The 53047-nt window shown below is 69.5% G+C and carries 66 protein-coding genes (1 of these 66 cut by a window edge); 36 read left to right on the plus strand and 30 right to left on the minus strand.

Features of this window, described 5'->3' with window-relative positions; genetic code table 11:
- The first annotated feature begins 306 nt into the window (after positions 1–306).
- Both thrS and AAHG09_RS23015 read left to right on the plus strand, forming a co-directional pair.
- Entirely contained in the window at positions 307–2334 is a 2028-nt protein-coding gene (gene thrS, locus AAHG09_RS23010; protein ID WP_342109837.1) for a threonine--tRNA ligase, read from the plus strand.
- Between the two features lie 340 nt (positions 2335–2674).
- Positions 2675–2854: a hypothetical protein gene (locus AAHG09_RS23015; RefSeq protein ID WP_342109838.1), complete on the plus strand. Its 180-nt coding sequence runs from the start codon at positions 2675–2677 to the stop codon at positions 2852–2854.
- Positions 2855–2867: 13 nt separating this feature from the next.
- Here the strand turns inward: AAHG09_RS23015 and AAHG09_RS23020 are convergent, their stop codons facing one another.
- The 5 genes from AAHG09_RS23020 to AAHG09_RS23040 form a co-directional block, all read right to left on the minus strand.
- Positions 2868–3287 carry a hypothetical protein gene (locus AAHG09_RS23020; RefSeq protein WP_342109839.1) on the minus strand — a complete coding sequence of 140 codons (420 nt, stop codon included), beginning with the start codon at positions 3285–3287 and terminating at the stop codon, positions 2868–2870.
- 19 nt (positions 3288–3306) lie between these two features.
- Positions 3307–3540 carry a DUF6894 family protein gene (locus AAHG09_RS23025; protein WP_342109966.1) on the minus strand — a complete coding sequence of 78 codons (234 nt, stop codon included), beginning with the start codon at positions 3538–3540 and terminating at the stop codon, positions 3307–3309.
- Between the two features lie 130 nt (positions 3541–3670).
- Positions 3671–3925 (minus strand): hypothetical protein, encoded by a 255-nt coding sequence (locus AAHG09_RS23030; protein WP_342109840.1) that lies wholly within the window; start codon positions 3923–3925, stop codon positions 3671–3673.
- A gap of 52 nt (positions 3926–3977) precedes the next feature.
- A complete protein-coding gene (locus tag AAHG09_RS23035) occupies positions 3978–4163 on the minus strand; it encodes a hypothetical protein (RefSeq protein ID WP_243927608.1) in 186 nt (61 codons plus the stop codon).
- 34 nt (positions 4164–4197) lie between these two features.
- Positions 4198–4404: a hypothetical protein gene (locus tag AAHG09_RS23040; protein ID WP_342109841.1), complete on the minus strand. Its 207-nt coding sequence runs from the start codon at positions 4402–4404 to the stop codon at positions 4198–4200.
- 338 nt (positions 4405–4742) lie between these two features.
- Here AAHG09_RS23040 and AAHG09_RS23045 point away from each other — a divergent pair, with 338 nt between their 5' ends.
- From AAHG09_RS23045 to AAHG09_RS23075, 7 genes are all read left to right on the plus strand, one after another.
- Positions 4743–5210 (plus strand): Ros/MucR family transcriptional regulator, encoded by a 468-nt coding sequence (locus AAHG09_RS23045; protein ID WP_342109842.1) that lies wholly within the window; start codon positions 4743–4745, stop codon positions 5208–5210.
- Positions 5211–5440: 230 nt separating this feature from the next.
- Positions 5441–5716 carry a hypothetical protein gene (locus AAHG09_RS23050; protein WP_160533554.1) on the plus strand — a complete coding sequence of 92 codons (276 nt, stop codon included), beginning with the start codon at positions 5441–5443 and terminating at the stop codon, positions 5714–5716.
- Positions 5717–5783: 67 nt separating this feature from the next.
- Positions 5784–6164, plus strand: coding sequence for a hypothetical protein (locus AAHG09_RS23055; protein ID WP_342109843.1), 381 nt, complete (start codon positions 5784–5786; stop codon positions 6162–6164).
- Between the two features lie 367 nt (positions 6165–6531).
- Positions 6532–6714: a hypothetical protein gene (locus tag AAHG09_RS23060; RefSeq protein WP_342109844.1), complete on the plus strand. Its 183-nt coding sequence runs from the start codon at positions 6532–6534 to the stop codon at positions 6712–6714.
- A gap of 270 nt (positions 6715–6984) precedes the next feature.
- A complete protein-coding gene (locus AAHG09_RS23065) occupies positions 6985–7284 on the plus strand; it encodes a PilZ domain-containing protein (protein ID WP_342109845.1) in 300 nt (99 codons plus the stop codon).
- Positions 7285–7389: 105 nt separating this feature from the next.
- Positions 7390–7566 carry a hypothetical protein gene (locus tag AAHG09_RS23070; protein ID WP_342109846.1) on the plus strand — a complete coding sequence of 59 codons (177 nt, stop codon included), beginning with the start codon at positions 7390–7392 and terminating at the stop codon, positions 7564–7566.
- 23 nt (positions 7567–7589) lie between these two features.
- The gene (locus tag AAHG09_RS23075) at positions 7590–7850 is read left to right on the plus strand and encodes a hypothetical protein (protein ID WP_342109847.1); all 261 of its coding nucleotides are present in this window, start codon (positions 7590–7592) and stop codon (positions 7848–7850) included.
- A gap of 41 nt (positions 7851–7891) precedes the next feature.
- Here the strand turns inward: AAHG09_RS23075 and AAHG09_RS23080 are convergent, their stop codons facing one another.
- Positions 7892–8083 (minus strand): hypothetical protein, encoded by a 192-nt coding sequence (locus AAHG09_RS23080; RefSeq protein ID WP_342109848.1) that lies wholly within the window; start codon positions 8081–8083, stop codon positions 7892–7894.
- 115 nt (positions 8084–8198) lie between these two features.
- Between AAHG09_RS23080 and AAHG09_RS23085 the strand changes: the two genes are divergently transcribed.
- The 3 genes from AAHG09_RS23085 (at position 8199) to AAHG09_RS23095 (ending at position 9261) form a co-directional block, all read left to right on the plus strand.
- A complete protein-coding gene (locus AAHG09_RS23085) occupies positions 8199–8393 on the plus strand; it encodes a hypothetical protein (protein WP_342109849.1) in 195 nt (64 codons plus the stop codon).
- A 218-nt stretch (positions 8394–8611) separates the two neighbouring features.
- The gene (locus AAHG09_RS31980; RefSeq protein WP_412760078.1) at positions 8612–8947 is read left to right on the plus strand and encodes a phasin family protein; all 336 of its coding nucleotides are present in this window, start codon (positions 8612–8614) and stop codon (positions 8945–8947) included.
- 71 nt (positions 8948–9018) lie between these two features.
- Positions 9019–9261, plus strand: coding sequence for a hypothetical protein (locus tag AAHG09_RS23095; protein WP_342109851.1), 243 nt, complete (start codon positions 9019–9021; stop codon positions 9259–9261).
- Positions 9262–9338: 77 nt separating this feature from the next.
- Here the strand turns inward: AAHG09_RS23095 and AAHG09_RS23100 are convergent, their stop codons facing one another.
- Positions 9339–9587 (minus strand): hypothetical protein, encoded by a 249-nt coding sequence (locus AAHG09_RS23100; RefSeq protein ID WP_342109852.1) that lies wholly within the window; start codon positions 9585–9587, stop codon positions 9339–9341.
- A gap of 416 nt (positions 9588–10003) precedes the next feature.
- On the opposite strand from AAHG09_RS23100, the gene AAHG09_RS23105 reads away from it, so the two are divergent.
- On the plus strand, positions 10004–10231 hold the full coding sequence (locus AAHG09_RS23105) for a hypothetical protein (RefSeq protein ID WP_342109854.1): 228 nt from the start codon (positions 10004–10006) through the stop codon (positions 10229–10231).
- 30 nt (positions 10232–10261) lie between these two features.
- Here AAHG09_RS23105 and AAHG09_RS23110 read toward each other — a convergent pair whose 3' ends face one another.
- The 3 genes from AAHG09_RS23110 to AAHG09_RS23120 form a co-directional block, all read right to left on the minus strand.
- A complete protein-coding gene (locus AAHG09_RS23110) occupies positions 10262–10501 on the minus strand; it encodes a hypothetical protein (protein WP_342109855.1) in 240 nt (79 codons plus the stop codon).
- A 137-nt stretch (positions 10502–10638) separates the two neighbouring features.
- Positions 10639–10887, minus strand: a complete 249-nt coding sequence (locus AAHG09_RS23115; protein WP_342109856.1) for a hypothetical protein — start codon at positions 10885–10887, stop codon at positions 10639–10641.
- Positions 10888–10964: 77 nt separating this feature from the next.
- A complete protein-coding gene (locus AAHG09_RS23120; protein WP_342109857.1) occupies positions 10965–11981 on the minus strand; it encodes a hypothetical protein in 1017 nt (338 codons plus the stop codon).
- Positions 11982–12124: 143 nt separating this feature from the next.
- Here AAHG09_RS23120 and AAHG09_RS23125 point away from each other — a divergent pair, with 143 nt between their 5' ends.
- From AAHG09_RS23125 to AAHG09_RS23145, 5 genes are all read left to right on the plus strand, one after another.
- Positions 12125–14155: a BON domain-containing protein gene (locus AAHG09_RS23125; RefSeq protein ID WP_342109858.1), complete on the plus strand. Its 2031-nt coding sequence runs from the start codon at positions 12125–12127 to the stop codon at positions 14153–14155.
- A gap of 70 nt (positions 14156–14225) precedes the next feature.
- Positions 14226–14492, plus strand: a complete 267-nt coding sequence (locus AAHG09_RS23130; RefSeq protein ID WP_412760079.1) for a hypothetical protein — start codon at positions 14226–14228, stop codon at positions 14490–14492.
- Between the two features lie 79 nt (positions 14493–14571).
- Entirely contained in the window at positions 14572–14769 is a 198-nt protein-coding gene (locus AAHG09_RS23135) for a hypothetical protein (RefSeq protein WP_342109860.1), read from the plus strand.
- Between the two features lie 419 nt (positions 14770–15188).
- Positions 15189–15911, plus strand: coding sequence for a YidB family protein (locus AAHG09_RS23140; protein ID WP_342109861.1), 723 nt, complete (start codon positions 15189–15191; stop codon positions 15909–15911).
- 91 nt (positions 15912–16002) lie between these two features.
- Positions 16003–18345, plus strand: a complete 2343-nt coding sequence (locus AAHG09_RS23145) for a restriction endonuclease (protein ID WP_342109862.1) — start codon at positions 16003–16005, stop codon at positions 18343–18345.
- Between the two features lie 37 nt (positions 18346–18382).
- On the opposite strand, the gene fabF is transcribed toward AAHG09_RS23145, so the two are convergent.
- The 5 genes from fabF to AAHG09_RS23170 all read right to left on the minus strand — a co-directional run bounded on the left by fabF (position 18383) and on the right by AAHG09_RS23170 (position 22774).
- Entirely contained in the window at positions 18383–19645 is a 1263-nt protein-coding gene (gene fabF / locus AAHG09_RS23150) for a beta-ketoacyl-ACP synthase II (RefSeq protein ID WP_342109863.1), read from the minus strand.
- Positions 19646–19805: 160 nt separating this feature from the next.
- Complete coding sequence (locus tag AAHG09_RS23155; protein WP_007559070.1) at positions 19806–20045, minus strand: acyl carrier protein; 240 nt, start codon at positions 20043–20045, stop codon at positions 19806–19808.
- 332 nt (positions 20046–20377) lie between these two features.
- Positions 20378–21115 (minus strand): 3-oxoacyl-[acyl-carrier-protein] reductase, encoded by a 738-nt coding sequence (gene fabG / locus AAHG09_RS23160; protein WP_342109864.1) that lies wholly within the window; start codon positions 21113–21115, stop codon positions 20378–20380.
- Positions 21116–21248: 133 nt separating this feature from the next.
- The gene (gene fabD / locus AAHG09_RS23165) at positions 21249–22181 is read right to left on the minus strand and encodes an ACP S-malonyltransferase (protein ID WP_342109865.1); all 933 of its coding nucleotides are present in this window, start codon (positions 22179–22181) and stop codon (positions 21249–21251) included.
- 125 nt (positions 22182–22306) lie between these two features.
- The gene (locus AAHG09_RS23170; protein ID WP_342109866.1) at positions 22307–22774 is read right to left on the minus strand and encodes a carbonic anhydrase; all 468 of its coding nucleotides are present in this window, start codon (positions 22772–22774) and stop codon (positions 22307–22309) included.
- Between the two features lie 31 nt (positions 22775–22805).
- Here AAHG09_RS23170 and AAHG09_RS23175 point away from each other — a divergent pair, with 31 nt between their 5' ends.
- From AAHG09_RS23175 to AAHG09_RS23190, 4 genes are all read left to right on the plus strand, one after another.
- A complete protein-coding gene (locus AAHG09_RS23175) occupies positions 22806–23099 on the plus strand; it encodes a hypothetical protein (RefSeq protein WP_342109867.1) in 294 nt (97 codons plus the stop codon).
- A gap of 419 nt (positions 23100–23518) precedes the next feature.
- Complete coding sequence (gene rpoZ / locus AAHG09_RS23180) at positions 23519–23929, plus strand: DNA-directed RNA polymerase subunit omega (protein WP_160532711.1); 411 nt, start codon at positions 23519–23521, stop codon at positions 23927–23929.
- A 202-nt stretch (positions 23930–24131) separates the two neighbouring features.
- Positions 24132–26384, plus strand: a complete 2253-nt coding sequence (locus tag AAHG09_RS23185) for a RelA/SpoT family protein (protein ID WP_342109967.1) — start codon at positions 24132–24134, stop codon at positions 26382–26384.
- 348 nt (positions 26385–26732) lie between these two features.
- Positions 26733–27374: a LabA-like NYN domain-containing protein gene (locus tag AAHG09_RS23190; RefSeq protein ID WP_342109869.1), complete on the plus strand. Its 642-nt coding sequence runs from the start codon at positions 26733–26735 to the stop codon at positions 27372–27374.
- Positions 27375–27390: 16 nt separating this feature from the next.
- Here the strand turns inward: AAHG09_RS23190 and AAHG09_RS23195 are convergent, their stop codons facing one another.
- The 3 genes from AAHG09_RS23195 to dapA all read right to left on the minus strand — a co-directional run bounded on the left by AAHG09_RS23195 (position 27391) and on the right by dapA (position 29416).
- Positions 27391–27960, minus strand: a complete 570-nt coding sequence (locus tag AAHG09_RS23195; protein ID WP_342109871.1) for a peroxiredoxin — start codon at positions 27958–27960, stop codon at positions 27391–27393.
- A gap of 66 nt (positions 27961–28026) precedes the next feature.
- A complete protein-coding gene (gene smpB, locus AAHG09_RS23200; protein ID WP_342109872.1) occupies positions 28027–28500 on the minus strand; it encodes an SsrA-binding protein SmpB in 474 nt (157 codons plus the stop codon).
- Positions 28501–28516: 16 nt separating this feature from the next.
- Positions 28517–29416, minus strand: a complete 900-nt coding sequence (dapA, locus tag AAHG09_RS23205; protein WP_342109873.1) for a 4-hydroxy-tetrahydrodipicolinate synthase — start codon at positions 29414–29416, stop codon at positions 28517–28519.
- A 278-nt stretch (positions 29417–29694) separates the two neighbouring features.
- Here dapA and AAHG09_RS23210 point away from each other — a divergent pair, with 278 nt between their 5' ends.
- Positions 29695–31938: a lytic transglycosylase domain-containing protein gene (locus AAHG09_RS23210; RefSeq protein ID WP_412760081.1), complete on the plus strand. Its 2244-nt coding sequence runs from the start codon at positions 29695–29697 to the stop codon at positions 31936–31938.
- 251 nt (positions 31939–32189) lie between these two features.
- Positions 32190–33176, plus strand: coding sequence for a catalase family peroxidase (locus AAHG09_RS23215; RefSeq protein ID WP_342109875.1), 987 nt, complete (start codon positions 32190–32192; stop codon positions 33174–33176).
- 517 nt (positions 33177–33693) lie between these two features.
- Here the strand turns inward: AAHG09_RS23215 and AAHG09_RS23220 are convergent.
- Positions 33694–34269, minus strand: coding sequence for a thermonuclease family protein (locus AAHG09_RS23220; RefSeq protein ID WP_342109876.1), 576 nt, complete (start codon positions 34267–34269; stop codon positions 33694–33696).
- 111 nt (positions 34270–34380) lie between these two features.
- On the opposite strand from AAHG09_RS23220, the gene AAHG09_RS23225 reads away from it, so the two are divergent.
- Genes AAHG09_RS23225 through AAHG09_RS23235 form a run of 3 tightly spaced genes read left to right on the plus strand, consistent with a single transcriptional unit; the run spans position 34381 to position 36689 of the window.
- Positions 34381–34683: a PepSY domain-containing protein gene (locus AAHG09_RS23225; protein WP_342109877.1), complete on the plus strand. Its 303-nt coding sequence runs from the start codon at positions 34381–34383 to the stop codon at positions 34681–34683.
- Between the two features lie 9 nt (positions 34684–34692).
- Complete coding sequence (locus tag AAHG09_RS23230; protein WP_342109878.1) at positions 34693–35361, plus strand: response regulator transcription factor; 669 nt, start codon at positions 34693–34695, stop codon at positions 35359–35361.
- Complete coding sequence (locus AAHG09_RS23235) at positions 35358–36689, plus strand: sensor histidine kinase (RefSeq protein WP_342109879.1); 1332 nt, start codon at positions 35358–35360, stop codon at positions 36687–36689. The genes AAHG09_RS23230 and AAHG09_RS23235 overlap by 4 nt, the downstream gene beginning before the upstream one ends.
- A 14-nt stretch (positions 36690–36703) precedes the next feature.
- Here the strand turns inward: AAHG09_RS23235 and cysC are convergent, their stop codons facing one another.
- From cysC to metX, 3 genes are all read right to left on the minus strand, one after another.
- Positions 36704–38551, minus strand: a complete 1848-nt coding sequence (gene cysC, locus AAHG09_RS31985; RefSeq protein WP_412760080.1) for an adenylyl-sulfate kinase — start codon at positions 38549–38551, stop codon at positions 36704–36706.
- A 437-nt stretch (positions 38552–38988) separates the two neighbouring features.
- On the minus strand, positions 38989–39693 hold the full coding sequence (metW, locus tag AAHG09_RS23245; protein ID WP_342109880.1) for a methionine biosynthesis protein MetW: 705 nt from the start codon (positions 39691–39693) through the stop codon (positions 38989–38991).
- Positions 39690–40895, minus strand: a complete 1206-nt coding sequence (metX, locus tag AAHG09_RS23250) for a homoserine O-acetyltransferase MetX (RefSeq protein ID WP_342109881.1) — start codon at positions 40893–40895, stop codon at positions 39690–39692. Before metX ends, metW begins: the two co-directional genes overlap by 4 nt.
- A gap of 152 nt (positions 40896–41047) precedes the next feature.
- Between metX and AAHG09_RS23255 the strand changes: the two genes are divergently transcribed.
- Positions 41048–41194: a hypothetical protein gene (locus tag AAHG09_RS23255; protein ID WP_342109882.1), complete on the plus strand. Its 147-nt coding sequence runs from the start codon at positions 41048–41050 to the stop codon at positions 41192–41194.
- A 64-nt stretch (positions 41195–41258) separates the two neighbouring features.
- On the opposite strand, the gene AAHG09_RS23260 is transcribed toward AAHG09_RS23255, so the two are convergent.
- The 3 genes from AAHG09_RS23260 to AAHG09_RS23270 all read right to left on the minus strand — a co-directional run bounded on the left by AAHG09_RS23260 (position 41259) and on the right by AAHG09_RS23270 (position 42126).
- On the minus strand, positions 41259–41438 hold the full coding sequence (locus AAHG09_RS23260; protein WP_342109883.1) for a hypothetical protein: 180 nt from the start codon (positions 41436–41438) through the stop codon (positions 41259–41261).
- 80 nt (positions 41439–41518) lie between these two features.
- The gene (locus tag AAHG09_RS23265; RefSeq protein WP_244043161.1) at positions 41519–41686 is read right to left on the minus strand and encodes a hypothetical protein; all 168 of its coding nucleotides are present in this window, start codon (positions 41684–41686) and stop codon (positions 41519–41521) included.
- 143 nt (positions 41687–41829) lie between these two features.
- The gene (locus AAHG09_RS23270) at positions 41830–42126 is read right to left on the minus strand and encodes a hypothetical protein (protein ID WP_342109884.1); all 297 of its coding nucleotides are present in this window, start codon (positions 42124–42126) and stop codon (positions 41830–41832) included.
- Between the two features lie 432 nt (positions 42127–42558).
- On the opposite strand from AAHG09_RS23270, the gene AAHG09_RS23280 reads away from it, so the two are divergent.
- The 3 genes from AAHG09_RS23280 (at position 42559) to AAHG09_RS23290 (ending at position 45140) form a co-directional block, all read left to right on the plus strand.
- The gene (locus AAHG09_RS23280) at positions 42559–42978 is read left to right on the plus strand and encodes a type II toxin-antitoxin system HicB family antitoxin (RefSeq protein ID WP_342109885.1); all 420 of its coding nucleotides are present in this window, start codon (positions 42559–42561) and stop codon (positions 42976–42978) included.
- A 118-nt stretch (positions 42979–43096) separates the two neighbouring features.
- Positions 43097–44212, plus strand: coding sequence for a pyridoxal phosphate-dependent aminotransferase (locus AAHG09_RS23285; protein ID WP_342109886.1), 1116 nt, complete (start codon positions 43097–43099; stop codon positions 44210–44212).
- Positions 44205–45140 carry a prephenate/arogenate dehydrogenase family protein gene (locus AAHG09_RS23290; protein WP_342109888.1) on the plus strand — a complete coding sequence of 312 codons (936 nt, stop codon included), beginning with the start codon at positions 44205–44207 and terminating at the stop codon, positions 45138–45140. The genes AAHG09_RS23285 and AAHG09_RS23290 overlap by 8 nt, the downstream gene beginning before the upstream one ends.
- A 65-nt stretch (positions 45141–45205) precedes the next feature.
- Here AAHG09_RS23290 and msrA read toward each other — a convergent pair whose 3' ends face one another.
- Positions 45206–45922 carry a peptide-methionine (S)-S-oxide reductase MsrA gene (msrA, locus tag AAHG09_RS23295; protein ID WP_342109889.1) on the minus strand — a complete coding sequence of 239 codons (717 nt, stop codon included), beginning with the start codon at positions 45920–45922 and terminating at the stop codon, positions 45206–45208.
- Positions 45923–46062: 140 nt separating this feature from the next.
- On the opposite strand from msrA, the gene trpB reads away from it, so the two are divergent.
- Complete coding sequence (trpB, locus tag AAHG09_RS23300; RefSeq protein ID WP_342109890.1) at positions 46063–47304, plus strand: tryptophan synthase subunit beta; 1242 nt, start codon at positions 46063–46065, stop codon at positions 47302–47304.
- 9 nt (positions 47305–47313) lie between these two features.
- On the opposite strand, the gene AAHG09_RS23305 is transcribed toward trpB, so the two are convergent.
- From AAHG09_RS23305 to AAHG09_RS23315, 3 genes are all read right to left on the minus strand, one after another.
- Positions 47314–47721, minus strand: coding sequence for a type II toxin-antitoxin system HicB family antitoxin (locus tag AAHG09_RS23305; RefSeq protein WP_342109891.1), 408 nt, complete (start codon positions 47719–47721; stop codon positions 47314–47316).
- Between the two features lie 11 nt (positions 47722–47732).
- On the minus strand, positions 47733–47927 hold the full coding sequence (locus tag AAHG09_RS23310) for a type II toxin-antitoxin system HicA family toxin (RefSeq protein ID WP_342109892.1): 195 nt from the start codon (positions 47925–47927) through the stop codon (positions 47733–47735).
- Positions 47928–48004: 77 nt separating this feature from the next.
- On the minus strand, positions 48005–48574 hold the full coding sequence (locus AAHG09_RS23315) for a ComEA family DNA-binding protein (RefSeq protein WP_342109893.1): 570 nt from the start codon (positions 48572–48574) through the stop codon (positions 48005–48007).
- 101 nt (positions 48575–48675) lie between these two features.
- Here AAHG09_RS23315 and AAHG09_RS23320 point away from each other — a divergent pair, with 101 nt between their 5' ends.
- Both AAHG09_RS23320 and AAHG09_RS23325 read left to right on the plus strand, forming a co-directional pair.
- On the plus strand, positions 48676–50532 hold the full coding sequence (locus tag AAHG09_RS23320) for an ABC transporter ATP-binding protein (RefSeq protein WP_342109894.1): 1857 nt from the start codon (positions 48676–48678) through the stop codon (positions 50530–50532).
- 61 nt (positions 50533–50593) lie between these two features.
- The gene (locus tag AAHG09_RS23325; protein WP_342109896.1) at positions 50594–51529 is read left to right on the plus strand and encodes a cell envelope integrity EipB family protein; all 936 of its coding nucleotides are present in this window, start codon (positions 50594–50596) and stop codon (positions 51527–51529) included.
- 35 nt (positions 51530–51564) lie between these two features.
- Here AAHG09_RS23325 and AAHG09_RS23330 read toward each other — a convergent pair whose 3' ends face one another.
- On the minus strand, positions 51565–51861 hold the full coding sequence (locus tag AAHG09_RS23330) for a DUF3572 domain-containing protein (protein WP_342109897.1): 297 nt from the start codon (positions 51859–51861) through the stop codon (positions 51565–51567).
- An 80-nt stretch (positions 51862–51941) separates the two neighbouring features.
- Here AAHG09_RS23330 and AAHG09_RS23335 point away from each other — a divergent pair, with 80 nt between their 5' ends.
- Together AAHG09_RS23335 and AAHG09_RS23340 are read left to right on the plus strand one after the other, a co-directional pair.
- Positions 51942–52313, plus strand: coding sequence for a response regulator (locus AAHG09_RS23335; RefSeq protein ID WP_007560977.1), 372 nt, complete (start codon positions 51942–51944; stop codon positions 52311–52313).
- A gap of 131 nt (positions 52314–52444) precedes the next feature.
- Positions 52445–53047, plus strand: the 5' end (the start) of a protein-coding gene (locus tag AAHG09_RS23340) for a PleD family two-component system response regulator (RefSeq protein WP_342109898.1). Its footprint extends 771 nt past the window's final position; the window shows 603 of its 1374 coding nt (coding positions 1–603); it begins with the start codon at positions 52445–52447; its stop codon lies off the right edge, out of view.

Below are 53047 nucleotides of genomic sequence, written 5' to 3' on the forward strand. Positions count from 1 at the left end.
GGGACCACGCCCGGTCGATGCCGCGGGCGCCGCGGGGACCGGATCCCGCGCGTATCTGGCCGACACCTGGGTTCCCGCGGCGTCCCGCGTCCCGCGTGTTCGTCTCTTGGGCCATGCCCCCGGCGCCACAGGCGCGCGGGGACGATGACGCACAGCGTGAGGACAGGCTGGGGCAGGCCGGGTCAGGGATGCGGGGAGATGCGCCGCACCGTTGTTCCCTCGCCGAAAAAATCGGTCTACACGGCCGCTCCCCCGAAACCGCTTACCTGCCGCGTATGCAGGACTGAGCCCGGAGACTCGTGATCCATGCCGATTCTCACCTTCCCCGACGGCAACACCCGGGAGATCGCCGCCGGCACCACCGGCCGCGCCGTGGTCGAGGGCATCGCCAAGTCGCTGGCCAAGCGCACCGTCGCCATGGCGCTCGACGGCACGGTCGCCGACCTCGACGATCCGATCGCGCGCGACGCCCGCATCGAGTTCCTGGATCGCACCGATCCGCGCAGCCTGGAGCTGATCCGGCACGATTGCGCGCACGTGCTCGCCGAGGCGGTGCAAGCGCTCTGGCCGGAGACCCAGGTCACGATCGGCCCGGTGATCGAGAACGGCTTCTATTACGACTTCTACCGCGAGACCCCGTTCACGCCGGAGGACTTCCCGAAGATCGAGGCGAAGATGCGCGAAATCATCGCGCGCGACGCCCCCTTCACCAAGGAGGTCTGGACGCGCGAGGACGTGCGGGCGCTGTTCGCCGGCAAGGACGAAAAATTCAAGGTCGAGCTGGTCGACGCGATCCCGCCCGGCGAGGATCTGAAGATCTACCGGCAGGGCGACTGGTTCGACCTGTGCCGCGGCCCGCACATGACCTCGACCGCCAAGGTCGGCACCGCCTTCAAGCTGATGAAGGTCGCGGGCGCCTACTGGCGCGGTGATTCGAACAACCCGATGCTGACCCGCATCTACGGCACCGCTTGGGCGGCGCAGGCCGATCTCGACGATTACCTGCACCGGCTGGAGGAGGCCGAGCGCCGGGACCACCGCCGCCTCGGCCGCGAGATGAACCTGTTCCACTTCCAGGAGGAGGGGCCGGGCGTCGTCTTCTGGCACGCCAAGGGCTGGACGATCTTCCAGGAGCTGATCGCCTACATGCGCCGGCGCCTGCGCGGCGACTACGCCGAGGTGAACGCCCCGCAGATCCTCGACAAGGCCCTGTGGGAGACCTCCGGCCACTGGGGCTGGTACCGGGAGAACATGTTCGCCGCGCAGTCGGCGGGCGAGGAGGCCGAGGACAAGCGCTGGTTCGCCCTCAAGCCGATGAACTGCCCGGGCCACGTGCAGATCTTCAAGCACGGGTTGAAATCCTACCGCGACCTGCCCCTGCGCATGGCCGAGTTCGGGATCGTGCACCGCTACGAGCCGTCCGGCGCCATGCACGGGCTGATGCGCGTGCGCGGCTTCACGCAGGACGACGCCCACGTGTTCTGCACCGAGGACCAGCTCGCCGACGAGTGCCTGAAGATCAACGACCTGATCCTCTCGACCTACGCGGATTTCGGCTTCGACCAGATCGTCGTCAAGCTCTCGACCCGGCCCGAGAAGCGCGTCGGCTCCGACGCCCTCTGGGACCATGCCGAGGAGGTGATGACCCGGGTGCTGGCCCAGATCGAGGCGCAGTCGGCCGGCCGGATCAAGACCGCGGTCAACCCGGGGGAGGGCGCGTTCTACGGGCCCAAATTCGAGTACGTGCTGCGCGACGCCATCGGCCGCGACTGGCAATGCGGCACCACGCAGGTGGACTTCAACCTGCCCGAGCGGTTCGGCGCCTTCTACATCGACGCCGACGGCGCCCGGAAGCCGCCCGTGATGGTCCACCGGGCGATCTGCGGCTCGATGGAGCGCTTCACCGGCATCCTGATCGAGCACTTCGCCGGGCATTTCCCGCTCTGGCTCGCGCCCGTGCAGGTGGTGGTGGCGACGATCACCGGCGAGGCCGACGCCTACGCCCGGGACGTCATCCGCACCCTGGAGCGGGCCGGCCTGCGGGTCGAGGCAGATCTGCGCAACGAGAAGATCAACTACAAGGTCCGCGAGCACTCGCTGGCCAAGGTGCCGGTGCTGCTGGCACTCGGCAAGCGCGAGGCGGAGGAGCGGACGGTCTCGATCCGCCGGCTTGGCAGCCAGCAGACCCGCACGCTGCCGCTGACCGAGGCGGTGGCGACCTTCGTCGAGGAGGCGACCGCCCCGGACATCCGCCGGGCGCAGGCCGTGGCCGAGGCGGTCCCGACGAGCGACACGGTGCTCGACGGGCATCATGACGTGCAGCCGGCGCCCTGAGGGGCGTTGGTTTCCAGGCAGGGTTTGGCAGCCTACATATCCGCGGGCATTTCCCTCCCCCCCTCTGCGGGGGAGGGTGGCCCCTGCGAAGCAGGGGTCGGGTCGGGACGAAGTCCCACAAGGGGGGAACCCGGCTTCAGGAAGGGGCGCGACCGTCAGAATGGGCAGTGCTCTGTTCCGCACCGTCGCTCCCCTCTCCCGCCCCCCTTCGGGGGCCACCGTCCCCCGCAGAGGGGGGAGGGCGAGCTGCGGCATTGTTCGTTCTCATCCTCGAACAGAGATCTTTGACAACTCTACCCGCGGCAATCTGGCGACTGATCAGAGACATCCGGAGGAAGCCATGACCCGCATCGTCGGCCTCCTCATCCTGGGCGTCCTCGCGACTGGTGCCGCGGCGCAGAACGAGCTGGCCTGCGAGACCGTCCGCCTGGATTCCGGATCGTGCCGGCAGGACGAGACCGGCGCCCCGGCCTTCGAGCCGTCCGCCGACGGGCCGTCCTGGTGGGCCGGATGGCGCTGAGGCTCAGCCGCGCTCAGCGCGCCTTCTCGTGCTCCGCGAGGCCGACCGCCTTGTAATCGTAGGTCGGGTAGAACTCGGTGCGGTAGGCGCCCCAGGCGGTATCCTCGAGGACGCGGTTGACCTCCCGGAGCCGGGTGGCGGGCAGCCGCAGCACGATGATCTGCCCGATGCCCATCACGACGTTCCACGAGACGACCTCGATCCCGGGGGGCGGGAAGGCCTTGTAGAAGCCTTGGCGGGCGAGCTGCGCGTTCAGCTCGGCCAGGGGGCGCGACTGGTCATGGCGCAGGAAGACCGTCAGCAGGACGGCGTTGTCCGGCGTCGCGGTCGCGGAGCCCGCCGGGGGCGGGGGTGCCGTCTGCGCCTGCGCCGGCAGGGCGCAGAGCAGCGCGAGCGCCGCAAACGATCCGATCACACCTGTTGCTCGTCTCATCCGTCCTCCTCGAACCCCGTCAGCCCGGCTCGATGTCATACGAGAGGCGCAGGCGCAGGCGGACCACGCCCTGCGCGTCGCGCACAGCGATGACGTAATCCTGCCGCTCCTGCGGATCCGACAGGCCCTGGGCGATACGCGTCATCATCCGCACCGCCTGCGTCCGTGCCGCTGTCAGATCGGGGACATCAAAACCTTCCTGGTCACGAACGAGGTTGGTACCGTCATGGATATCGATGAAATAGCGGGGCACGGGCCTGAGCTCAGCGAGCGCATCGGCCCGCAAGAATCATTATCCGTTGTTTCTACGTAGTTTCAGCCCAACTATAAACCTGCATCACGCAGCGCACCTATCAAGACACAGGTGCCTGTCGGCACAGGGGTCAGCCGCCAAGCAGGCTCTCGGCGAAATCGTCCGGAATGTCGCCGAACTGGCCGAGGATCGTGACGCTGTCGAGTTCGCCGGTCTCATCATCGGCGACGACCTTCAGGGCCGCCGCGCCGGGCAGACGGGCGGCCAGCGCCTCCGCCTTCTTGAGGGCGCCAAACTCGCTCTGCGCGGGTTCCTGGCGGGCGGGGCGCAGGCGCTTGCGATGCAGCTCGAACGGCTGCACCAGGAAGGTGGTCTTCAGGGCCATGACGATCTCCTCGGTGCGGACAACGTTCGTGACCGAGGCTGCCGCGCACGCCTCACAGGCTGCGGGTGGTCACCCCGAGCGCCAAGAGCACGTAGGCGCCGATGAAGAACCATTGCCGGTGCGCCACCACCGTCCGTCCGACCATGGGGATCCGCGTGTACAGGCTGGCGACCGCCAGACCGATCAGGACGGCCGACACAAGGAAGGTCAGGAGACGGGGGGCGGAGAGCGTGGGCATGGTTCATGCTGGCGGCGGCAGGCTTACCGGACCGTTACCGGTCGAGCCCGGGGACGAAGGGCCGCTCGGCCGTCAACGGCCCCTTGGAACCCGGGAGCAACCCGAGCTCGGCGAGCCACAGCGCCACGATCGCCGCCGCGATGAGTGTCGCCAGCGAGGCCAGCCGGCCGGTCCATTGCCGCAGGACGACCATCATCACCAGGACGACGAGCAGGGCGAAGATGAGGGCCAGCAGGAGCATGGGTGGGCCATGCCACGCCGCGGCGGCGCCGTCACCACGGCGATCGCGCGCCGCAGACGCGCCGATCGGATACCTCAAGCCCGATACCGCAGATATGACTGAACTCTAGGTGCATTGCTGAATCGTTTCGCAGCCCTGGAAAGACACTCCCGCAGTCGACCGCGCCGCCGCGTCGCTGCTGCCAAGATCTGGCAAGCGATTGCCGAAAATACCCGCTTGCTGGCCGTGCCGGGCATGCCAATCATGCACCGGATGCCGGTTCATGAACAATTTTGTAACTTGCATTCAGCGGACGGAAGTAGCAAATCACTTGCGAGGGGCACACTAGGAATGTTGAAGTGACAGAAGAAACCACCGGGTCCACCCCCAACTTCATCGAGCTCGCCGGCGACATCGTCGCCGCTTACGTGTCGAACAATCCCGTCCCGGCCGCGGAGCTGCCGGCGCTGATCGCCCGCGTGCATGGGGCGATCGCAGGCCTCGTCTCGGGCTCCCTGACCCAGGAGACCGGCGCGACCGCGCAGGCCGAGGTCGACCGGCCGAGCCCCGCCCAGATCCGCAAGTCGGTCCGGCCGGACGGGATCGTCAGCTTCATCGACGGCAAGACCTACAAGACGCTCAAGCGCCACCTGACCAGCCATGGGCTGGACCCGCGGGCCTACCGGGACCGCTACGGCCTGCCGGGCGATTACCCGATGGTCGCCCCGGCCTACGCCGAGCAGCGTTCCGCCCTGGCGAAGGCGATCGGCCTCGGCCAGCCCGGCGCCATGGCCGAGCGCGAGCGCAAGGGCCGTCGGGCCGCCTGACGGCAAACGCCATCGAACAGACAGTCCAGGGATGCCCCGTTCCGAGCCGCTTGCGCGGCTCAGCAACGGGGCTTCGGGCGTTCGGTCGCGACCCGAGGCCGGCGGACCGCTGCATCGTTGCTGCGGCGCCACACTCGTCCGCGACGTTGCTCGACACGGACAAGCTGCCACACTCTGCACATAGCGTCTGCGCACGCCGGATCCCGAGACGCGAACAAGGGATGGGCGAGATGAAGCGCGAGCAGACGAAGCCGAATACGGTCGTGCCTTTTCCGGCGCATATTGCCCCCGCCGTGGCCGACGAGGACACCGCGTCGATCATCGCCGTGCTGCAGGATCACCTGGCGCTCGCCCGCGAGGGCCGGCTGCGTTCGGTGGCGATCGTGTCCGTCTCGGCGGACGGCGAGGCGATCGGAACGCAATGGTCGTGCAAGAGTGCGGATATCAGCAGCCTGATCGGCAAGCTGACGGTGCTCGCCCACGATCTGATGGCCGCGCGGAAGTGATCGCCCCGTTCTGAGCTGCGCGGCCGGTGCGGCCGACCTTCGGACAGACCGCCGAGAGTGGCCGACGATGAGACGCACCCTGCTCGCGGCCCTGCTCGCCGCCGCACCGATACCCGGCGGATTCGCCCTGGCCGAGGACACACCGGACACGGCGGCGTCCAGACGCACCGCGACCCTCGATGAGCTGGTCCGGATCGTGGGCGCTCAGGCCGGCATCGTGCTGTATTGCCGGACGCTCTATACTGTGGACGACGCGATCTCCGACGGTCTGTCGCGGACGGCCCGCCGTGCCCTCGAAGCCGCCCTGGGTCGTCGTCGGGCCGAGACCGCCATCGCCGCGGAGGGCCGGCGTGTCGCGGACGAGATCGCATCGGTCGGCGCCGACCGTTGGTGCGCCGACCAGCGTGACATCCTCAACACCGACGGCGTTCGGGTCTTCCTCGATTAGAACACCGTATACAGACGCGGATGACGGCCCGGCGGAGGGATGCGCGGTCCGACCGTGATCGAGAGCCGCCCTCTGCTGTGGCGCCATAGGCAGGCTCCAGACACCGGCTTGGCGGTATGGGGTGCCTGCGGTCGATCGGTGGAGCTCCGACCGAACGCCACCGAGCTGCTAGACTCTCGATCTCCCAGAAAGTCAGATCTCGTCGCGGCAGGAGCCGCGTTCTGCAATGCAGAACCGATTAAATTCTTGTCCCCTGCGGCCGTGTCTGCCATCATTCTGTGACGGATGACAGAAAACGGATCTCGCTGGTCTCGCTCATCCGACAAGAGCCCTGAAGGGCCGAGGGACCGGCGACGGAGGACACGCCATGTCACGCCCGCTCTACCTCGCCATCGCCCTCATTGTGTGTGGTGCCGTCGTAACGGTCTTCACCTTCGCCCGCGCCCCACGGTCGAAGGATTTCGCCGGTTGGGATGTGGCGTTCATGAGCGGAATCGGCGCCATCGCCCTCGGCTTCCTGGCGACCCTCGTCGAAGTGGTCACCGGCTAGAGCGCTCTGCGCCGGAGCGGATGCCGGTCCGGACCGGGAAGCCTGATGCGTCGCGGAGCCCGCCGCGATGTCCGACGTCCCGGCGGACGGGCCAAGAGGCAGCCCAAGAGCAGTCTATGTTCCCCAGATATCCCCGAGTTCGGTGCGGGCATCTCACGAACCAGTGAAGTGACTGCGCGAATAGCCGAAGCCGACAATTTGATCTTTTTTTCAAACCCCACATGAAGGCGCTTCGCCGATCTTCGTCGCATGTCCTTCCATGAGGCAGCGATGTTCGAACGGCGCAGCGCCCCGCGCACGATCCTGAATGAGACCGGCAGCATCTCGGTCGACGAGCACTGCAGCCTGCCCTGCATCGTGTACGATCGGTCGGTCGGCGGTATCCGCATCGCGCTTCCGGAAGCCGAGATCGTTCCGGACCGCTTCGTGCTCAGCATCGACGCAAGCAACGAGATCCTCATCTGCCAAGCCGTCTGGCGCAGGCTGGAGGAGATCGGCGCGGCGACCGAAACAACCGCGCCGATCCGTCCGGCCACGGCGGATTCCCTGTACGGACTGGGGACGGTCTGAAGCGGATCCCTCGGCCACCCGGCGCCTTGGGGTGGCACCTTCCCGACGATCGACCGTTCTCTCTCGAGGCGCCTGCGAAAGCGCGGCGCGCGGGAAGGGAAGGCCATGTCGGATCCAAAATCGCCCGACGCTGAGGAGACGCCGGACCTGCCGCAGGGTCTGCCGATGCCGCCGAACACCGGCGACATGCCGCCGCCGCGGCTGCCGCCGACTCCGGACGACGATCCGGCGCCTCCGGGCCGGGAACCGGCGCCCGATATCGACGAGGTCCCGGGCCTGTGACGGGCCTATGGGCCGCGCTGCCCATGACGTTCGCGCGCCGATTCCTCGGCATTGCCGCTTGGCTCGGCTGGATCTCGGCGGGCTCGGCCGCCGAGCAGCCGCTCAGCATCGAGCGGCTCAGCGCGGATGGCTGGGAGATCGCCGGCTATGCGGGCACGTTCGACAATCGGTCGTCCCTGATCCTGTTCCGAAAGCGGGACCGGCCGTATCTCGTGCAGTGCTCGATCCTGTATGACGTGACCCGAAACCCCCGCGTCATCACGAACTGCTATGAGCTGCACTGAGGCCAGCGCGGGACAGCCGAAGCAGTCCCCCAGCAGCGCGCTCAATCCCAATCGATGTTCAGGGACCGCTCGAAGGCGGCCGCCGACATCTCCTTGCCCTTCGGGTCGGCGACCGTGATCTCACGAAAGCCCCGACGGGCCAGTTCCCAGGTCTTCTCCATGGCCTGCTCGTCGGTCCCGCAGGCGAAGCTCATGACACGCCCGGACGGATCGATCCCCTTGACGGTGAACACACCATTCTCCTCGCTCGACTGAACTCATATAGCGCCGCTCCCGCGGTCCTGTCCCGGGACGATGGCGTGTGGACCTGGACGAGCCGCAGCGCATGATCGGGGAAGAGGCCATCGGATGACGAACGCCCGCGCGACGCCGCCGCCGAAACGCGACGCCGACTCGGTCGATCCGGGACCGGACGGCTCCCTGGACCTCGAGCGGGCCACCTCGAACAGGCCCCTGCCGGCGACCGAAACGGACCCGGATGTCGGTCTCTCGCAGAAGGGCACCGACGAGGACGCCGTGCTCCGGCGCGAGACGGAGATTTGAGGCCGGGATCGCGGGCGAACGCGCTGAACGCTGGCAGTTGTGCGACGCCCACACATCTCCGGCCACGACCGGACAGGCGGTCCTGAAGAGACCGAGCAGGGCCGACTTTCCCGGCTTCGAGATCCCGTCAGATCTGCGCGATTTCGGCGAAACCAGTCTCGGTCAGGCACGCACAGCGTTCGCCAGCGTCATGGACGCCGCGCGACGCACCACCGCCATTGTGCGCGGCTCGGCGGGCCCGCCCCCCTGCCCGGGACCTGTTCTCCCGCGGGCTGGACGACACCGAGCAGAATATCCGTGCCGCCCTGGATCTCGCCCGGAAGCTCGCTGCGGAGCCCTCAATTCCGGAAGCGACGCAGATCCGGACCGAGTTCGTGCGCGAGCGCTTCGCCGCCATCCAGGCGCAAGCCCGGGATCTGAACGGTCTTGCTCAACACGCGTTGCAGCAGAGCGTCGACCGCGCCCACATCCCGCTGCGACGGGGTGCGGGCACGGTCCGGCACGCGGGGCAGAACCTCCGACAGGCGACCGGGCAGCTCTCGCATCGAGGATAGCTGGATCGCAGCGGGGATGTGGACCGGCGGCGGGTCGAAGCGTCGTCGGCCACGACAGGGTGGGGGCTGAGATGATCGAGCGGGACATCGGTCGGCTGGCCGATGAGAGTCTGCGTCTGTGTTTCCGGCAGGCCGAACTCGCCGCACTCATGGCGACAGCGGTCCAGTATGCCTGCCTGGATCTGTATCTCGAGGGATACCGGACTCTGGCGACCACCCTGAGTGTCGCATCGGACCAGCGCGCGCGAACACGCCGTCTGATCCGGCGCGGCGTTCCACCGGCGGAGGCCGCCCGTGCGTTGCACCTCGTCTGATCCCGGGGTGCGGACCGGCACCCCCGACGTAGCTTCGGATCCAGGGCGTCCCGGATGGATCGCCCCGGATCCGATCCTCAGCGGTGCGCCTTGACGGACGCCTGAGCCAGGGATCCGGTCGTCATCGGTGCGCCCCGAAGATCGCTGTCCACGGCGGGGACCGGCTGCGGCGTGGTCGTCAGGGTCGCGAGCCGGCGCCCCTGCTGCACGGCCACGGCCTGATCGCGATAGAGCGGGGGCGTCAGATTCAGGTGGTCGTCGGCTGTGGCCGGGCTGGCGAAGAGGGCGGCCGAGGTGAGCGCCGCCGACGCGAGGATGACAATCATGCGCATGGTGCGTCTCCGTTTCGATCGCAGGTCGGGTCGCTGGGGGCGACCGGGATCGAACGTAGCCGTATTTTGTGCAGCGCGGCATGTTGATCGTGCAATGCACCATAACGCAGCATCGGAACTGTCGTGCAGGGATCAGCCCTCGTCTTCAGGCGTGAAACGCAGTCGATCACGATGATCGCCATGCATTCAATGCAAATGAAATAAACTTCACCCCTCATCTCTTCAAACAAAATTCAAAGTCGCGTGAGATGGAATTTGATGGAGCGTCCATTTTTCGGCGATGAGGACTCGAGATCCGGCTTCTATGTCGCGATGATCGCAGCGACACGAATCGGCAACACGTTCGCCAGATCCACGTCACACGGGGGCGCTATCGAGCGTTCGACCCGCGCAGCACCCGGAGCGACGGCATGACGCCCGCTGATCTCGACAAACGTGCAGAGCTGACCGTCTGGCCGAAACGCGCGCCCGGGCATTCGGCGCAGGGCCGCCCATTCGCGACACTGCGCGAGGCGCTCGCCGTCGCCATGCAGGCGATCGAGGCCGAAGATGCGCAGCCCTGGATCATCACCGAGGCGGGCGACATCCTTTCACCGCGCTGGATCCAGGCGAACGGCCAGTCCCACGCCCTGCAGTAGGATCAGCTGTCGCGGCGCGGGGCCGGCCGCTCAGCAGCCGATGCAGATGTCGTGCACGACATGCGTGTGCCGGGGGCCCGTACGCTGGTTCGGAAGCTGACCGCCGGAGGACGAGATCCCGGTGCCGAGGGCTGGGAGCCGGCGACGGCCCTGGCCGGGATCGATCGGAGGCGGGGCAGGGGCAGCCGATTGCGCGGCCGGCTCGGCAGCCTCGCTCTTCACCATGCCGGGCTCGGGCAGCGTGAGGGCCATGCCGGGAACGGGGGGCACCGGGGCGAACTCCCCCGCCCGCGCCGGCGCACACGTCGTAAGAAGCGCGAGGACGAGCCGGCACCGCACACGCATCCCATACGCCCTCCGCGGCAATAGCGACCGGCGCATCCGCGCCGGTGCGATGGGTCAGGTCCTCAATAAGCCCGGCCGTAATAGGGCTGCGAGACCGGCCGATAGCGGTCGCTCACCGGCCACGTATAGGGCTGGTCCTTGACGGCGCGCAGATTGGCCCGGAACGACGGCTCCTTGAAGCCGAGATTATGGTGGATCGGGGCTTTCCCGGCCCCGCGAGGCTGAGGACCCGCCTCGCGCGCGGAGGCCGCGCTCGACAGCCCCAGAACGAGAACGGCCGCCAGTGCGGCGCAGCCCGGAATGACGCTCATCTCCGTCTCCTGTCCCGGCCGAGGTGCCGGCGCGGAAAGAACGGCGGCGCTGGAATGGCGGTTCCGGACCCGGTCGCTCAGAATGTGCCGTCGCCGCCGAGGCAGGCCGCCGCGAGGGTGCCGCCGCAGACATCGTTGACCCGGATCGGCGCGGCGGCCGCACCGCCGATACCCGCGCCGCCGGGCGCCCCGCCGCCGGCCTGAGCCGTACGGGCCGTCTGGACGAGATCCGGGTTCGTCACCGTAGTCGGAGCGGCCGTGATCCCGGCGCCGCCCGTGGCCGTGCCGGCCGCCCCGGTCGTGATCGCCCCCGTTGTCAGGCCCGTGACGGTCGCCGTCCCAGCCGCGGCTGCCCCGAACCCCGAGGAAGCAGTCCCGAGGGCGGCTGCGTCGACGGCATTCGCGGTCCCGCCCGAGGCGAGGCCGGACGCCGTCGTGGCGTCGGTGCCTAAGCCCGTGGCGACCCCCGATGCGCGGCCGATCCCGGCACCGGATGTGCCGAACGCGGATGTCCCGAAGGTGGATGTGCCCAGCCCGGTGAGCCGTGAGCCGGTCAGGCCCGATGTGAGCCCCGATGTGAGGCCCGTGGCATTCGTCGTGAACGCCGCGTTGCTCCCGAGGCTGGTCGTCCCGAAGGCCGTGGAGAGGGCGCTCCCCGAGAGTGATCCGAGGGCCGCGTTCGATGCCGATCCCGTGGCCGTGCCGAAGCCGCCCAGCGTCCCGGCGGCGCCGGTCCGGCTCGTGCCGAGCGTCAGGCCGGTGACCCCGGCGCCGCCGGTGGTTCCGGTGCTCGACGTGAGTCCGAGTTGGCCGGCACCGCGCTGCCCGCTGCCGGGGGCTCCGATCGTGCCGCCGCCCCCGCCACCGCCGCCGAAGCTGAGCTGGCCGGCATTCAGGATCCCGCCGGTCTGGGCCGAGAGGGTCGGGAACGGCCCGGTCGTGGACGTGCCCCCCAGGCTGAGCTGCCCGGGATTGGCGATCGCGGTGATCGGCTCCAGCGAGGCCGCACTCGGCGCCGTCGCGGTCGCCGACAGGCTCTGCGCGGAGGCCGGGGCGGCAATCGGGAGCAGCAGGATGGCGAGCCAGGCGCGCATGACGGTCTCCGCACGACGGGTGCGAGGGCCAACCGACCCCGGCCAGGGTCGTTCCGGCGACCCTGCGACGCGGCCCGGCCTTCATGCTGCCGGAAAGACGGTGTCGTTTCGGGCCAGGATCCCATCAACTCACCATCGTGCCCGTGCCAGATTCCTTCGCCCAAGGCTTGCGCCGCGTCGGCTGGCTCGCCGGCCTGCCGGCGCTCGCGCTGATCTGGGCGGGCGCGACGCTCTACGCCGCCCCGCGGATCGCCGAGCGGCTGGAGGCCGAGGGGGCGCGGGTGGCGGCCGGCACGGCCACCGAGACCGGCGAGCCCTGGCTGCGCCTCACGGTCGAGGGCCGCGACCTCGTGGCGGCCGGCGAGGCGCCGGATGCGGGCGCCCGCGCCGCCACCCTGTTTCGCCTCGCCGTCCTCGACGGGCCCCGGCGCATCGTCTCACGTATCGGCCTCGTCGAGACCGCCGCGCCGTTCCAGTGGGCGGCGATCCGCGTGGGGCCGGCCCAGGTCGCCCTGGAGGGAAGCCGGCCGGTGGAGATCGGGCGCAGGGCCCTGGAGGTGCGGGTCACCGGGGCCCTCGGCCCCGGCACCAGCCTTGACGACACCGCCCGGGCCGCCAAGGGCGCGCCGCCGGATTTTCCGAGCGCGGCGGCCTTCCTGGCGGCGCGGCTCTCCGGACTGGCGTCCGGCGGGCGGGCCGCGCTCAGCGACACCGTGCTCAGCCTGTCGGGCGAGGCCGTCGACGTGCCGGCCTACGAGGCGCTGCGGGCCGCCCTGGCTGAGCCGCCGGCGGGGTTCAGCATCGGCCGCGTCGAGATCCTGCCACCGCGGGTGGCGCAGTACCGCTTCACAGTCGAGAAGGAAGCGGGCGGGATCGTGCTCGACGGCTTCGTCCCCTCCGCGGCCGACCGCGAGGCTGCCAAGCGGGCCGCCCAGGAGGCCGCGCAGGAGACCGCTGGCGCGACGGTCGACGACCGGCTGGTGGCCGCCCGGGGGCTCGATCCGGCGATCGATCCCAAGGGGCTGATCGCCTTCGCGTTCCGCCTCGCCGCGCTGATCCAGACGGGCCGGGTGACCTTCACGGACGGCGCGATGTCGGTCAGCGGCGACGCCATGGACGCGCAGGCGATTCCCGATGCCGAGGCGCTGATGCGCGACGGCCGCCCCGCCGGGGTCGCGGCCGGGCGGATCAGCCTGTCGGCCCGGCCGCTCTCGCCCTACCGGGTGGCGATCCGCCGGACGCCGGAGGCGGTGACGCTGACCGGGCACGTGCCGGACGTGGCCACCCGGGAGCGGGTGCTCGATGCGCTCAGGCCCCGCCTGTTCCGCGAGCCGATCCTCGACCGGACGCGCCTCGCCGACGGGGCGCCGCCAAATCTCGGGGCGGCGCTGGCCGCCGCGGCGCCCCTGGTGGCCGACCTCGCCACGGGCGAGGCCAGCGTCTCCGACCGGACGCTGACGCTGACCGGGGAGAGCCTCTACCGCGAGGTCGCCGCCCGCGCCTCCGACCGGCTCGCCGAGGCGCTGCCCCCGGGCTGGACCGGGCGGGCCTCGGTCTCGGCCCGGCAGCCGGCCGAGCGGCGCGACCCGGCGACCTGCCGGGCCGATTTCGCCGCCGCCACCGCGGGGGCGGATCTGCGCTTCCCGGCGGACAGCGCCGTGCCGGGCCCGGCCTTCTACCCGACCCTCGACGCCCTGGCGGCCCTGGCCAAGGCCTGCCCCAGCCTGCGCATCGCCGTCTCGGGCCCCGCCGATCCCGCGAAGGCCCCGCCGACACCGGCCGCCGGCCCGGGGGAGGGCGCCCATCCGGCCGCGCCGCCGGAGCCCGAGCGGACCCGCGTCGCCAGCACCGCCGAGGCTCCCCCCGGCAATCCGGCGGCCAGACCGGAGGCGAAGCCGGCCGACAAGCACGACGCCAAAGCGGAGGCCAAGCCTGCGCCCAATCGATCCGCCAATCGATCCGGCAAAGAGGCCGACAAGGACGCCACGAAGCGTGGCAAGGCGGCCCCGAAGAAGCCCGAACCGGCCGCCGAGGAACCGCCGCAGGACCTGCCCCGGCTGCGCGCCCAGGCCGTGGTGGAGTATCTGCTCCAGGCCGGCGCCCGGGCGGATCAGGTGATCATCCTGACGGATCAGGCGCCCGCCGGCCGCGTCACCTTCGCGCTGCAGCCGTGAGGCCCCGTCGATCCGTCGCGCGCCCCGCTGCACGCGGGCGCCGCATCCGTTTGGAGACCGCACGGCCGTGATGCTGCTGCTCGATGGATTCTGGCCCGGACTCGCCGGGGCGGGGGCACTCGGCCTCGGGGTCGGCGCGCTCGCGGGCTGGCCGGACCGGTACGCGATCCCGCTCGGCCTGTTCGTGGCGGCGGGCCTCCTGGCGGCGGCGGCGCTCGCGGCCCTCGTGCCCGGCCTGCCCGGTCTCTGGCTGGAGGGCGCGGCCCTGCTCCTGCCCCTCTACGTCGCGGGCTGCGCCCTCGGGGCGCTGGGGCGCCGCCTCGCCGTCCGGCGCTGAGCCTCCGGGAACCGCCCCGCCCCCGGCCCGCGTTGCCTCGTCAGACGGGCCCGAGGCCCACCCCTTCGACGAGGCCACCATGTCGACGACCGACCGACGTAAGCGCCCGATCCGCGCCGCCCTCCGCCTGCCGCGCCCCCGGGCGGGCGCCGCCGCCACCGGCCTGTTCCTGACTGCGCTCGCGCTCGCCGCCGCGACGATGCCGCTCAGCGAGCCCGCCGACGCCACCACCGCCCACGGCACCGCGCAGGCGGCCCTGACCAGCCCGGCCCGCTGAAGGCAACGGGCAGCTCTGCCCGCGCGTCTCCCTCCCCCGCAGAGCGACGGGCTACACAGGTTGCAGGGTCGTCGGCAGGTCGAAGCGCAGGTCCCCTCTCCCGTGCGGGAGAGGGGCAGGGTGAGGGGCGAGACCGTTCCGAACCCAGCGCGTCCTGTACGCGGATCGATCATGCGCTCGATCCTGAGCGTTCTCCTCCCTCACCCCTACCCTCTCCCGCTCGGGAGAGGGGGCGCGTCGCGCTCCGTCATGAGCCTCATGCCTCAAACCTGTGTAGCCCGTAGCCGCACGGGGGGAGGGGGCGGCGCGGGGGCGCGTGCCTGTCCCATGAAACGACAGACCACCACCCCCGGAAGCAACCGTCACCCCACCCGAGCCGTTGTTCGCCCGGGCCCGTGGCGGGCACCGGGGAGGGGCGCATGGGACTGCTCGAATCGGCGATCGGCGGCGTGCTCGGACAGGTGTTCGGCGGGCAGAAGGGCGGCGCCGGCGGGATGTCGCCCCTGGTGAAGGCCCTGCTGATGCTGCTCCTCGCCAAGGACGCGGGCGGCGGCTTCGGCGACATCTTCGGGCGCGGGCGCCAGGGCGAGCCGGGCCCCGAGGCCGACCGCTCCGGTGGCGCCGGACCCTACGGGCGCGATCCCGGCCAGCACCCCGCCGATACCGGCGGACGCCGGCCCGACGACAATGGCGATATCGGCGGCTGGGACCAGTATGGCGGTCGCCGCGACAGCGGCCCGGACGGCACCGTCGACCCGTCCCTGCCGCCCGGCGATTTTTCGGATTTGTCCGGCATGCTCGACGGCCCCGGCGCCGCCCCGGCCCCGAGCCGCGCCGCCCCGGCGGGGCAAGGGGATGTCGGCGGGGATCTCGGCGGCCTCGACGGGCTGGTGGACCGCTTCCGCCAGGGGGGCCTCGGCGACGTGATCGAGTCCTGGATCGGCCACGGCGCCAACCGCCCGGTGGCCCCGGACCAGCTCGCCCGGGCGCTCGGCCCCGACACGGTGGACACCCTCCAGCAGCAGACCGGGATGGACCGCGAGACGCTTCTTTCCCAGTTGGCCCAGGCGCTGCCGGAGGTGGTGCACACGCTCACGCCGCAGGGGCGGGTGCCGGGGGAGGCGGAGCGGCGGGGGTGGTGATCACCGGTTTATTTCGCAATTTCAAGTTGCTGTCTGGCTATTCTCAAAATAGGCTCGTCGAACGTCTAGGTAGCACGATTTGCGAGCCGGTATGAAGCGCCAAGGAAAAGGGCCAAACAGCAACAAGATTAGAGGCGATGCTTTCAGAGATCGCTTACGGGACATATGCATCGCGGCAGGTTATTCCCCAATCAAGGAAAGCAAAGAGAATGGGAAAGACGTCGATCTGTGTTTCGAGGTATTTAGGGTACCAAAACCTGTCAGGATAGCTATCGAGGCCAAATATTACCATCAAAACTTAGGTCGGCGCTTAATCGACGAGATCATCGGATCCTACAAAAATGCCATCGAACGAAGAATAGTAGATGAAGTTTGGGTCGTATCATCGAGTGACTTTTCTGCCGATGCGCGAGATACATTGAATAGAAATTCTGGTTTTTATGCATTGACTTATGAGGACTTTATTAGAGGCCTGATCAATTTTCCAAAATACATCGAGCAGTTACGACTCGAAATTGAACACGATGGAATATCTGAATATTACGTCGACCAGTTTTTTGAAAGCGGAACTTTAGCTGTCGAACATCTACTTAAATGGCACAGCGGCAACTTGAATCGACCTGCGGCAGTTCTCTCAACTTACGGAATGGGAAAAAGCTCCCTTGCCAAAGTTTTTGCCTATAAATTGACAGAACAATGGCGCAAGGATCCATTAAACAGGATACCAATCTTAATAAGGCTAGGCGATCTATCCGCTCAGCAACGAATTGATGGCCTACTTGGATCTATATTCACAAGCGATCTTCAAGTTTCTGGATATTCGTTCCCGCTCTTTCAGAAGCTCAACAATCTCGGCTATCTAACTTTGATCTTAGATGGTTTAGACGAAATGCGCTACGCAATGAGATGGGATGACTTCAACTACAATTTTTCACAGCTAAAAATATTAATTACCCAAAATACTAAATGCATTATGCTAGGCCGCCCGAATACTTTTCAGAATGCAAGGGAATATAAAGCAGTAATCGAGGGATCAAAATACATTGGAAACCTGGAAACAAAAGCCGCTGGGGCGCTGGAGTTCGAGCGATTAGATCTAATGCCTTTCCAGGATAAGGATATTGACGAGTTTTTCATCGGCTATCTACGCAAATTCTTTAGAAAATCGCCCTCCATCACAGAGCAAACAATAAAAGCGCGTGTAGCTGAAATACGCTCCTTGAACTTGGACGGTTTGTTTTCTCGTCCGGTACATGCGAAGATGATGGCCGACATTGCGTCTGACTTAAAAATATCATTGAAAAAATTTACCAGATACGAGCTTTACGATGCATTCATAGAAACAATTCTCACTCGCGACTTCGATAGGCATAAAGGCGTTGGACTTTCTTCCAAGGATCGAAGGACGTTTCTTGCAAACTTAGCTTTAGATAGCTTTTTTAACGAGAGAGAACATTTTACGATTTCCCAAATCAATTTAGAAATCTATCGAGACTTTGTAAAGGAAAATGACGCGGATGGGATACTCCGTGAGCTGATGTCTGGCTCTTTGATTGAGACAAAACTCGGCGATGTGTTTCATTTTTCCCACCGATCGTTTCAAGAATTCTTGATTGCTGACAAAATATCAACCGCTCCTGCTGAGTGCATCGATATTCTTGCTTCCCGCGGCATCACAAATGAAACTATTGATTTCATCGCAGACAATCCGTCAACAGAAAAGGTATTCGAAGTGTATAATTTGATATGTAGCAGAAAATATTTTAGTGTTTATTTGTATCACATTATCTCTCAACTATATCGTAGATTAGCTCCTTTGAAGGATGAGCTTAGAAGTAATCCTAAAACCCTTTGGTCGTGGTTGATGGCAGTCTCGACCATGGTGCAAATAGATCGCCCGCAATCTGTTCAAAGTGTAGAAAAATATTTCGCGCTACTTAATGGCGTAGACAATGTGAAATCGGATGCTTATTCACCTCTATTTATTCAGCAACTTATTGCAATCGCTGAAAATCCAAACGACGAAAATTCTAGCTACGATGTTGCGCTCACAGGCGGCTTTCTCAAGTATTGCTTGACAGAACTTCCATTCTCAAGATTATTAAAGAATCCGTCGTCTGTGTATGTGATACGCAATGAAGATGGTATTTTTGCGAAGGCCTTTGCGGAAACTTGTTTTTTACAGCGGTCGAAGGAAGGAAATTTACAGATTGTTACCAACATTGTCGATTCCGAAAAACATGCCCGGTATATAAAAAGCGAGTTTTTAAGCTATTACATTGCCCGAAACCAATCTTCAATCTTTGATTTAGACGAATTAGGGCCGCAGAAAGATCCATCACTTACTGCGTTAAGACGACTGGTCGCGAGTTCAAAAGATTTGCCGAAATTCGTAGTAGAAGATCGGGTTACACGCAAACCTGTACGGCGATAAAGTCCCGATAAGAGGCCTCTAGATGGCGGGATTTCTTTTATAAAACCCGCCGCATCACCAAGCTCGCATTCGTCCCACCAAACCCAAACGAGTTCGACAGCACCACATCCACCTGCTTCCGCTTCGCCTCGAACGGCACCAGATCGATCTTGGTCTCGACCGAGGGGTTGTCGAGGTTGAGCGTCGGCGGGATGACGTTGTCGCGCAGGACGAGGATCGAAAAGATCGCCTCGACCGAGCCGGCGGCGCCCAGCAGGTGGCCGACCGAGCTCTTGGTGGACGACATGGTGGCGTGCGCGGCGGCGTCGCCCAGGAGGCGCTCCACGGCCTTCAGCTCCAGCTCGTCGCCCATGGGCGTCGAGGTGCCGTGGGCGTTGATGTAGCCGATCTCGGCCGGCGAGATCCCGGCCCGCTTCACCGCCGCGCTCATGCAGCGGAAGGCGCCATCGCCGTCCGGGGACGGGGAGGTGATGTGGTAGGCGTCGCCCGAGAGGCCGTAGCCCACCACCTCGGCGTAGATCTTCGCGCCGCGGGCCTTGGCGTGCTCGTACTCCTCCAGCACCACGATGCCGGCGCCCTCGCCCATGAGGAAGCCGTCGCGGTCGCGGTCGTAGGGGCGGGAGGCTTTTTCCGGCGTGTCGTTGAAGCCCGTGGTCAGCGCCCGGCAGGCGGAGAAGCCCGCGATCGAGAGGCGGTTCACCGGCGACTCGGCGCCGCCCGCCACCATCACGTCGGCGTCGCCGAGCGCGATCAGGCGGCTCGCGTCGCCGATGGCGTGGGCGCCCGTGGAGCAGGCCGTCACGACCGCGTTGTTCGGGCCCTTCAGGCCGTGGGCGATCGAGACCTGGCCGGAGGCGAGGTTGATGATCCGGCCCGGGATGAAGAACGGCGAGATCCGGCGGGGCCCCTTCTCGTGCAGGGTCACGGAGGCGTCGTAGATGCCGCCGATGCCGCCGATGCCGGAGCCGATCAGCACGCCGGTGGCGCACTGGTCCTCGTGGCTCTTGGGCGCCCAGCCGGCATCCTTCAGCGCCTCGTCGGCCGCCGCCATCGCGTAGACGATGAACGGATCGACCTTGCGCTGCTCCTTCACCTCCATCACGAGGTCGGGGTTGAAGGTGCCGTCGGTGCCGTCGCCGAAGGGGACCTGCGCGGCGATCCGGCAGGGCAGGTCGGCGGATTCGAAGCCGCGGATCGGGCCGGCGCCGCTGTCGCCCGCGATCAGCCGGCTCCAGGTGTGCTCCACCCCGCAGCCCAGCGGCGTGACCATCCCCAGACCCGTGACCACCACCCGCCGCATCGCACTCGTCCCGTCTTGGATCGCGCGCCCGGTCCGCCGGAGCGCATCGTCTATAACGGCCGGAGGCGGATTCGGTCCCGGCTCCGAGCCTTCAAAACGCAGGACGGCGCGGGGGCTGGTCCGCCTCACCCGCGCCGCATGGAAGGAAAATCCGGCGCCGTTACGCGGCGGAGTTCTTCTCCAGGAACTTCACGGCGTCGCCGACCGTCTGGATGGTCTCGGCCGCGTCGTCCGGGATCTCGACGTTGAACTCCTCCTCGAAGGCCATCACCAGCTCGACCGTGTCGAGGCTGTCGGCACCGAGGTCGTCGATGAAGTTGGCGCTCTCGACCACCTTCTCGGGCTCGACGCCCAGGTGCTCGACGACGATCTTCTTCACGCGCTCAGCGATATCGCTCATCGGTCTTCCGTCCTCGTCCTTTAAGTCTGTCAGTCTTCTCGGGGTGGTGCTGGACCGCGTCGCGCCCTTGCGGGCTTGTTGAGCGGCCGGTGTCCGATTGCGCGTGCTTCTGACGGTGAACCGGCAAGGTGCACCGAGATGCCCCCACCGGGAGGCCCTTGGACTGAAAACCCGCTGAACCGTCAACCCCCTGCGCGGCTGCGGGGGGTTGGTAGCACAGGGGTCCCCGTCTGGCGAGGGGCCGTTCAGAAACCCTTCACGGGTGTGGCGTTTGCGTGCCGGGGCACTTGATTCGCCACGCTTCGGACGGGGTCAGGACCAGTAAACGGGCGCTAGTACATCGCCATGCCGCCGTTGACGTGGAGCGTGTGGCCGGTGACGTAGCCGGCCTCCGCGGAGGACAGGTAGAGGCAGGCGGCGGCGACCTCCGCGCCCTCGCCGAGTCGCCCGGCCGGGACCCGGGTGAGGATGCCCTCGCGCTGCTTCTCGTTGAGCGCGTCGGTCATCGGCGAGCTGATGAAGCCCGGGGCGACGCAGTTGACGGTGATTCCGCGGGAGGCGACCTCGGCGGCGAGCGCCTTGGTCAGGCCCACGAGGCCGGCCTTGGCGGCGGCGTAGTTGCCCTGGCCGGGATTGCCGGTCGAGCCCACCACCGAGCCGATGTTGACGATCCGCCCGAACCGGCGGCGCATCATGCCCTTCACGGCGGCCCGCGACAGGCGGAAGGCGGCGGTGAGGTTGACCGAGAGCACCTGCTCCCATTCCTCGTCCTTCATCCGCATGAACAGGTTGTCCCGGGTGATGCCGGCATTGTTCACGAGGATGTCGAGGGGGCCGATCGCGGCCTCGGCGGCCGGGACGAGGCCCTCGACCGAATCCTTGTCGGACAGGTCGGCGACCACCGGGCTCGCCCGCTCGCCGAGTTCCGCCGCCAGCGCCTCCAGGTTCGCCTGCCGGGTGCCCGAGAGGGCGACATGCGCGCCCTGCGCGTGCAGCGCCCGGGCGATCGCCTGCCCGAGGCCGCCGGTGGCGCCGGTGACGAGGGCCTTCCGGCCGGTGAGATCGAACATGCGGGGCTCCTCTGAAATCGTTTGGGTTTCAAAAGGCCGAGGCCTTTTGCGGGTGCAGGGCGGAGCCCTGCGAAGATCCGTCAGGGCTCCGCCCCGACACCCCGCCAAAGGGCTGAAGCCCTTTGGAAACCCGTTACAGCGCGAAGGCCGCCACGTCCGTGGGCGTGCCGATCGCGGTGGCGGAGGCCTGCGGCGCGATGCGCTTGACGAGGCCGGTGAGCACCTTGCCGGCGCCAAGCTCGTAGAACCGGTCGACGCCCGCCTCCGCCATGGCGGCGACGCTCTCGCGCCAGCGCACCGTGCCGGTGACCTGCTCGACCAGCGCCTTGCGGATCGCCTCCGGCTCGGCGACCGGCGCGGCCGTCACGTTGGCGTAGAGCGTGACCCGCGGGGCGTTCAGCGTCACGGCGGCGAGCGCCTGGGCCATGGCCTCGGCGGCGGGGGCCATCAGCCGGCAATGGAATGGTGCCGAGACGTTGAGCATCACGGCCCGCTTGATCCCGCGGCCGGCGGCGAGGCCGATGGCCCGCTCCACGGCTTCCCGGTCGCCCGACAGCACCACCTGCCCGCCGCCATTGTCGTTGGCGACATCGCAGACCGCGCCGCCGCCGGCCTGCTCGGCGAGGGACCGGGCCGTGTCGAGATCGGTCCCGATCAAGGCCGCCATCGCGCCCGCGCCCGGCGCCACCGCCTCCTGCATGGCCGCGCCGCGCAGGCGCAGGAGCTTGGCGGCATCGGCGATCGTCAGGCTGCCGGCGGCGGCGAGCGCTGCGTATTCGCCCAGCGAATGCCCGGCCACGCAGGCGACGTCGCGGGTGAGGTCCAGCCCGCGCTCGGCCTCCAGCACCCGCAGAACCGCGAGGCTCGCCGCCATCAGGGCCGGCTGAGCGTTGGTGGTGAGGGTCAGCTCCTCGACCGGCCCCTCGAACATCAGGCGCGACAGGGGCTGGCCGAGGGCGGCATCGACCTCGTCGAGCACGGCCTTCGCCTGCGGGAACGCCGCCGCGAGGTCCCGCGCCATGCCGACCGCCTGGCTGCCCTGACCGGGGAAGATGAGTGCGCGCATGACCCAACGGCGGCGGGTTCACGCCACCCCTCGATAGGTTTCAGAGGAACAGGGCCGGCGGATTCGCATCGGGCGCCGCGGGTGTCAACGATGCGGCGCACAAACCCTCGGGCGGCGCCTACGGCTCACCCCTCGTTGAAGAAATCAACGAGACCAGTGTCGAGATTGTAGGCGGCCCCGACCACCCGCAGCCGACCCGCCCTCAACGGCTCGGAAATGACCGGCTCGGCGCCCAGGCGCAGGCGCGCGACCGCACGGTCGACATTGGCGCGGACCGCGTGCTCGATCCGATCGCCCGGCCTGTCCCGCACCGAGAGCACCGCCGGCACGATCGGCCCGAGCATGTGCTCGACCGCCTCCGGAAACCGGGCATTGGTGTCGACGATGCTTGCCGCCGCTTCTACGGCGCCGCAGCGACTGTGCCCCATGATCACGATCAGCGGGACGCCGAGATGCTCCACGGCATACTCGATGGAGCCCAACGCCGTCGTGTCGACGGTGTTGCCCGCATTGCGCACGATGAACACGTCGCCAAGTCCCTGCCCGAACACGATCTCCGGCGCGACGCGGCTGTCGGAGCAGCTCACCAGCACGCAGAAAGGTGCTTGGCCGGCGGCGATCTCGATGCGGCGCCTGTACCTGGACCGTGCAGGCAGGCAATTCGGCCCGGTAGGCAGCGTTGCCCTCTTTGAGCTTCTGAAGCGCCTCGTCGGGGGTCAGGCCGGAATGTCCGGCGCCGTGCGGCGCAGCGTGCGCGGCCCATGCGCCACCGGCGACGATGCCGACACCGAGCGCGCAACCGCATTTCAGGAACTGCCGACGCGGCAACCCATGTCTCATGAAAGCCCCCTCGTGAGCCCGGTGGCCCGGCACGATCCAGATCAGGCCATCGATCAATCGGTCAAGACACAGATGTGATCGTCTAAATTTTTGCACTTTCGATCGATATTGGGGCGTATATTCGAGAATACGCAGATAAATATCTCTGCTTATTTTCTTAAATGCTCAAAACTACAGAGTCTATGCTTTTGCAAACGCGAAGCTTCGACGATCGCGATGAAGATCTGAGGCGCGTTCTGCCGTTTTTGCGTCCGGTCTCGATCAGGAGCGGCTACAGCGGGCGTCCCCGTCGCGGCCCGAGCTGCCTGACGGCCGCGGTCCGGGCAGCCGATCCTGCATCCCAGGTCTTCGACCGCTCGGTTCTGCCTCGGTTCCGCCCTGTCACGGGACCGTTGCCCCAGCGCGGAAGCCGCTGTGCTTGTTGCACAACGGCATCCGGTGTAGGGTGCGGCCATACCTGACATCACCCGTCGCTCAAGCCCAAGGAGCCGCCCCGCATGGCGCGCGTCACCGTCGAAGATTGCATCGAGAAGGTCGAGAACCGGTTCGAGCTCGTCCTGCTGGCGAGCCACCGCGCCCGCCTGCTCGCCGCCGGCGCCCCGCTCACCGTCGACCGCGATCGCGACAAGAACCCCGTCGTGGCCCTGCGCGAGATCGGCGACGAGACGATCACGGCGGACGACCTCAAGGAGCAGCTGATCCACTCGATGCAGAAATACGTCGAGGTGGACGAGCCCGAGGCCGAGACCGTGCCGCTGCTGTCGAGTTCGCCGGCCGCCGCCGCGGTGGCCCCGCAATCCTCCAGCGACGATTCGGCGGTCCAGTTCGACCGCATGAGCGAGGAGGACCTCCTGCGCGGCCTCGAGAACCTCGCCCCGCCGGTCGAGACCGACGACGAGGGCGAGTGAGCCTGACAGCGTGGGCCTGGACGCGCACGACCTGACCGCAACCGGACCCGGCGGAGACGCCGGGTTCTCTCGTTCCGATGCCGAAACCGTCGCACCGGGCGGTTTTCCGCCGCCGGGGGCTGGCGCGGGCCCGGCGGTTGCGGAACAATCGGGCGTGATCCCGACCCCGCGTCCCACCCCGGAGCCGACCCCGTCCCGGCGGATGATGCGCCAGTACGAGCTGGTCGAACGGGTCAAGCGCTACAACCCGACCGCCGACGAGGCGCTGCTCAACCGCGCCTACGTGTACGCCATGCAGGCGCACGGCACGCAGAAGCGCGCCTCGGGCGATCCGTTCTTCGCCCATCCCCTCGAAGTCGCCGCGATCCTGACGGATCTCCACCTCGACGACGCCACCATCGTGGCCGCGGTCCTGCACGACACCGTGGAGGACACCGAGGCGACGCTGGAGGAGATCCGCCGGCTGTTCGGGCCGGAGATCGGCGCGCTGGTCGACGGCCTGACCAAGCTCAAGCGGCTCGACCTCGTCTCCAAGCAGGCCGCGCAGGGCGAGAACTTCCGCAAGCTGCTGCTCGCCGTGGCGGCGGATGTGCGCGTGCTCCTGGTCAAGCTCGCCGACCGCCTGCACAACATGCGCACCCTCCAGCACATGCGGGAGGACAAGCGCCACCGCATCGCGCAGGAGACGCTGGACATCTACGCGCCGCTCGCCGGCCGGATGGGCATGCAGGAGCTGCGCGAAGAGCTGGAGGATCTGGCCTTCCGCAACATCGAGCCGGAGGTCTACGCGACCATCACCCAGCGGCTCGCCCGGCTCACCGCCAAGTCCGAGAGCGTAGTCGAGACGATCGCGCAGGTGCTGACCGAGAAGCTCGGCGCGCAGGGCATCACCGCCGCGGTGAGTGGCCGGCAGAAGCGGCCCTTCTCGATCTGGTCGAAGATGGAGCGCAAGTCCGTCGCCTTCGAGCAGCTCTCCGACATCTTCGGCTTCCGCGTGGTCGTCGACACGGTGCAGCAATGCTACGCGGCGCTCGGCATCGTCCATACCAGCTGGCCGATGGTTCCGGGGCGGTACAAGGACTACATCTCGACCCCAAAGCAGAACGATTACCGCTCGATCCACACCACGGTGATCGGGCCCCAGAGCCAGCGTGTCGAGTTGCAGATCCGCACCCACGCCATGGACGACATCGCCGAATACGGCATCGCGGCCCACGCGCAGTACAAGGAACTCGGGACGGAGCTGGGCCGCCGCGAGGGCGAGGGCAGCGTCCATCCGAAGCTGGCGGCCGAGAGCGGCGCCTACCAGTGGCTGCGCCGAACCATCGAGCTCCTCGCCGAGGGCGACAGCCCGGAGGAGTTCCTGGAGCACACCAAGCTGGAGCTGTTCCAGGATCAGGTGTTCTGCTTCACCCCCAAGGGCCGGCTGATCGCCCTGCCGCGGGGCGCCACGCCGATCGACTTCGCGTATGCGGTCCACACCGACGTCGGCAACACGGCGGTCGGCGCCAAGATCAACGGCCGGATGGCGCCGCTGCTGCACGAACTCGCCAACGGCGACGAGGTCGAGATCATGCGCTCGGACGGCGCCTCGCCACCCGCCGCCTGGGAATCCCTGGTGGTGACCGGCAAGGCGCGGGCGGCGATCCGGCGGGCGACCCGGGCCGCCGTGCGCCGGCAATATGCCGGCCTCGGCCGCCAGATCCTGGATCGGGCCTTCGAGCGCGCCGCCAAGACCTTCTCGGAGGACAAGCTGCGCGGTGCCCTGCCGCGGCTCGCCCGGGCGAGCACCGAGGACGTCTTCGCCGCCGTCGGGCGGGGCGAGATGTTCTCGGGCGACGTGGTCCGTGCCGTCTATCCGGACCACCGCGACGAGCGCCGGCCCTCCGCCGCGCCGGGACCGACCGGCGGCGCCGGCCGCCTCGTCCGCTCGGCCGACCAGACCATGCGGCTGACCTTCCCGGGGGCCGACGGCAGAGAGGGCGAGGCCGAGGATCGCAGCGACGCGATCCCGATCCGGGGCCTCGCGGGCGACCTGCCGGTGACCTTCGCGCCGAACGGGGGCGCGGTTCCTGGGGACCGGATCGTCGGCATCCTGACCCCCGAGGTCGGCGTCACCGTCTACCCGATCCAGTCCGCGGCGCTCGCCGCCTTCGACAACGAGCCGGAGCGCTGGCTCGACGTCCGGTGGGATACCGAGGCGCTCGGCGGCGAGCGCTTCCCCGCCCGGCTGGCCCTCAAGTCGATCAACGAGCCGGGGGTGTTCGCCCAGATCGCCCAGGTGATCGCCGACCACGACGGCAACATCGACAATATCTCGATGAAGCGGCGCACGCAGGACTTCACCGACATCACCATCGACCTGTCGGTCTGGGATCTCCAGCACCTGAATGCGATCATCGCGGAACTGCGCGGCAAGCGCGCCGTCAACAGCGTCGAGCGCGTGAACGGCTGAGCCGGCCCGGGCAGACGCATATCTCAAGTTTACGCATACGCGTCGGAAAACCTTCCGAGAACACTCCGGCACTTGATGAAGACAGGCCGTTGACGGTTTTTTGCCCAATATCATCGATCTTCGCGGCGGCGATTCTGCCGTAAAGCTTGACATGGACGCATTTGAGTCGAATGGTCGGATTCCCCGGACGACGGCAGCTCGAGAAAGACCGCGCTTTTCGCCCCGGATTGCAGAACACAGCGACGATCGATCGGGCCAATTCAACCCCGGCCCGACGCCTCGATTGGATCTCGGCCGTTACTGAAGACGATTTGTCGTCACCCCTATGTTTCAGGATTTGATCTGTTCATGACAGCCACGCAGCGCAGCGCAGTCTTCATCGACGGCGCCAACCTCTACGCGACCACCAAGGCCCTCGGCTTCGACATTGATTACAAGAAACTGCTCAAGGAATTCCAGTCGCGCGAGAATCTTCTCCGCGCATTCTACTACACCGCGATGATCGAGGATCAGGAGTATTCCTCCATCCGCCCGTTGATCGACTGGCTCGATTACAACGGCTATCGCGTCGTGACCAAGCCGGTGAAGGAGTTCACCGATTCCATGGGCCGGCGGAAGTACAAGGGCAACATGGACATCGAGCTGGCGATCGACGCCCTCGAACTCAGTGCCCATATCGATCACATGATCTTGTTCTCGGGCGACGGCGACTTCCGCTCGCTGGTCGAGGCGATGCAGCGGCGGGGCGTCAAGGTGACGGTGATCTCCACCATCCAGACGCAGCCGTCGATGATCTCCGACGAGTTGCGGCGGCAGGCCGACGAGTTCGTCGATCTGGCGAGCCTCGCGGGGCGGATCGGACGCGAACCGAACGAGCGGCCGGCCCGGGCCACGGGCGATGCGTCGAGCCGCTATCGCGGCGAGGGCCGGGCGAGCCCGAGCCTGGAGAACCGCTACGGCATCCGCCAGCCGGAGCCCGAAGAGGAGTGAGGCCCGGCTTGGCGCCTCAGGCGCCCGTTCCGTCGAGCCAGTCGAGAACCTGCCGGGCGCTCCGGTCCGGCGGGAAGACCGGGTAGAACACCTGGGTGACCACGCCGTCGTCGATCACCAGGGTGAGGCGGCGCAGCAGCACCTGCCCGCCGGCCTCGAAGACCGGCAGGCGCGCCGCCATCGCGAAGGCGCGGTGCGGATCGGCGAGCAGCGGGAACGACAGGCGCAGCCGCTCGGCGGCCTCCCGCTGGTAGGCGCCGGTCTGGGTCGAGAGGCCGTAGACCTGGGCGACGCCCTTCGCGGTCAGCTCGGCGTGGTGATCGCGGAAGTCGCAGGCCTGCGGCGTGCAGCCCCGGGCACCGGGAATCGCATCCCAGTCGGGCGTCAGACCCGGCTTTCCCGGCTCGCCGGTGCGGGGATAGGCGTAGGCCACGGTGCGGCCTGTGAGCCGGGCCAGCGAGACCGTGCCGCCGTCCGTGGCGGTCAGCGCTACGTCGGGCAGCCGCATGCCGCGCAGGTGATCGGCCGCGCCGTCGTCGATGGGGGCGGGGAGGTCGGCGGGCAGGACGTCGGGGTTGGATGGCATGGGTCGCTCCGCTCGGAAGCGGTGAAGCTATCCCGAGATCGGGCCGGGCAGAAGCGTGGTCCGTCCTTACCCCCGATCCCGCAACAGCCGCGCGCGATCCCGCTGCCAGTCCCGCTCCTTCACGGCCTCGCGCTTGTCGTGGGCCTGCTTGCCCTTGCCGAGGCCCAGCTCGACCTTCGCCCGCCCCTTGTCGTTGAAGTAGATCTTCAGGGGCACCACCGTGTAGCCCTGGCGCTGGGTCGCGCCGATCAGCTTGTTGATCTGGCGGCGGTGCAGCAGCAGGCGGCGCGGGCGCTTGGTGTCGTGGTTGAAACGGTTCGCCTCCAGATATTCCGGGATGTAGGCGTTGAACAGCATCAGGTCGTTACCGGAGGGACCGGCATAGGCCTCGCCGATCGTCGCCTTGCCGCCGCGCAGGGACTTCACCTCGGTGCCGGTCAGCGCGATGCCGGCCTCGAGCGTGTCCTCGATCGTGTAGTGGTAACGCGCGGCGCGGTTATCGGCGACGATGCGCCGGCCGGGCTCCGGTTTCGGGGCCATTCGTCTGTGACTCTCTTCAGCCTTCCAGCAGGCCGGCGTGCCGCAGGGCGTCGTCCACGATGCGCCGCGTTGCCGCGGAGACCGGGACCATCGGAAGCCGCAGCTCCTCGGCGATATGGCCGAGCCGGGCCAGCGCGTACTTGACCGGCGCCGGGTTGGCTTCGGCGAACAGGCCGGCCTGGAGCGGAAACAGCCGGTCCTGGATCGTCAGCGCCTTGGCGTAGTCACCCGAGAGCGACGCCTCCTGAAGGTCGGCGCAGAGCCGGGGCGCGACGTTCGCCACCACCGAGATGCAGCCGTGGCCACCCTGGGCATTGTAGCCGAGGGCCGTCGCATCTTCGCCCGAAAGCTGGATGAAGCTGTCGCCCATGGCCTGACGCTGCTGGCTGACGCGGTCGATCTTGGCGGTCGCGTCCTTCACGCCGGCGATGTTCTTCAGCTCGAAGAGCCGGGCCATCGTCTCGACGCTCATGTCGATGACGGAACGCGGCGGGATGTTGTAGATGATGATCGGAATGCCGACCGCATCGTTGACGGCCTTGAAGTGGGCGTAGAGGCCCTCCTGCGTCGGCTTGTTGTAGTACGGCGTCACCACGAGGACGGCGTCGGCCCCCGCGCGCTCGGCATGCTGCGCCCGCTCGACCGCCTCGGCGGTGGAGTTGGAGCCCGCCCCCGCCACGACCGGGACGCGCCCGCCCGCCTCGTCGATGCAGGCCTCGACCACCCGGTCGTGCTCGGCATGGGTCAGGGTCGGGCTCTCGCCGGTGGTGCCGGTCGGCACGAGGCCGTGGCTGCCCTGCTCGATCTGCCAGCGCACGAGTTTCCGGAAGGCGTCCTCGTCGAAGGCGCCGTCGCGGAACGGCGTCACAAGCGCGGTGAGCGAGCCCCGCAGGCGGCTCCCGGTCATCTCGGTCATCTCAGGCGTCCCAAAGGGTCCCTGCTGGGGTTCCGGCGTTCTCGGCGCCGTGCGTGGTCCGCACCTTACGGGCGCGGACGGGCAGACATAGGCAATCGCGCCACGGCGCGCAAACAGATCGTCGCGACGGTTAACGCGATCTTTATGGTCTCCGCCCGATCCTCGGCCTTTCCCGCCCCGGTGAGCAGCAGGGGGACTCCGTGATCCGATCCGCGGCCACGACGCCCACTCCCAAGGTGCCTGCTCCGAAGCGCACGACCCTCGCCGCCGCCGCGTTCATCGCCACCGTCGGCGTCGCCCTTGCCGGCCCGGCCGGCCCGGACGCCGCCGCGACGCAGCCGACGCCGCCCGCGAGCGATGCCGCCCTCTCCACCGCGCAGGTCCGGAGCGCCGAGAAGGCGGCCGATCCGGTCGCCGCCGACGCCCTGAAGCTCGACCCGGTCCACGTCTCCGACGAGAAGGCCGAGGAACCCGCCCGGGGACTGCCCGCCGCGGCCTCGGCCTACGCGTCCGCCGATCCGGACGCCCCCGTGGCCTTCCCGATGCCCGACGCCGCCGTCGCACCGGCCGCTCCGGTTCCCGAGGTGCCCGACCCCGCGCGCCCCAAGATCTCGGGCGACACCGATCCGACGCTGCTGCGCGGCGCCATCGACCTCTACCGCAAGGGCCGGGTCGCGGAGGGCGACCGGATGCGCGACGGCTTCACCGATCCGGCCGCGAAGGCGCTGCTCGAATGGGTGGCGATCCGCGCGGGCGCCGGGATCGGCTTCAACCGCACGGTCGCGTTCGCCCGGGCCAATCCGGACTGGCCGGCCGGCCCCCTGCTGCGGCGCCGGGCCGAGGAGGCGCTGCTCTCCGAGCGCAAGCCCCCCGCGATGGTGCGGGCCTTCTTCGCCACGGCGAAGCCCGCGAGCGCGCCGGGCAAGTTCGCCCTGGCGCTGGCGCTGCGCGCCGACGGCTACGAGGGGGACGCCGCCGAGATGGTCCGCGACCTCTGGCGCACCGAGAGCTTCGGGCGCAGCCTGGAGGCCAAGGTGCTCGACGCCTTCCCCGAGGCGCTCACCCGGGTCGATCACCGCTACCGGATGGAGCGGGCGCTCCTGAAGGACGATTGGGAGAGCGCCGGCCGGGCGGCCGGCTACGCGGGGGGCGCCTATGCCAGCCTCGTGCGCGCCCGCCGGGCCGTGGAGGACAAGTCCTCCGGGGCCGCCGCGGCGCTGGCCGCCGTGCCGCCGTCGCTGCGGAGCGACGCCTCCTACATCTTCACCCGGGCGCAGTATTTCCGCCGGGCCGACAAGCCCGAGGAGGCCGCCGCCATCCTCGCCTCGGCGCCCAGCAACCCGGACGTTCTGGTCGACGGCGACGAATGGTGGGTCGAGCGTCGGATCGTGGCGCGCAAGCTCCTCGACCTCGGCGACGCCAAGACCGCCTACGTGGTGGCGAGCGCCCAGGCGGCGCGCACGCCGGAGAAGCGGATCGAGGCCGCGTTCCACGCCGGCTGGATCGCGCTGCGCTTCACCGGCGATCCGGCCGCCGCCGCGCAGCACTTCGCCCAGATGGCCACGATCGCCGAGAGCCCGATCTCGGTGGCGCGCGCCGCCTACTGGCAGGGCCGGGCGGCCGAGGCGCTCGGCCAGAGGGACGCGGCGAAGCGCTTCTACGAGACGGCCGCCCTGCAGCCGATCGCCTATTACGGGCAGGTGGCGCGGGCGCAGCTCGGCCAGACCAGCCTGCCCCTGCGGGCCCCCGCGGACCTCGAAGGGCCCGAGCGGCAGGCCTTCGACGGGCGGCTCTACGTCCGGGCCCTCCGGATGCTGGGCGAGGCCGGCATCAAGGATCTCGCCCTGCCGCTGTACATCGACGCCGCCCGGGACCTCTCCGACCCGCGCGACTTGCAGGCGCTCGGCGACCTCGCCACCGACATGAAGGATCCCCGCGCCCTGGTGGCGATCGGCAAGCTCGCGGTGCAGCGCGGCCTGCCCCTCGACGCCCACGCCTATCCGACGATCGGGATCCCGGCCTACGAGACCTACACGGCGGTGCCGCAGGTCGAGCGGGCCATGGTCTACGCCATCGCCCGGCAGGAGAGCCAGTTCGATCCCCGCGCCCAGTCGGGGGTCGGCGCCCGCGGCCTGATGCAGATGATGCCGGCCACCGCCCAGCGCACCGCCCGCCGGGTCTCGGCGGCGTTCGACGTGGACCGCCTGACCAGCGACCCCGCCTATTGCGCCAAGCTGGGGCAGGCCCATCTCGGCGAGCTGATGGAGGATTGGCGCGGCTCCTACGTGCTGGCCTTCGCGTCCTACAACGCGGGCGGCGGCAACGTGAAGAAGTGGATCGACGCCTACGGCGACCCGCGCAAGCCGGGCGTCGACGTGATCGACTGGGTGGAGCGCATCCCCTTCACCGAGACGCGCAACTACGTGCAGCGGGTGATGGAGAACCTGCAGGTCTACCGCTCCCGGCTCGACAGCCGCAGCGCCCTGCTGATCGACGGCGACCTGCACCGCGGCGCGCGCTAGTGCATCGATCCAGACGGAGGCTTCAGCCGAGCCTGGAAAAATTGACGCTGGAACAATGGGCTAGTGCTCACTCGCATGAACGAAGTGAGTGCGTCTGAGCACGAGGCGCAGATCCCCCCGCGCCGCCGGGATGTAACCGGCGCGTCGCCGCGGCGAAGCTTGCGGTTGTGCCTTCGGCCATTCTCTCCCTAGAAGATGGTCCGGTCCGCGTGGACCGGCCCGGGCGGGCCGTGGCTGCCGAGAGGATCCTCATGCTGCGTTCGATATCGGGTTTCGCCCTCCTGCTGAGCACCGCGCTCGTGGCCGCCGCACCGGCCCTGGCCCAGGAGGCCTCCACCGCCGAGCAGACGATCGACGTGATGAACACGCTGTTCGGCAAGCATCCGGGGGCGCGGGCCAACCACGCCAAGGGCGTGGTGGCGGAGGGCAGCTTCACCCCGTCGGCCGAAGCCGCCACGATCAGCAAGGCCTCCCTGTTCCAGGGGCCGGCGGTGCCGGTGACGATCCGCTTCTCCGACGCCACCGGCGTGCCGACCATCCCGGACGGCGCGGCCAACGCCAATCCGCACGGCCTCGCGCTCAAGTTCAAGCTCAGCGACGGCGCGGAGATGGATGTCGTCACCAATTCCCTGAAGTATTTTCCGGTGGCCACCGGCGAGGAGTTTCGCGACCTCCTGAAGGCGGTCGCCGAGAGCGGGCCGAACGCCGCCCATCCGACCGCGCTGGAGCGCTTCGCCGCGTCCCACCCGGCCGCCGCGACCGCGGGCGGCACCGCCAAGACCCCGTCGAGCCTCGCGCGGCAGACCTACAATGGCGTCAACGCCTTCATCTTCGTGGACAAGGACGGCAAGCGGCAGCCGTTCCGCTTCCGCATCGAGCCGGTGCAGGGCGAGGAGATCCTGCCACCCGAGGATGCGGCCAAGCGTGATCCGAACTTCCTGATGGGCGAGATCGGGCCCCGCGTCGCCAAGGAGCCGGCGAAGTTCCGCGTCCTGGCCCAGCTCGCGCAGGCCGGCGACCCGACCAACGACGCCACCAAGCCCTGGCCCGTCGACCGCAAGACCGTCGATCTCGGCACGCTGACCGTGTCGAAGGCGGTGCCGGACAGCGCCGAGGCCGAGAAGGCGCTGCTGTTCATGCCGAACAACCTGACCGACGGGATCGAGGTCTCGGACGATCCGCTGATCGACGCCCGGGTGCAGGCCTACGCGGTCTCGTTCAGCCGGCGCTCGCAGTAGCCGACTAGCGGGTGGTCCCGGGAGCCGGAGCCGAGGGCGGCTTCGCGCCGCCTGTCTGCGCCGTGTCGGGAGCGGTCCGAGCCCCGTCCCGGGTGGCGCCGGTTCCGGTCAGGCCGCCGGCGCCCATACTGGTCGTGGGTGCGCCGTCCCGATGGCCGGGCGCGGTCTGTGTGCTCCTGTCCTCCGCAGCAGAGGCGGCGCCCGCAGCGCAGGCGATGAGTCCGGCGAGCAGGACTGTCGTTGTCAGGCGTCTCACGGGACCTCCGCGGTACATCGGCGAGCTGGGCTTGCCGGACCAACCGGGTGCACCCGGGAGCGTTCCCATCCGCCGGCCGCTCCGGGATCCCAAAGGGCGCAGCCCTTTGGCGGGGTGTCGGGGCAGGGCCCCGACATCGGGCGAAGCCCATCGTCGCGGGAAGCCCGACAGCGGGCGAAGCCCGACAGCGGGCGAAGCCCGACAGCATGGCTCCGCCCTGCACCCGCGAAAGGGCTCGCCCTTTCGAAACCCGGACCAACGTCAGCCCGCGTCGCGCAGCCCCGCCGCGGCGTGACGGCCGCGGCGCTCGGCCGGGTCCTGGAACACCCCCGACCACAGGCCGAGGCGACGCCCCCAGGCCCGGTCGGCGGCCGCCGTGTAGGCGGGCGCGGCGTCGCGCCCGGGCACGGCGAGGCCGCTGGCGACCATCCAGGCGCCGAGATCCTCGTCGCCGATCCGGCACAGCGCCCTGTCTGCACCACGCGGCTCGCAGGCGACCGTCGCCCCGCCGATATGGTCGGCGAGCGCCCGGGCCGCGTCCCGGCCGCAGGCGTAGGTGCGATCCTGCGCGTCCGAGCAGGTCTGGTCGGTCTCCGGCGCCACGACGCCGTAGAGGCCGACCTGACGTGCGCCGACACGGAGGGTCCCGCCGTCGATCACCTGGGCAGGGCCCTGCAGGACCTCGCCGGCCCGGGCGGGGGCGTGCCACGCGAGGCCGCCGGCCAGGAGCGCCGCCAGGAGCGGCAGGCGCGAGCGTCCGGTCTTCTCGTCCGGGCAGAGGAGGGTGCCGGCAACGCCGGCCGCGCAGGCGAGGAGGGCACCGAGGATCAGCGACATGGTTTGAGGTCTCCGGACGGGGTATGGCCCCCTTGTGCCGAAGCCCCGCCCCGCCATCCTGACGGCGCCTGTCAGCCTCCCGTCAGGCGGATTGTGCGACCGCGTGCCCGCATGAACGCCCGCCGCGCCGCCTTGCTCTGCCTGCTCGCCGTCCTCGGCAGCGCACCCGCGTCGGCGTCCGAGGACGCCGACCGAGCCCGTCAGGCCCTGGAGAAGGGCGAGATCCGCCCCCTCGACGAGATCCTGCGCGCCGCCCGGGAAGCGGTGTCGGGCGACGTCGTGTCGGTCGATCTGAAGCGCGACGACGGGCGTTGGCGCTACAAGCTGCGCATCCTCGGCGCCGACGGGAAGCGCCGGACCGTGAAGGTCGATGCCCGCTCGGCCAAGGTTCTGGACGATGACGACGATGATTGAGGGACATCCGTGCGCGTCCTGATCGTCGAGGACGAGCCCCGCATCGCCGCCGACATCCGCCAGGGGCTGGAGCGGGCGGGCTACGTGGCCGACGTGGTGGCGGACGGGGAGGCCGCGTGGTTCCGCGCCGAGACCGAGCCCTACGACGCCATGGTGCTCGACCTCGGCCTGCCGCGCCTCGACGGGCTCGGGGTGTTGCGCCGGCTGCGCGCCGCCGACATCGCCCTGCCGGTGCTGATCCTCACCGCCCGGGACGGCTGGCGCGAGCGCGTCGAGGGCATCGATGCCGGGGCCGACGACTACCTCGTCAAGCCGTTCCGCATGGAGGAGCTGGTCGCCCGCCTGCGGGCGATCCTGCGGCGCACCGCCGGGCATGCCTCGCCGATCCTGCGCGCCGGCGCCGTGGAGCTCGACACCCGCACCCGGGCGGTCAGCGTCGACGGCCGCCCGACCGAATTGACCGCCCTGGAATACCGGCTCCTGTCGTTCCTGCTGCACCGGCCGGGGCAGGTCGTGCCGGCGGGCGAGGTGCTCGACCACCTCCACGGGGTCGGCACGGAGCGCGAGGCCAACGCCCTGGAGGCGCTGCTCACCCGCCTGCGCCGGAAGCTCGGCCCGGGGGTGATCGAGACGCGGCGCGGCCAGGGCTACTGCGTCCCGGCGCCGGACGGACCGTGAGCCGCCACTCGCTGCGCCTGCGGCTCGGCCTCGCGGCGGCGGCTCTGATCGCCCTGGCGCTCCTGCTCGCCGGGATCGGGCTGACCGTGATCCTCGACCGGGTGCTCGACGCGCGCACCGCCGACGGGCTCGACCGGACCGCCAAGCTGATCGCCGGACGGGTCGGCCTCGCGCCGGACGGGCGCCCGACGCTGTCCCGGGAGCCGCCCGATCCGCGCTTCGCCACGCCGTATGGCGGACTCTACTGGCAGGTGGAGGCGGGATCGCACGTCCTGCGGTCGCGCTCGCTCTGGGACCGGAGTCTGGATCTGGGCCAGGCGGACGCGGCGGGCACGATCGACACGACCGGGCCGGATGGCGGCCGGCTCATCGCGGTGGTCCAGCCGCTCACGATCGGGCCGGGCGGCGCCGAGACTCAGCTGCGGGTGATCGTGGCGGAGGATCGCCGCAACCTCGCGGCGAGCCGGACGACCTTCCTGCGCCTGCTCGTCCCGGCACTGGTGGCCCTGTTCGTCGTGCTGACCCTGGCGATGGCGCTGTTCGTGCGCCGGGCACTGGCGCCGTTCCGGGTGCTGCAGGCGGATCTCCTGGCGGTCCATGCCGGGACGCGGACGCGGCTGCCGGAGCACTTTCCCGATGAGGTCCGGCCGCTGGTCGCAGATCTCAACCGGCTCCTCGACGCGCAGGAGCGGGCTTTGATCCGCGCCCGGGACGCGGCCGCCGACATGGCCCACGGCCTCAAGACGCCGCTCGCGGTCCTTGACGCGCTGGCGCGCCGGACCGACGCCGATCCGATCCTCTCGGCCGAGATCGCCGAGCAGGCCCGGGCGATGGGCGGGCAGGTGGAGCGGGCGCTCGCCCGGGCGCGGATCGCCGCCTCCGGCGACCTGCGGCGGCGCTCCTGCCGGGTGGCGCCGGTGGCGGAGCGGCTGGTCGCCACCCTGCGCCGGCTGCCGGAGGGGGATTCCCTCGCCTGGGCGGTGTCGGTGCCGGACACGCTCGCCTATCCGGGGGAGGAGGGCGAGCTGATGGAGGTGCTGGGCAACCTCCTCGACAACGCGCGGAAATGGGCCCACCGCCGCGTGCGGCTCACCGGAGCGATGGACGCCAAGCGCCTGAGCCTCGCCGTGGATGATGACGGCCCCGGCATGAGCGCGGCGGCGATCGCCGGCATCGGCCGCGGCCAGCGCTGGGACGAGACCCGGCCGGGCACGGGATTCGGCATCGCGATCGCCCGGGACGTGGCCGAGGCCGCAGGCGCGCAGCTGGCGTTCGGGCGCTCGGAGCTGGGCGGCCTGCGGGCAGAGCTGACGTGGCCGGGCGGGTAGGGCGTCCCGACCGTTCAGGGCCGCGGCTTCACCCTGCCCGCAACCGGCCGGCTCAGGCGCAGGAGCAGCGCGCTCAAGGTCCGGGCGCAGGCCTGCGTCGTGCGGCCCTCGGTGGCGATGGTCAGGTCCGGCCGCTCCGGCGCCTCGTAGGGGGCCGAGATTCCGGTGAAGTCCGGGATCCGGCCGGCCCGGGCCAGGCGGTACAGGCCCTTCGGGTCGCGGGCCTCGCACAGGCCGAGCGGCGTGTCGACGAACACCTCCACGAACGGGATGTCGCTGGCGATCCGCCGGGCCAGCGCCCGGTCGGCGCGGCACGGCGAGATCAGCGAGACGATCACCACCGAGCCCGCCTCCGCCATCAGCCGCGCCACCTCGGCGGTGCGGCGGACGTTCTCGGACCGGTCCTGCGCCGTGAAGGTCAGGTCGGCGTTCAGGCCGTGTCGGAGGTTGTCACCGTCGAGGACCGCGCTGTGCCGGCCGCTGGCCACCAGGGTCCGGTCGGCCGCCGCCGCGAGGGTCGACTTGCCGGCCCCCGACAGGCCGGTCAGCCACGCGATGACGGGGCCCTGGCCGAGGCGTGCCCATCGATCCTCCCGGGGCTGGAGCCGGTGCCACGTGACGTGGCGCGAAGGCGCGTCGGTCGGGATCTTCTGCAAGACGCACAGTTCCATCGCCTGAGGCCGGATGGCGGACGGGGCCGCCGGTGGTCGAACACCGCCGCGCGGGTCGCGCGGTCGCGTCAGGGCACGCGCCAGGCCGGGTATCCGACCGCTTCGCCCAGGCGCTCCCTGCATTCCCCCAGGAGGAAGGCTGCCCGCTGACGCCAGGGGGCGGGCGCCCGGAAGGCGACGTGATCCATCGCCGCCCGCATCATCGCGCCGATCAGGGCCTCCGTCTCCGGCGCGACCGGCCGGGCGGCGAGTTCGTTCGGGGGTGCGGCCGGCGCGGCCGCGATGACCGTATCCCAGGGGCCGGCCCCAGCAGGCGGCGGCGAACCGCGCGTTGGCGGCGGCGTAGCGCGCCGCGACGCGGGCCAGCCCCTCCGGCGCCGCGCCGCGGAACCGGTCCGAATCCAACCCCCGCGCCCAGGCCCAGCGATCGACGACATGGCCGAGCTGCCGCGGATGCCCGATCACCTGCCGATGCACACCGTGCCGGTAGAGACGGCGCGCAGCCTCGACGGCGAGCGGGCCCGAGCTGCGGTTGGTCCGGTATTCCAGATCGGCCGGTGTCAGCAGCGAGGCGAGGCGATCGTTCAGGCCGAGGCCGCCGATCAGCCGCGCGAGGAGCGGCGCGTCCGACCGGCAGTCGCGGAACGGTACGGCGGTCACGCGGCCCTGCGAGACCTGGCGCCACGGTTCCAGCAGGGCGGCATAATCGTAGCGCCCCGAGACGCCCTCGACGCGCAGGAAGCCGCGGAAGGTGCGGCCCTCAGCGACGACCTGGGTTCGCAGGGCGTAGGCGGAGGCCAGCTGCTCGACCTGTGGCTTGACGACGAGCGCCGTCTCCAGGGCGAAGCCGTGCCGCGTGCAGATCTCGGCCAGGACCTCGGGGACGCGCCAGCGCGCCCGCTGCACGGCGAAATCCTCGTAGGAGAGGATCAGCGTGTCCGCCCGGGTGGTGGCGAGGGTGTCGTCGAGCCGCGCCAGGCCGGCCCGGCGCTCCGCCTCGGGACGGCGCCGGTCGAGCCCCTGGCCGAGCCGGTGGTGGTTGACGTCGAGGCTGTCCGGGGCGCCAGGGGGGCTCAGCTTCGGATAGCAGATCCCGACGGCGTCGAGGCGCGGGCGCAGCCGCGCCAGCACCTCCTGGAACGCGGTGGAGCCGGTCCGCGGCATCCCGATATGCACGATTGCGCGTCGCACGTGTCCTGTCGACCCTGTTGGATTCTATGATCCCGGACGGTGTCGGCACGGCAGAGCACAGTCCACGCGCGACGCGCGGATGCGAATATCCGGGAAACACAGCCGAGTAGATCCGTAATCACGGTCCGATCACGGGAACGCGACCAGAAATAGCCAAGCTCCGTTTCTGGTCTATTTCAGGACATGTCGCGGATGGATCCAGGCCGCACGGCCGAAGCGACACGACCGGGCGCGATCGCATCCCATCCTTCCCCTCCTGCTGAAATGACCGCGCAGCGAGCGTCGAACGAGGGCTCCAGCCAGCCGCGCGATCCCTGGCGGGGTCCTTCGAGGCCTTCGCTTCGCTCCGGCACCTCAGGATGAGGGGAGGGCTGGAATGCCGGATCACGCTTTGCGGGTTTGTGCGTGTACCGTGAGCTCCGCGATCGGGCAGCGCTTCAGCGCCCGCCCTCGGCGCCGTCGCGGCGGAGCAGGAACACGCCTTGCGCGCCGAACAGGTTCCAGACCCACCACGGCATCGAGAACCGCATCGGCCGGCCGCGGGCGTTGAGCGCGGTGGCGTGCTCGATCCGGGCGCCGATCAGCCGGCACAGCCCGACGAAGTCGCGGATCGTGCAATGGTGGATGTTGGGGGTCTCCCACCACGCATCCGGCATGATCTCGGTGACCGGCATGCGCCCGCGGAAGGCGAGTTCCGACCGGACCCGCCAGTGCCCGAAATTCGGGAACGAGATGATCACCTGCCGGCCGATCCGCAGCAGGTGCTCCAGCACCACCCGCGGGTTGCGGGTCGCCTGGATGGTCTGGGACAGGACCACCACGTCGAAGGCCCCGTCCGGGTAGTTGGCGAGGTCGGTGTCGGCGTCGCCCTGGATCACCGAGAGGCCCCGGGCGAGGCAGGCGTTCACGCCCTCCCGGGACAGTTCGATCCCGCGCCCGTCGATGCCGCGCCGGTCGCGCAGGAGCGCCAGCAGCGAGCCGTCGCCGCAGCCGATGTCGAGGACCCGGGCGCCCGCCGGGACGAGGCCCAGCACCACGAGGTGATCGACCCGGGGCGTTCCGTTGTCTCCGGCGTGGGGGAGGGCGTCGGCATGCTCCCACGGGGCGCCGTGGTCGAACTTGCCGAGGGTCGAACCGCTCATAGGCCGCGCGCCCGGGCGGCCGCGTCGATGAAGCCGCGGGCGGCGGAGAACATCGCCGGCTCGTCGAGCAGGAAGGCGTCGTGGCCCTTGTCGCTCTCGACCTCCACGAAGGCGACCGGCGCGGCGGCGGCGTTCAGCGCGTGGACGATCGCCCGCGAATCGCGGGTCGGGAACAGCCAGTCCGACGTGAAGGAGATCACGCAGAAGCGGGTCCGGGTGCCCCGGAACGCGTTGGCGAGCACGCCGCCATGGTCCTCGGCGAGATCGAAGTAGTCCATCGCCCGGGTGAGGTAGAGGTAGGCGTTGGCGTCGAACCGCTCGACGAAGCTCAGGCCCTGGTGGCGCAGGTAGCTCTCGATCTGGAAGTCGGCGTTGAACGAGAAGGTCGGCGCCGAGCCGCCCTGGAAGCGGCGGCCGAATTTTCGATGCAGCGCCGGCTCCGAGAGATAGGTGATGTGCGCGCCCATCCGCGCGACCCCGAGGCCCTTGGCGGGGCGCGTGCCCTCCTCGAGGTAGCGCCCGTCCGCCCAGGCGGGATCCGCCATGATCGCCTGCCGGCCGACCTCGTGGAATGCGATGTTCTGCGCCGAATGGCGCGGGCCCGTGGCGATCGGCATCGCGGCGAAGACCCGCTCGGGATAGAGCGCCGCCCATTGCAGCACCTGCATCCCGCCCATCGAGCCGCCGATGCACAGGAACAGGTCGTGGACGCCGAGATGCTCCAGCAGCATGGCCTGGGCGCGGACCATGTCGCGGATCGTCACCAGCGGGAAGTTCAGCCCGTAGGGCCGGCCCGTCGCCGGGTCGATCGAGGCCGGGCCGGTCGAGCCCATGCAGGAACCGATGACGTTCGAGCAGACGACGAAGTAGCGGTCCGTGTCGATCGGCTTGCCGGGGCCGACCAGGGTCTCCCACCAGCCGGGTTTGCCGGTCACCGGATGGGTGTGGGCGAAGTACTGGTCGCCGGTCAGCGCGTGGCAGATCAGCACCGCGTTCGAGCGCGCGGCGTTGAGGGTGCCGGCGGTCTGATAGGCGATCTGGAAGGGCGCGAGTTCGACGCCCGCATCCATGAGCAGCGGCCGGTCCGCGCCGAATCGGGCGACGGGGCTCTTCGGGTCGAGCGCCTGCGAGCGCTCGGAGGCGCGTCGGGCGGGCTCGTCGATCGGGTCCGGCCGGAGGGCCGTGTCCGGTTGGATGTCCATGGCGGGTCTAGACGACCGTGTCTCCGGGCAGGGCCGAACCGGGGGAGCACGGTTTCGCCGCACGCGCCGCCCTCGCCCGATGCGGCCAGCGAGGGTTGGAGGTAATGCGCGGGGCGGCGAGCGTCAACGCGCGCCCCGCGCCAGTCGGAGTGATGCGCCGCGCAGCGGGGTTCGGCCGCCCGGTCGCTCTGGTTCAGGCCAAGACCCGCGAAGCCCGCATCCGGGCGGGTTCGACCCTGCAGGCCATGCCGACCCGGCCGCTTTCGGAAATCCGGCTCCTGTACCCCTCCATCCCGTGATGACGACGATCGGGATCGTGTTCCCGAGCATCCCCGGGCAGCCGGGCACGCGCGGTGTGCCGGCTTACGCGATCGGCGCGGCCATCACCGCCAGCCCCAGGGCCGGCAGCGCTACCGCGAGGGCGGCCCGGGCATCCAGCCGGTCGGCAGCGGCCCCGGCCCACCAGTGCCGGCTCGCCGCGCTCTCGATCACGATCCCGGCCATCACCAGGCCGCAGCCAGCCAGCGCCTGTAACGAAACCATGGCAACCTCACCCAACCGCCGCCGGTCCTCTCCCGGCAGCCGAATCGGGTGGGGAATTCGGTCCGGCGCCTGCCGGTTCCTCAGCGGATCGCGGCTGCGCAGGCGGCGAAGACCAGGGCGGCCCCGGCCGCGGTGATGCAGCCGTTGGCCCACGGCGCCGCCTCCGCGCGCCGCAGGCGGCAATCCGCGGCGACCGAGGTGAGGATCCCGATCAGAAACAGACTGCAGGGGATCAGGTCACCGGGCATTCTCGATCCATCCACGCATACGCAGGGCGCGGCGCGCCCGATGCGTCCTGTCTCCGGATTCAACAGGCCGAAACGTGGCGCGTGCCCCGCGGCATTTGCGCGTCGCCGGTTTTGCCGCGGCCGGCGCAGGTGGATCGTCGCTCTTAAAGCTTGGCCGGGGCTGGACCTGCGTCGAAATCCTCCGGCCCCATGTCGAGGAGGTCGTTCGGCGTCTCGGTCCGGTCGTAGGCTTGGCTGGCCGCGGCCTCGACCGCCGCCTGGTTGCGGGCGAACAGGTCGAGGGGCGCGGCATCCGCTCCCGCACCGAATCGCTGGCGCAGCACCGGGATCGGCACGTCGATGCCGATCACCCGCTCGCCGTTGGTCATGGCGAAGCGGATCAGGGATTCGTCCGCGGGCAGGATGTGGGCGCCGCCATCCAGGTAGCGTGTGAGGGGCATGGGATCGCTCCGTAATTCGGAAGGGTGAGATGACATCACGTAGGGCGGCCCGACTCCGTCTGTATGGATCGGATGAGGTGATCGGGACTGTCAGCTTGTGCGCCAAGACCGCATGGAGGCGGCATCCGTCCCTGTGGCGGAGGCGGAAAGACGCCATTCTCTGCCCGTTGACCCAAGCGCCAGACACAACATATCTGTTGCAGACCGATCGCCCGGGTGGCGCAACGCGTGCGCTGCGTTTCGATGAACAGCAGCCAAGCCAAACGCTATCTGGCCAAGCGCGGCTGCACGTTCGAACCCGGCAAGGGTGGACACCTGATCGTCCGCCGCGCGGGTCGGATGTCGGTGCTGCCGCAGCATGGCGGCGAAGGAACTCGGCACCGGGCTTTGGCGGAAGATCCTCAAGGATCTGGACATCAAGGACGAGGGCTGATGCTGAGATACCCCGTGGTCCTGACACCCGATGACGACGGAACCCTGCTGGTGACCTGCCCGGACCTGCCGGAGGTGGCGAGCTTCGGTGCGGACGAAGCCGACGCGCTCGTTCACGGGGCGGATGCGGTCGCAACGGCTCTCAAAGGACGCATCACGGCGCGACAGCCCGTACCGGCGCCAGGGGCACCGACCGGCCACGCGGTCGCCCTGTCGGCGCTCACGGCGCTCAAGCTCGAACTGTATCGGGCGATGCAGGATTCCGGCATGCGCAAGGCCGATCTGGTCCGCCGGCTTCTGGTGCACCCGCCGCAGGTCGACCGGCTTCTGGACCTCGATCACGAGTCCCGCCTGGATCAGATCGAAGCGGCGCTCGCAGCGTGCGGACGCGAGATCGTCGTGACCACGCAGGCCGCGTGATCCCGGACCTGTCGGCGTGGCCGTCTCGACATGGCGGAGCACCGGGTTCACCGGCAAAGGAAATGTTGTAGACGGGCGCGAACCCAGCTCCGCGCCGCGCATTCCGAGTCGTCCCGCAATGTCCGCCCTGCAACCCGTCCGCCCGGAACCGCGCCCCGGCGTCCTGGCGATCGACACCTACGTGCCCGGCAAGAGCGGGCGGCCCGGCGGCGGCAAGGTCTACAAGCTGTCGTCCAACGAGACGCCCCTCGGCCCGAGCCCCGCGGCTCTGGCCGCGCTCCACGAGGCGACCGCCAAGCTCGAGACCTATCCAGACGGGCGCGCCACCGCCCTGCGGACTGCGATCGCCAAGCGCTACGGGCTCGATCCCGAGCGGATCGTCTGCGGCGCGGGCTCGGACGAGCTTTTGTCGCTCCTCGCCTACGCGTATGGCGGGCCGGGGACCGAGGGCATCTACTCGGAGCACGGATTCCTGGTCTACCGGATCGCCATCCTGGCCTCGGGCGCCGAGGCCGTGGTGGCGCCCGAGCGCGACTACACCACCGATGTCGACGCGATCCTGGCCCGGGTCACGGAGCGGACCAGGATCGTCTACGTCACGAACCCCAGCAACCCGACCGGCACCTACCTGCCGTTCGACGAGATCCGCCGCCTGCACGCCAGCCTGCCGCCAAACGTGCTGCTGGTGATCGACGGCGCCTATGCCGAGTACGTCCGGGCGAACGACTATTCGGCCGGGCTGGAGCTCGCGCTGGAATCCGAGAACGTCGTGATGACCCGGACCTTCTCGAAGATCCACGGGCTCGCCGCCGTGCGGATCGGCTGGATGGTGGCGCCGGCCCATGTCGCGGACGCGGTCAACCGGATCCGGGGGCCGTTCAACGTCTCGGGACCGGCGATCGCCGCGGGCTCGGCCGCCATCGCCGACGAGGCCCATATGGCGGCCGCTGCCGCCCACAACGCCGAGTGGCTGCCGAAGCTCACCGAGGGCGCCCGGGCGCTCGGCCTCACGGTCACGCCGAGCGTGGCGAACTTCGTGCTGATCCACTTCCCCGACGAACCCGGCCGCTCGGCCGCGGATGCGGACGCGTTCCTGACCGAGCGCGGGCTGATCACCCGCCGGGTCACCGCCTACGGTCTGCCGAACGCCCTGCGGGTGACGGTGGCGAGCGCCGAAGCCAACACGGCCTTCCTGGCGGCGCTCGGCGACTTCGTGCGGGGCGCGCATGCCTGAGGAATCCAGGGCCCCCATCGGCCGCCTCGCCATCGTCGGCCTCGGCCTGATCGGCTCCTCGATCGCCCGGGCGGCAAGGCGCTACGGCCTCGCCCGCACCATCGTGGCGGTCGACCGCGACCCGGCCGTGCGCGCGCGGGTCCAGGAACTCGCCATCGCCGACGTCGTCACCGGCGATCCGGCGGAGGGCGCGGCCGACACCGACCTCGTCATCCTGTGCGTGCCGGTGGGCGCCATCGGCGCGGCCGCGGCCGAGATGGCACCGCATCTCAAGCCCGGCGCGATCGTGTCGGATGTCGGCTCGGTCAAGGGTGCCGTGGTGGCGGCGATCCGGCCGCACCTGCCCGACGGCGTCGCCCTGGTCCCCGGCCACCCGATCGCCGGGACCGAGTTCTCGGGGCCGGATGCGGGCTTCGCGACCCTGTTCCAGGGCCGCTGGTGCATCCTGACCCCGCCCGAGGGCACCGATCCGGCGGCGATCGAGACCGTCCGCGCCCTGTGGGCGGGGATGGGCGCCAATGTCGAGACGATGAGCGCCGACCACCACGACCACGTGCTCGCCATCACCAGCCACCTGCCGCACCTGATCGCCTACAACATCGTGGGCACCGCGGCGGAGCTGGAGGAGGCGACGCAATCCGAGGTGATCAAGTTCTCGGCCAGCGGATTCCGTGACTTCACCCGCATCGCGGCCTCGGACCCGACCATGTGGCGGGACATCTTCCTCAACAACCGCGACGCGGTGCTGGAGATGCTCGGCCGGTTCAACGAGGACCTCTCGGCGCTCGCCAAGGCGGTGCGCTGGGGCGACGGCGAGGCGCTGCACGCGATGTTCACCCGCACCCGGGCGATCCGGCGCAGCATCGTGGCCTCGGGGCAGGAGACGGCGGCCCCGGATTTCGGCCGGCCGCGGCCGCCGGAGGAATAGGGCGAAGACCGATCCTCCCGACCATCCCCCTCATCCTGAGGTCGTTGGTTTGGATGAAGGCAGCCTCACGCCGGCGGGCGGTTGACCAGCACCGGCTGCGCCGCCGTCCGCTCCGGGAACAGGGCGCGCAGGGCTTCGAGCTTCGGCGCGTCGTTGGCGGCGATGTACGGGTGCCCCGGGTGCAGGGCCATGAAATCCTGGTGGTAGGCCTCCGCCGGGTAGAAGGCCGCCCCCGGCTCGATCCGCGTGGCGACCGGGCGCGTGTAGGTCTTGGCCGCATCGAGCTGGGCGATATACGCCTTGGCGATCCGGGCCTGTTCGGCATCCTGCGGGAACAGGGCCGAGCGGTACTGGTGCCCGCTGTCGGGACCCTGGCGGTCCACCTGGGTGGGGTCGAGGGCGACCGAGAAGAAGATCCGCAGCAATTCGTCGTAGCGGATCTGGGCGGGATCGTAGGTGACTGCCACGGCCTCGGCGTGGCCGGTCCCGCCGCCGCTCACCGTCCGGTAATCGGCGTCGCCGCGGGTGCCGCCGGCATAGCCCGAGACTGCGCTCGTCACCCCGCGGACGTGCTGGAACACCCCCTGCACGCCCCAGAAGCAGCCGCCCGCGAACACCGCCACGCGCGAGCCCGGCGCCTCGGTCGCGTGCGTCGCGGGCTCCGGCAGGCGCCGGGGCGCCTCCTCGGCCAGCGCCGGCAGACGCGGCAGCAGGAGTGCGGTCGCCAAGCCGAGGCCGAGGGCTGCCCCGAAGAGGGGGCGGATCGTGTCGCGAAGAGCCATGCTGGCCTCCTGTCGGATGCTGACAGTTCCTTCGTCCGGAAGGCCGCTGCGGTTACGCGCGCGGCAAGCCGCATTGCGGCGACGGCCACATGGGTCTACGCACCCGGCAAACGATCGCCCTTCGCGCGAGGATCCGTCCCGTGACCATCGCCCCCGAGCCCAACTCCTTCCGCACCGGCCCCGACGAGCGCGGCCGCTTCGGTATCTTCGGCGGCCGATTCGTCGCCGAGACGCTGATGCCGCTGATCCTCGAGCTGGAGGCGGCCTACGAGGCGGCCAAGCAGGATCCGACCTTCCGGGCCGAGATGGAGAGCTACGGCACCCATTACATCGGCCGGCCGAGCCCGCTCTACTACGCCGAGCGCCTCACCGAGCACCTGCGCGCCAAGGCGCCGGCCGGGCAGGGCGCCAAGGTTTATTTCAAGCGCGAGGAGCTGAACCATACCGGCTCTCACAAGGTGAACAACGTGCTGGGCCAGATCCTGCTGGCCCGCCGCATGGGCAAGCCGCGGATCATCGCCGAGACCGGCGCCGGCCAGCACGGCGTCGCCACCGCGACGCTCTGCGCGCGGTTCGGACTCAAGTGCGTCGTCTACATGGGCGCGGTCGACGTCGCCCGGCAGGCGCCCAACGTCTTCCGGATGAAGATGCTCGGCGCCGAGGTGGTCCCGGTGGAATCCGGCACCAAGACCCTCAAGGACGCCATGAACGAGGCCCTGCGCGACTGGGTCACCAACGTCGCCGACACGTTCTACTGCATCGGCACGGTGGCGGGCCCGCACCCGTACCCGGCCATGGTCCGCGACTTCCAGTCGGTGATCGGCCGCGAGACCCGCGAGCAGATGATCGCCCAGGAGGGCCGGATCCCGGATTCCCTCGTCGCCTGCATCGGCGGCGGCTCGAACGCCATGGGGCTGTTCCACCCGTTCCTCGACGACCGTGAGGTCGAGATCTTCGGGGTCGAGGCCGCGGGCCACGGCGTCCAGTCCGGCCTGCACGCGGCCTCGCTCACCGGCGGCAAGCCCGGCGTGCTGCACGGCAACCGCACCTACCTGCTGATGGACGCCGACGGCCAGATCGCCGACGCCCACTCGATCTCGGCGGGCCTCGACTATCCGGGCATCGGCCCCGAGCACGCATGGCTCCATGAGATGGGCCGGGTCACCTACCTGTCGGCGACCGATTCCGAGACGCTGGAGGCGTTCAAGCTCTGCTCGATGCTGGAGGGGATCATCCCCGCCCTGGAGCCGGCCCACGCCCTGTCGAAGATCCTGGACCTCGCGCCGCAGCGTCCGGCCGATCACCTGATGGTGCTCAACATGTCGGGCCGCGGCGACAAGGACATCCCGCAGGTGGCGGAGATCTTCGGGACGACGCTCTGAGGGGACGGCTCAGCCCTCGGCCTGGATCTTGTCCCGCGCAGCCGAGACTAGGAAGGCCGACCGGGTGAGCCCCCGCGCCCGCGCCGCGGAATCGATCTCGGCCAGGGCTGCGGCATCCAGCGAGACGTTGACGCGCACAGGCCGGCCGGAATCGAGGAGCAGGGGAACGAGGCCGAGTGTCGCCTCTTCCAAAGCATCGGCCAATGCTGGGTCGGCCCGAACCGCGTCGGGCGCGCGGGGAAGAGGCGGCGCCAGCCCCGCCGCAATACGATCCCCCATCCACTCGCTGAGGGCGGCCGTGGCGTTCGCCATCGCCTCGTCGATGGTCGCACCCATCGCAGTACAACCGGGGCAATCAGGCACTGCGACGCCATAGGCGCCAGCCTCGCCATCGATCAACACGGTGTAGCGGGACATTCGCATCCTCCTCAGATCCAGCCCGCTGCCGCGGCGATATTGCGCGCGACACCTGGCGACAGCACGCGGTGACGCGGCACCATGATCTTGATTCCGGGTTGCTCAGGGTGCGCGAACTTCTCGTGCTTGGCGCCCCCTTCGCCGATCCACCCCTCCTTACGGAGACGATCCACGATGGTCTTGCGATCGGTCTCGATCCTCGGCATCGCAGCCCCCGGCACGTGTGTATTTATTGGCACACACTGGGGAAGGCCAGCGTTCCATCGATCGGAACGCCGTCGACTTACCGCACCGTCACCTGATCCTTGATCCGCTCGTACACCGCACGGCTGAGCACCCGCTTCGACAGGAGCTGATCCACCGACGTGTAGGGGCGCTTGGCGACGATCGCCCGGCCGATGGCGCCGCCGCCCCGCAGGCGGTTGAGATCGGCCACCGGGGCGGTGTTCAGGTCGACCACCGCCAGGGCCCGGGGCCCGGCGCTGTCCTCCGCCTTGTCGATCTCGGCCTGTCCGGCCGCCTCCTGGCTCTGTGGCTCAGCCGGGGCGGCCGGATCGGACGGGAAGGCGAGGGCGTCGGACGGCATCTGGACCGGAGCGGGCGCTGCGGCGGCCGGGGGCGGGGTGGCGGCCTGCGGCAGGGGATTCGTCCCCCGGTCAGGCCCGGGCGCCGCAGGTGGCGGAGCGGGCGTCGGCGGGTCCGGCTGGACGGGGGCCGGTGACTCCGCCACTTGAGCGGACGGGGGCAGCGGCGCGGGCGCCGGGCTCGGCAACAGGAATTGCACCACCGCGGCGAGGATGCCGGCGATGATGAGGAGAACTGAAACCCTGAGAATCGCTGGACCGCTGAGCACACACCACTCGACGAGATCTAAGCCTCTATAATGCTACAGATTATGCTTTCGTCTCGTTCCGGCCAACCGGCCGTCCCTCTTCAGCGTTGGATTACAGCGCGATGACCGAGCGGACGGATCGCCCCGGCGCGCGGCTCGGGGCGCTGCGCTACCTGCCGACCCTGTTCCGCGAGATCGCCGCGGCGAGCCCGCGTCTCCTCGCCGCAAGCCTGGCCCTGCGCCTCCTGGCCGCCTGTCTGCCGGTCCTGACCCTGTACCTCGCCAAGCTGATCCTCGACGGGATCGTGGCCGAGCACGCCCGGCCGGTGCCGGAGGCGGGGCTCGCCGAGGGACTGGCCACTTGGCTCGCCGATCCCGGCCGGGCGCGTCTCGCCGGGCTGGTGGCGGCCGAGTTCGGCCTCGCCCTGGTGTCGGACCTGACCGGACGGCTCACGAACCTCACCGAGACCCTGATCGGCGACCGCTACGCCAACGCGGCCTCCCTGCGGCTGATGGAGCACGCCGCGGCCCTCGACCTCGCGCAGTTCGAGGACAGCGCCCAGCAGGACCGGCTGGAGCGGGCGCGCCGGCAGGTCAGCGGCCGCACCGGCCTGATCGGCACGGTGCTCGGCCAGGTCCAGGCCCTGCTGACCCTGGCCTCCCTGGCGGCGGGGGTCGCGGCGTTCACGCCCTGGCTGGTGGTTCTGATCGGCGCCGCCCTGGTGCCGGCGCTCCTCAACGAGTGGCACTTCACCAAGGCCGGCTATCGCCTGGCGTGGTTCCGAAGCCCGGAGCGGCGGCGGCTCGACTATCTGCGCTACGTCGGCGCCAGCGTGGAGACCGCCAAGGAGATCAAGCTGTTCGGCCTCTCCGACTACCTCACCGGCCTCTACGGTGCGGTCGCGGCGCGGCTGCTGGACGACAATCGAAGTCTCGCCGCAGCCCGCGCCCGCTGGGGCTTCGCCTTCGCGAGCCTCGGGACGCTCGCGTATTACGCCGCCTACGCGGTGATCGTCTGGCGCACGGTGGCGGGAACCTTCTCGGTGGGGGACCTCGCCTTCCTGGCCGGCGCCTTCCAGCGCCTGCGCGGCGGCATCGAGGGGCTGCTCCTCGGCCTGACCCAGGTGACCGGCCAGGCGCAGTACCTCGACGACTTCTTCTCGTTCTTCGCGATCGAGCCGCAGGTCCGCACGCCCGCGCGGCCCGTGCCGGTCCCGAGCCCGATCCGCGACGGGCTGGTCTTCGAGGATGTCGGCTACCGCTATCCCGGCACGCAGACGTTCGCCCTGCGCAACCTGTCCTTCGCGGTGCGGGCCGGCGAGACGGTGGCGCTGGTCGGCGGCAACGGCGCCGGCAAGACCACCATCGTTAAGCTGATGACCCGGCTCTACGATCCGCACGAGGGCCGCATCCTCCTCGACGGCGTGCCGCTGCCGGACTACGACCTCGCGGAGCTGCGGGCGCGGATCGGCGCGATCTTCCAGGATTTCGTCCGCTTCCAGCTGACCGCGGGCGAGAACGTCGCGGTCGGCCGGATCGAGGCCGCCGGGGATGCCGACCGGATCGCGGGCGCCGCGGTCCGGGGCCTCGCCGCCCCGGTGATCGAGCGCCTGCCGGAGGGCTACGACCAGCCGCTCGGCAAGCTGTTCTCGGGCGGCCTCGACCTCTCCGGGGGCGAGTGGCAGAAGATCGCCCTGTCGCGGGCCTACATGCGCGAGGCCGAGATCCTGATCCTCGACGAGCCGACCGCCGCCCTCGACGCCCGGGCCGAGTACGACGTGTTCGCGCGGTTCCGGGAACTCTCGGCGGGGCGAACGACCGTGTTGATCTCGCACCGCTTCTCCACCGTGCGCATGGCCGACCGCATCCTGGTGCTGGAGGGCGGCCGGGTGCTGGAGGAGGGCAGCCACGCCGCCCTGATGGCCCGGGGCGGCCGCTACGCCGAGTTGTTCACCCTCCAGGCCGAGGGCTACCGGTAGTCCCCAGGATTGCCCGATTCCCGGAGCCTGCTATCTGCGGCGGACAGAACCGAGGACCATTATGCGCCTGCGCCTCCATCGACTGCTGACGGCCGGCCTTCTCGTCTCCGCCTGGGGCGCCCAGGCGGCCCCCGTCGTCTCCGAACCGCCCACCCCCGCGCCCGGGGCGCCGACTGAGGGAGCGCCGCAGGCGCCGGCCTCGGCGCCCGCGATCGTGCTCGCCAACCACCGGGCGGTCTACGACCTGTCGCTCGACGAGGGCGGCAACAGCCGTTCGGTGGAGAGCGCCCGCGGACGCATCGTCATCGACTTCCGGGGCGATGCCTGCCGCGGCTACACGATGCTGACCCGGCAGGTGACGGAGCTGTCCTCCGGCGAGACCGGGGCGCGCCTGTCCGACATGCGCAGCACCACCTTCGAGGGCGGGCAGGGCCGGGAGTTCCGGTTCAAGACGACGACGCTGACCAACAACCAGCCCGCCGCCCCGGTGGACGGGACCGCCACGGACCAGGGCAACGCCGTCACGGTGAAGCTGAAAGGTGGGCCCAAGCCCTACACCGTCGAGGGGCCGGTGCTGTTCCCGAGCGAGCACATGCGCCGCCTGATCGAGGCCGCCCGGGCCGGCCAGTCGACCCTCTCGGTCAAGGTGTTCGACGGATCCGACGACGGCAAGAAGGTCTACGACACCTTCGCGGTGATCGGCCACACGGAGACGGGTCCGGCGCCGGCCGCCGGCTCCACCCGGGACAAGCCCCTGCGCGAGGGGGCGATCGCCAGCATGCCGCACTGGCCGGTGCGCCTGAGCTACTACACGGAGGGCGCCGGCGAGCGCACGCCGATCTACACGCTCGGCTTCGACCTCTACGAGAACGGCGTGAGCGGCGCGCTCAAGCTCGATTACGGCGACTTCGCCATCCTGGGCGACATGACCGCCCTCGACATCGACGCGAAGGCGGGGCGCGCCGACAAGGAGACGGGGAAGGGCTGCACGCCCTGAGGATCGTTCGAGGACAGGCGCGCGGCACGCCCTCCTCACGCCCACTCGTCATCCGGCCGCGGCGAGAGCCTGTGCCACGCCGCGGCGATCCGCTCCGGCTTCACGTCGAGCCCCCGTGCACAGGCGAGGAGCACGTTCTCGTCGCCCATCACGTGGTCGAGGACGCCCACCAGGAAGCCCGGCTCCCGGACGCTGGCCCGCAGCGTCTCGAGGTCGAGACCGGTGGCCGCGAGGAACGGCAGGAGGCGATCCTCCTCCCCCGTGATCCACAGAAGAACGTCGAGGGCGAGCTGCTCCGCAGCCCCATCCCCTTGAAGAGGTTTGCCATTCATCAACATGTCAACGCTACAAAGGTGATGGAGGGGCTTCACCGCCCGCTAATCATGATCGGCGCGCACCGGGACAACGGATCATGAAGAAGACGGTGCTGATCGTCGAGGACAACGAGTTGAACATGAAGCTGTTCAACGACCTCCTGGAGGCGAACGGCTACGCCACGCTCAAGACCGCCCACGGCATCGAGGCGATCGAGCTGGCGCGCGCCCACCACCCCGACCTGATCCTTATGGACATCCAGCTCCCGGAGGTGTCGGGCCTCGAAGTCACGAAGTGGCTCAAGGAGGACGACGACCTCAAGTCTATTCCGGTCATCGCCATCACGGCCTTCGCCATGAAGGGCGACGAGGAACGTATTCGGGAGGGCGGCTGCGAGGCTTATTTGTCGAAGCCAATCTCGGTCGCGAAGTTTTTGGCAACGGTTCGCGCGTATCTAGAGCCGCGGTGATCCCGCAGGGGCGCACCGTTCAGGCGGCCCCCCGACCGGTTCGGGGGGCCGCCTGAACCGTCTGTCTCGATGCGTGGGCCCGTGCCGATCCGCCGGTCCCGGGCCGCCCTGCCACGCGTCAGCGAGGAACCATGTCGGCCCGCGTCCTGATCGTCGACGACCTGTTCCCGAACGTGAAGCTTCTGGAGACGAAGCTCGGGCTCGAATATTTCGACACGCTCGTCGCCATGAACGGCCCGGACGCGATCGCGATCTGCGAGAAGGGCCTGTGCGACCTTGTCCTGCTCGACGTGATGATGCCCGGCATGGACGGGTTCGAGGTCTGCCGCCACCTCAAGAGCAACCCGGTCACCGCCCATATCCCGGTGGTGATGGTCACGGCCCTCGACCAGCCCTCGGACCGACTGCGCGGCCTCGACGCGGGCGCCGACGACTTCCTGACCAAGCCCGTGGACGACACCGCCCTGTTCACCCGGGTGCGCAGCCTCGTCCGCCTCAAGGCGGTCACCGACGAGCTGCGCCAGCGGGCGTTGGCCTCGGCCGAGTTCGGGATCGGCGACCCCCTGGCGCTCGCCGCCGCCGAGACCGGCCTCGACGCCCGGATCCTGCTGATCGAGGACCGCCCCGGCTCGGCGGAGCGCCTCGCCGGCGCCCTGCGGCAGCACCACGCCGTGACGATCGAGCCGGATCCCCAGGCCGCCCTGGTCCTGGCCGCCGAGGGGGCCTTCGATCTC

The organism is Methylobacterium guangdongense, assembly GCF_038442355.1.
GTDB classification, from domain to species: domain Bacteria; phylum Pseudomonadota; class Alphaproteobacteria; order Rhizobiales; family Beijerinckiaceae; genus Methylobacterium; species Methylobacterium guangdongense.

Coding starts and splice junctions, on each gene's coding strand:
- thrS (WP_342109837.1), top strand. CDS start 307: ATGCCGATTCTCACCTTCCCCGACGGCAACACCCGGGAGATCGCCGCC.
- AAHG09_RS23015 (WP_342109838.1), top strand. CDS start 2,675: ATGACCCGCATCGTCGGCCTCCTCATCCTGGGCGTCCTCGCGACTGGT.
- AAHG09_RS23020 (WP_342109839.1), bottom strand. CDS start 3,287: ATGAGACGAGCAACAGGTGTGATCGGATCGTTTGCGGCGCTCGCGCTG.
- AAHG09_RS23030 (WP_342109840.1), bottom strand. CDS start 3,925: ATGGCCCTGAAGACCACCTTCCTGGTGCAGCCGTTCGAGCTGCATCGC.
- AAHG09_RS23035 (WP_243927608.1), bottom strand. CDS start 4,163: ATGCCCACGCTCTCCGCCCCCCGTCTCCTGACCTTCCTTGTGTCGGCC.
- AAHG09_RS23040 (WP_342109841.1), bottom strand. CDS start 4,404: ATGCTCCTGCTGGCCCTCATCTTCGCCCTGCTCGTCGTCCTGGTGATG.
- AAHG09_RS23050 (WP_160533554.1), top strand. CDS start 5,441: ATGAAGCGCGAGCAGACGAAGCCGAATACGGTCGTGCCTTTTCCGGCG.
- AAHG09_RS23055 (WP_342109843.1), top strand. CDS start 5,784: ATGAGACGCACCCTGCTCGCGGCCCTGCTCGCCGCCGCACCGATACCC.
- AAHG09_RS23060 (WP_342109844.1), top strand. CDS start 6,532: ATGTCACGCCCGCTCTACCTCGCCATCGCCCTCATTGTGTGTGGTGCC.
- AAHG09_RS23065 (WP_342109845.1), top strand. CDS start 6,985: ATGTTCGAACGGCGCAGCGCCCCGCGCACGATCCTGAATGAGACCGGC.
- AAHG09_RS23070 (WP_342109846.1), top strand. CDS start 7,390: ATGTCGGATCCAAAATCGCCCGACGCTGAGGAGACGCCGGACCTGCCG.
- AAHG09_RS23075 (WP_342109847.1), top strand. CDS start 7,590: ATGACGTTCGCGCGCCGATTCCTCGGCATTGCCGCTTGGCTCGGCTGG.
- AAHG09_RS23085 (WP_342109849.1), top strand. CDS start 8,199: ATGACGAACGCCCGCGCGACGCCGCCGCCGAAACGCGACGCCGACTCG.
- AAHG09_RS23095 (WP_342109851.1), top strand. CDS start 9,019: ATGATCGAGCGGGACATCGGTCGGCTGGCCGATGAGAGTCTGCGTCTG.
- AAHG09_RS23100 (WP_342109852.1), bottom strand. CDS start 9,587: ATGATTGTCATCCTCGCGTCGGCGGCGCTCACCTCGGCCGCCCTCTTC.
- AAHG09_RS23105 (WP_342109854.1), top strand. CDS start 10,004: ATGACGCCCGCTGATCTCGACAAACGTGCAGAGCTGACCGTCTGGCCG.
- AAHG09_RS23115 (WP_342109856.1), bottom strand. CDS start 10,887: ATGAGCGTCATTCCGGGCTGCGCCGCACTGGCGGCCGTTCTCGTTCTG.
- AAHG09_RS23120 (WP_342109857.1), bottom strand. CDS start 11,981: ATGCGCGCCTGGCTCGCCATCCTGCTGCTCCCGATTGCCGCCCCGGCC.
- AAHG09_RS23130 (WP_412760079.1), top strand. CDS start 14,226: ATGCTGCTGCTCGATGGATTCTGGCCCGGACTCGCCGGGGCGGGGGCA.
- AAHG09_RS23135 (WP_342109860.1), top strand. CDS start 14,572: ATGTCGACGACCGACCGACGTAAGCGCCCGATCCGCGCCGCCCTCCGC.
- AAHG09_RS23140 (WP_342109861.1), top strand. CDS start 15,189: ATGGGACTGCTCGAATCGGCGATCGGCGGCGTGCTCGGACAGGTGTTC.
- AAHG09_RS23145 (WP_342109862.1), top strand. CDS start 16,003: ATGAAGCGCCAAGGAAAAGGGCCAAACAGCAACAAGATTAGAGGCGAT.
- fabF (WP_342109863.1), bottom strand. CDS start 19,645: ATGCGGCGGGTGGTGGTCACGGGTCTGGGGATGGTCACGCCGCTGGGC.
- AAHG09_RS23155 (WP_007559070.1), bottom strand. CDS start 20,045: ATGAGCGATATCGCTGAGCGCGTGAAGAAGATCGTCGTCGAGCACCTG.
- fabG (WP_342109864.1), bottom strand. CDS start 21,115: ATGTTCGATCTCACCGGCCGGAAGGCCCTCGTCACCGGCGCCACCGGC.
- fabD (WP_342109865.1), bottom strand. CDS start 22,181: ATGCGCGCACTCATCTTCCCCGGTCAGGGCAGCCAGGCGGTCGGCATG.
- AAHG09_RS23175 (WP_342109867.1), top strand. CDS start 22,806: ATGCGGCGCCTGTACCTGGACCGTGCAGGCAGGCAATTCGGCCCGGTA.
- rpoZ (WP_160532711.1), top strand. CDS start 23,519: ATGGCGCGCGTCACCGTCGAAGATTGCATCGAGAAGGTCGAGAACCGG.
- AAHG09_RS23185 (WP_342109967.1), top strand. CDS start 24,132: ATGATGCGCCAGTACGAGCTGGTCGAACGGGTCAAGCGCTACAACCCG.
- AAHG09_RS23190 (WP_342109869.1), top strand. CDS start 26,733: ATGACAGCCACGCAGCGCAGCGCAGTCTTCATCGACGGCGCCAACCTC.
- AAHG09_RS23195 (WP_342109871.1), bottom strand. CDS start 27,960: ATGCCATCCAACCCCGACGTCCTGCCCGCCGACCTCCCCGCCCCCATC.
- smpB (WP_342109872.1), bottom strand. CDS start 28,500: ATGGCCCCGAAACCGGAGCCCGGCCGGCGCATCGTCGCCGATAACCGC.
- dapA (WP_342109873.1), bottom strand. CDS start 29,416: ATGACCGAGATGACCGGGAGCCGCCTGCGGGGCTCGCTCACCGCGCTT.
- AAHG09_RS23215 (WP_342109875.1), top strand. CDS start 32,190: ATGCTGCGTTCGATATCGGGTTTCGCCCTCCTGCTGAGCACCGCGCTC.
- AAHG09_RS23220 (WP_342109876.1), bottom strand. CDS start 34,269: ATGTCGCTGATCCTCGGTGCCCTCCTCGCCTGCGCGGCCGGCGTTGCC.
- AAHG09_RS23225 (WP_342109877.1), top strand. CDS start 34,381: ATGAACGCCCGCCGCGCCGCCTTGCTCTGCCTGCTCGCCGTCCTCGGC.
- metW (WP_342109880.1), bottom strand. CDS start 39,693: ATGAGCGGTTCGACCCTCGGCAAGTTCGACCACGGCGCCCCGTGGGAG.
- metX (WP_342109881.1), bottom strand. CDS start 40,895: ATGGACATCCAACCGGACACGGCCCTCCGGCCGGACCCGATCGACGAG.
- AAHG09_RS23255 (WP_342109882.1), top strand. CDS start 41,048: ATGCGCCGCGCAGCGGGGTTCGGCCGCCCGGTCGCTCTGGTTCAGGCC.
- AAHG09_RS23260 (WP_342109883.1), bottom strand. CDS start 41,438: ATGGTTTCGTTACAGGCGCTGGCTGGCTGCGGCCTGGTGATGGCCGGG.
- AAHG09_RS23265 (WP_244043161.1), bottom strand. CDS start 41,686: ATGCCCGGTGACCTGATCCCCTGCAGTCTGTTTCTGATCGGGATCCTC.
- AAHG09_RS23270 (WP_342109884.1), bottom strand. CDS start 42,126: ATGCCCCTCACACGCTACCTGGATGGCGGCGCCCACATCCTGCCCGCG.
- AAHG09_RS23280 (WP_342109885.1), top strand. CDS start 42,559: ATGCTGAGATACCCCGTGGTCCTGACACCCGATGACGACGGAACCCTG.
- AAHG09_RS23285 (WP_342109886.1), top strand. CDS start 43,097: ATGTCCGCCCTGCAACCCGTCCGCCCGGAACCGCGCCCCGGCGTCCTG.
- AAHG09_RS23290 (WP_342109888.1), top strand. CDS start 44,205: ATGCCTGAGGAATCCAGGGCCCCCATCGGCCGCCTCGCCATCGTCGGC.
- msrA (WP_342109889.1), bottom strand. CDS start 45,922: ATGGCTCTTCGCGACACGATCCGCCCCCTCTTCGGGGCAGCCCTCGGC.
- AAHG09_RS23305 (WP_342109891.1), bottom strand. CDS start 47,721: ATGTCCCGCTACACCGTGTTGATCGATGGCGAGGCTGGCGCCTATGGC.
- AAHG09_RS23310 (WP_342109892.1), bottom strand. CDS start 47,927: ATGCCGAGGATCGAGACCGATCGCAAGACCATCGTGGATCGTCTCCGT.
- AAHG09_RS23320 (WP_342109894.1), top strand. CDS start 48,676: ATGACCGAGCGGACGGATCGCCCCGGCGCGCGGCTCGGGGCGCTGCGC.
- AAHG09_RS23325 (WP_342109896.1), top strand. CDS start 50,594: ATGCGCCTGCGCCTCCATCGACTGCTGACGGCCGGCCTTCTCGTCTCC.
- AAHG09_RS23330 (WP_342109897.1), bottom strand. CDS start 51,861: ATGAATGGCAAACCTCTTCAAGGGGATGGGGCTGCGGAGCAGCTCGCC.
- AAHG09_RS23335 (WP_007560977.1), top strand. CDS start 51,942: ATGAAGAAGACGGTGCTGATCGTCGAGGACAACGAGTTGAACATGAAG.